51 protein-coding genes (2 of these 51 cut by a window edge) are annotated in these 57,671 nt (G+C 58.7%); 26 read left to right on the plus strand and 25 right to left on the minus strand.

Translation table 11 applies throughout. From position 1 onward, the window contains the following. The 8 genes from TBK1r_RS02115 to TBK1r_RS02150 form a co-directional block, all read right to left on the minus strand. Positions 1–1,050, minus strand: the 5' portion of a protein-coding gene (locus TBK1r_RS02115) for a 2-oxoacid:acceptor oxidoreductase subunit alpha (RefSeq protein WP_145207311.1). The gene continues 810 nt to the left of window position 1, outside the view; only the first 1,050 of its 1,860 coding nucleotides appear in the window; its start codon is at positions 1,048–1,050; its stop codon lies off the left edge, out of view. A 281-nt stretch (positions 1,051–1,331) separates the two neighbouring features. Then, complete coding sequence (locus TBK1r_RS02120) at positions 1,332–2,639, minus strand: hemolysin family protein (RefSeq protein WP_372897924.1); 1,308 nt, start codon at positions 2,637–2,639, stop codon at positions 1,332–1,334. Beyond that, positions 2,632–3,282, minus strand: a complete 651-nt coding sequence (gene ybeY, locus TBK1r_RS02125) for an rRNA maturation RNase YbeY (protein ID WP_419580883.1) — start codon at positions 3,280–3,282, stop codon at positions 2,632–2,634. Before ybeY ends, TBK1r_RS02120 begins: the two co-directional genes overlap by 8 nt. After that, positions 3,251–5,629, minus strand: coding sequence for an HD family phosphohydrolase (locus TBK1r_RS02130; protein ID WP_145207312.1), 2,379 nt, complete (start codon positions 5,627–5,629; stop codon positions 3,251–3,253). Before TBK1r_RS02130 ends, ybeY begins: the two co-directional genes overlap by 32 nt. Before the next feature lie 27 nt (positions 5,630–5,656). After that, positions 5,657–6,706 carry a PhoH family protein gene (locus TBK1r_RS02135; protein WP_095738208.1) on the minus strand — a complete coding sequence of 350 codons (1,050 nt, stop codon included), beginning with the start codon at positions 6,704–6,706 and terminating at the stop codon, positions 5,657–5,659. 130 nt (positions 6,707–6,836) lie between these two features. Further along, on the minus strand, positions 6,837–7,832 hold the full coding sequence (locus TBK1r_RS02140; RefSeq protein WP_145207313.1) for a phosphatidate cytidylyltransferase: 996 nt from the start codon (positions 7,830–7,832) through the stop codon (positions 6,837–6,839). Continuing rightward, complete coding sequence (uppS, locus tag TBK1r_RS02145) at positions 7,832–8,641, minus strand: polyprenyl diphosphate synthase (protein WP_145207314.1); 810 nt, start codon at positions 8,639–8,641, stop codon at positions 7,832–7,834. The genes TBK1r_RS02140 and uppS overlap by 1 nt, the downstream gene beginning before the upstream one ends. Positions 8,642–8,648: 7 nt before the next feature. After that, complete coding sequence (locus TBK1r_RS02150; protein ID WP_419580884.1) at positions 8,649–9,977, minus strand: adenylosuccinate synthase; 1,329 nt, start codon at positions 9,975–9,977, stop codon at positions 8,649–8,651. A gap of 210 nt (positions 9,978–10,187) precedes the next feature. Here TBK1r_RS02150 and cysD point away from each other — a divergent pair, with 210 nt between their 5' ends. The 3 genes from cysD to TBK1r_RS02165 all read left to right on the plus strand — a co-directional run bounded on the left by cysD (position 10,188) and on the right by TBK1r_RS02165 (position 14,697). Beyond that, positions 10,188–11,099: a sulfate adenylyltransferase subunit CysD gene (cysD, locus tag TBK1r_RS02155; protein ID WP_145207315.1), complete on the plus strand. Its 912-nt coding sequence runs from the start codon at positions 10,188–10,190 to the stop codon at positions 11,097–11,099. A gap of 82 nt (positions 11,100–11,181) precedes the next feature. Continuing rightward, on the plus strand, positions 11,182–13,122 hold the full coding sequence (gene cysN, locus TBK1r_RS02160) for a sulfate adenylyltransferase subunit CysN (protein WP_145207316.1): 1,941 nt from the start codon (positions 11,182–11,184) through the stop codon (positions 13,120–13,122). Between the two features lie 156 nt (positions 13,123–13,278). Beyond that, positions 13,279–14,697 (plus strand): serine hydrolase, encoded by a 1,419-nt coding sequence (locus TBK1r_RS02165; protein ID WP_145207317.1) that lies wholly within the window; start codon positions 13,279–13,281, stop codon positions 14,695–14,697. Between the two features lie 47 nt (positions 14,698–14,744). On the opposite strand, the gene TBK1r_RS02170 is transcribed toward TBK1r_RS02165, so the two are convergent. After that, positions 14,745–17,225 carry a glycogen/starch/alpha-glucan phosphorylase gene (locus TBK1r_RS02170; RefSeq protein ID WP_145207318.1) on the minus strand — a complete coding sequence of 827 codons (2,481 nt, stop codon included), beginning with the start codon at positions 17,223–17,225 and terminating at the stop codon, positions 14,745–14,747. Between the two features lie 587 nt (positions 17,226–17,812). Here TBK1r_RS02170 and TBK1r_RS02175 point away from each other — a divergent pair. From TBK1r_RS02175 to TBK1r_RS02205, 7 genes are all read left to right on the plus strand, one after another. Next, positions 17,813–19,093 (plus strand): ABC transporter substrate-binding protein, encoded by a 1,281-nt coding sequence (locus TBK1r_RS02175; RefSeq protein WP_145207319.1) that lies wholly within the window; start codon positions 17,813–17,815, stop codon positions 19,091–19,093. 35 nt (positions 19,094–19,128) lie between these two features. Then, positions 19,129–20,997, plus strand: a complete 1,869-nt coding sequence (locus tag TBK1r_RS02180) for a sensor histidine kinase (RefSeq protein WP_145207320.1) — start codon at positions 19,129–19,131, stop codon at positions 20,995–20,997. Continuing rightward, positions 20,994–21,431: a response regulator gene (locus tag TBK1r_RS02185; RefSeq protein ID WP_145207321.1), complete on the plus strand. Its 438-nt coding sequence runs from the start codon at positions 20,994–20,996 to the stop codon at positions 21,429–21,431. Before TBK1r_RS02180 ends, TBK1r_RS02185 begins: the two co-directional genes overlap by 4 nt. A gap of 202 nt (positions 21,432–21,633) precedes the next feature. After that, positions 21,634–22,146, plus strand: coding sequence for a response regulator (locus TBK1r_RS02190; RefSeq protein ID WP_145207322.1), 513 nt, complete (start codon positions 21,634–21,636; stop codon positions 22,144–22,146). 98 nt (positions 22,147–22,244) lie between these two features. Continuing rightward, a complete protein-coding gene (locus TBK1r_RS02195) occupies positions 22,245–23,819 on the plus strand; it encodes a hybrid sensor histidine kinase/response regulator (protein ID WP_145207323.1) in 1,575 nt (524 codons plus the stop codon). Then, complete coding sequence (locus TBK1r_RS02200) at positions 23,809–24,192, plus strand: response regulator transcription factor (RefSeq protein ID WP_145207324.1); 384 nt, start codon at positions 23,809–23,811, stop codon at positions 24,190–24,192. Before TBK1r_RS02195 ends, TBK1r_RS02200 begins: the two co-directional genes overlap by 11 nt. A 78-nt stretch (positions 24,193–24,270) precedes the next feature. Then, positions 24,271–25,215, plus strand: coding sequence for a response regulator (locus TBK1r_RS02205; RefSeq protein ID WP_419580885.1), 945 nt, complete (start codon positions 24,271–24,273; stop codon positions 25,213–25,215). A gap of 396 nt (positions 25,216–25,611) precedes the next feature. On the opposite strand, the gene TBK1r_RS02210 is transcribed toward TBK1r_RS02205, so the two are convergent. Further along, positions 25,612–27,240 carry a hybrid sensor histidine kinase/response regulator gene (locus tag TBK1r_RS02210; protein WP_419580886.1) on the minus strand — a complete coding sequence of 543 codons (1,629 nt, stop codon included), beginning with the start codon at positions 27,238–27,240 and terminating at the stop codon, positions 25,612–25,614. Between the two features lie 355 nt (positions 27,241–27,595). Here TBK1r_RS02210 and TBK1r_RS02215 point away from each other — a divergent pair, with 355 nt between their 5' ends. Continuing rightward, positions 27,596–28,396: a class I SAM-dependent methyltransferase gene (locus tag TBK1r_RS02215; protein ID WP_145207327.1), complete on the plus strand. Its 801-nt coding sequence runs from the start codon at positions 27,596–27,598 to the stop codon at positions 28,394–28,396. Between the two features lie 10 nt (positions 28,397–28,406). Here TBK1r_RS02215 and TBK1r_RS02220 read toward each other — a convergent pair whose 3' ends face one another. From TBK1r_RS02220 to TBK1r_RS02260, 9 genes are all read right to left on the minus strand, one after another. Then, a complete protein-coding gene (locus TBK1r_RS02220; RefSeq protein ID WP_145207328.1) occupies positions 28,407–29,864 on the minus strand; it encodes a hypothetical protein in 1,458 nt (485 codons plus the stop codon). 4 nt (positions 29,865–29,868) lie between these two features. Further along, positions 29,869–31,833 carry a flagellar hook-associated protein FlgK gene (flgK, locus tag TBK1r_RS02225; RefSeq protein WP_419580887.1) on the minus strand — a complete coding sequence of 655 codons (1,965 nt, stop codon included), beginning with the start codon at positions 31,831–31,833 and terminating at the stop codon, positions 29,869–29,871. Positions 31,834–31,835: 2 nt separating this feature from the next. Continuing rightward, a complete protein-coding gene (locus tag TBK1r_RS02230; RefSeq protein WP_145207330.1) occupies positions 31,836–32,393 on the minus strand; it encodes a hypothetical protein in 558 nt (185 codons plus the stop codon). A gap of 91 nt (positions 32,394–32,484) precedes the next feature. Further along, the gene (locus tag TBK1r_RS02235) at positions 32,485–32,826 is read right to left on the minus strand and encodes a rod-binding protein (protein WP_145207331.1); all 342 of its coding nucleotides are present in this window, start codon (positions 32,824–32,826) and stop codon (positions 32,485–32,487) included. Between the two features lie 19 nt (positions 32,827–32,845). Further along, positions 32,846–34,048, minus strand: a complete 1,203-nt coding sequence (gene flgI, locus TBK1r_RS02240) for a flagellar basal body P-ring protein FlgI (protein ID WP_145207332.1) — start codon at positions 34,046–34,048, stop codon at positions 32,846–32,848. 23 nt (positions 34,049–34,071) lie between these two features. Then, positions 34,072–34,743 (minus strand): flagellar basal body L-ring protein FlgH, encoded by a 672-nt coding sequence (locus TBK1r_RS02245; protein WP_145207333.1) that lies wholly within the window; start codon positions 34,741–34,743, stop codon positions 34,072–34,074. Between the two features lie 2 nt (positions 34,744–34,745). Further along, positions 34,746–35,756: a flagellar basal body P-ring formation chaperone FlgA gene (flgA, locus tag TBK1r_RS02250; RefSeq protein WP_145207334.1), complete on the minus strand. Its 1,011-nt coding sequence runs from the start codon at positions 35,754–35,756 to the stop codon at positions 34,746–34,748. A 2-nt stretch (positions 35,757–35,758) separates the two neighbouring features. Further along, complete coding sequence (gene flgG, locus TBK1r_RS02255; RefSeq protein ID WP_095739606.1) at positions 35,759–36,538, minus strand: flagellar basal-body rod protein FlgG; 780 nt, start codon at positions 36,536–36,538, stop codon at positions 35,759–35,761. Between the two features lie 27 nt (positions 36,539–36,565). Continuing rightward, positions 36,566–37,282 (minus strand): flagellar hook-basal body complex protein, encoded by a 717-nt coding sequence (locus tag TBK1r_RS02260; RefSeq protein ID WP_145207335.1) that lies wholly within the window; start codon positions 37,280–37,282, stop codon positions 36,566–36,568. 457 nt (positions 37,283–37,739) lie between these two features. Between TBK1r_RS02260 and TBK1r_RS02265 the strand changes: the two genes are divergently transcribed. The 12 genes from TBK1r_RS02265 (at position 37,740) to trhA (ending at position 47,418) form a co-directional block, all read left to right on the plus strand. Beyond that, on the plus strand, positions 37,740–38,261 hold the full coding sequence (locus TBK1r_RS02265) for a flagellar basal body-associated FliL family protein (RefSeq protein WP_145207336.1): 522 nt from the start codon (positions 37,740–37,742) through the stop codon (positions 38,259–38,261). A gap of 2 nt (positions 38,262–38,263) precedes the next feature. Then, complete coding sequence (locus TBK1r_RS02270) at positions 38,264–39,106, plus strand: FliM/FliN family flagellar motor switch protein (protein WP_419580888.1); 843 nt, start codon at positions 38,264–38,266, stop codon at positions 39,104–39,106. Between the two features lie 17 nt (positions 39,107–39,123). Further along, positions 39,124–39,507, plus strand: coding sequence for a FliM/FliN family flagellar motor switch protein (locus TBK1r_RS02275; RefSeq protein ID WP_145207338.1), 384 nt, complete (start codon positions 39,124–39,126; stop codon positions 39,505–39,507). A 33-nt stretch (positions 39,508–39,540) separates the two neighbouring features. After that, complete coding sequence (locus tag TBK1r_RS02280) at positions 39,541–40,473, plus strand: hypothetical protein (RefSeq protein ID WP_145207339.1); 933 nt, start codon at positions 39,541–39,543, stop codon at positions 40,471–40,473. Between the two features lie 17 nt (positions 40,474–40,490). Then, a complete protein-coding gene (gene fliP, locus TBK1r_RS02285; protein WP_145207340.1) occupies positions 40,491–41,213 on the plus strand; it encodes a flagellar type III secretion system pore protein FliP in 723 nt (240 codons plus the stop codon). Positions 41,214–41,234: 21 nt separating this feature from the next. Beyond that, on the plus strand, positions 41,235–43,373 hold the full coding sequence (locus TBK1r_RS02290) for a flagellar biosynthesis protein FlhA (RefSeq protein WP_145207341.1): 2,139 nt from the start codon (positions 41,235–41,237) through the stop codon (positions 43,371–43,373). Beyond that, on the plus strand, positions 43,370–43,603 hold the full coding sequence (locus TBK1r_RS02295) for a hypothetical protein (RefSeq protein ID WP_145207342.1): 234 nt from the start codon (positions 43,370–43,372) through the stop codon (positions 43,601–43,603). Before TBK1r_RS02290 ends, TBK1r_RS02295 begins: the two co-directional genes overlap by 4 nt. A gap of 11 nt (positions 43,604–43,614) precedes the next feature. After that, positions 43,615–44,325 carry a sigma-70 family RNA polymerase sigma factor gene (locus tag TBK1r_RS02300; RefSeq protein ID WP_095739598.1) on the plus strand — a complete coding sequence of 237 codons (711 nt, stop codon included), beginning with the start codon at positions 43,615–43,617 and terminating at the stop codon, positions 44,323–44,325. Further along, entirely contained in the window at positions 44,310–44,519 is a 210-nt protein-coding gene (locus tag TBK1r_RS02305) for a hypothetical protein (protein WP_095739597.1), read from the plus strand. Before TBK1r_RS02300 ends, TBK1r_RS02305 begins: the two co-directional genes overlap by 16 nt. Further along, entirely contained in the window at positions 44,516–45,874 is a 1,359-nt protein-coding gene (locus TBK1r_RS02310; RefSeq protein ID WP_145207343.1) for a hypothetical protein, read from the plus strand. The genes TBK1r_RS02305 and TBK1r_RS02310 overlap by 4 nt, the downstream gene beginning before the upstream one ends. Before the next feature lie 4 nt (positions 45,875–45,878). Beyond that, positions 45,879–46,583 carry a hypothetical protein gene (locus TBK1r_RS02315; protein WP_145207344.1) on the plus strand — a complete coding sequence of 235 codons (705 nt, stop codon included), beginning with the start codon at positions 45,879–45,881 and terminating at the stop codon, positions 46,581–46,583. Positions 46,584–46,767: 184 nt separating this feature from the next. Then, positions 46,768–47,418, plus strand: coding sequence for a PAQR family membrane homeostasis protein TrhA (gene trhA, locus TBK1r_RS02320; RefSeq protein WP_419580889.1), 651 nt, complete (start codon positions 46,768–46,770; stop codon positions 47,416–47,418). A 452-nt stretch (positions 47,419–47,870) separates the two neighbouring features. On the opposite strand, the gene TBK1r_RS02325 is transcribed toward trhA, so the two are convergent. After that, on the minus strand, positions 47,871–48,527 hold the full coding sequence (locus tag TBK1r_RS02325) for an RNA polymerase sigma factor (protein ID WP_145207345.1): 657 nt from the start codon (positions 48,525–48,527) through the stop codon (positions 47,871–47,873). Then, on the minus strand, positions 48,524–50,314 hold the full coding sequence (locus tag TBK1r_RS02330) for a patatin-like phospholipase family protein (RefSeq protein WP_145207346.1): 1,791 nt from the start codon (positions 50,312–50,314) through the stop codon (positions 48,524–48,526). Before TBK1r_RS02330 ends, TBK1r_RS02325 begins: the two co-directional genes overlap by 4 nt. A 413-nt stretch (positions 50,315–50,727) precedes the next feature. On the opposite strand from TBK1r_RS02330, the gene TBK1r_RS02335 reads away from it, so the two are divergent. Next, positions 50,728–51,708 carry an aldo/keto reductase gene (locus TBK1r_RS02335; protein WP_145207347.1) on the plus strand — a complete coding sequence of 327 codons (981 nt, stop codon included), beginning with the start codon at positions 50,728–50,730 and terminating at the stop codon, positions 51,706–51,708. Between the two features lie 195 nt (positions 51,709–51,903). Here TBK1r_RS02335 and TBK1r_RS02340 read toward each other — a convergent pair whose 3' ends face one another. Next, positions 51,904–53,043 (minus strand): hypothetical protein, encoded by a 1,140-nt coding sequence (locus TBK1r_RS02340; protein WP_145207348.1) that lies wholly within the window; start codon positions 53,041–53,043, stop codon positions 51,904–51,906. Positions 53,044–53,458: 415 nt separating this feature from the next. Here TBK1r_RS02340 and sufU point away from each other — a divergent pair, with 415 nt between their 5' ends. Together sufU and TBK1r_RS02350 are read left to right on the plus strand one after the other, a co-directional pair. Next, positions 53,459–53,902, plus strand: a complete 444-nt coding sequence (gene sufU / locus TBK1r_RS02345; protein WP_145207349.1) for a Fe-S cluster assembly sulfur transfer protein SufU — start codon at positions 53,459–53,461, stop codon at positions 53,900–53,902. A gap of 2 nt (positions 53,903–53,904) precedes the next feature. Continuing rightward, entirely contained in the window at positions 53,905–55,176 is a 1,272-nt protein-coding gene (locus TBK1r_RS02350; protein WP_145207350.1) for an aminotransferase class V-fold PLP-dependent enzyme, read from the plus strand. Between the two features lie 36 nt (positions 55,177–55,212). Here the strand turns inward: TBK1r_RS02350 and TBK1r_RS02355 are convergent, their stop codons facing one another. The 3 genes from TBK1r_RS02355 to TBK1r_RS02365 all read right to left on the minus strand — a co-directional run. After that, positions 55,213–57,129: a sodium/solute symporter gene (locus TBK1r_RS02355; protein WP_145207351.1), complete on the minus strand. Its 1,917-nt coding sequence runs from the start codon at positions 57,127–57,129 to the stop codon at positions 55,213–55,215. After that, positions 57,126–57,431 carry a DUF485 domain-containing protein gene (locus TBK1r_RS02360; RefSeq protein ID WP_145207352.1) on the minus strand — a complete coding sequence of 102 codons (306 nt, stop codon included), beginning with the start codon at positions 57,429–57,431 and terminating at the stop codon, positions 57,126–57,128. The genes TBK1r_RS02355 and TBK1r_RS02360 overlap by 4 nt, the downstream gene beginning before the upstream one ends. Before the next feature lie 208 nt (positions 57,432–57,639). Continuing rightward, positions 57,640–57,671: the final stretch of an MBL fold metallo-hydrolase gene (locus TBK1r_RS02365; RefSeq protein ID WP_145207353.1), read on the minus strand. It continues 781 nt past the right edge of the window; the window shows 32 of its 813 coding nt (coding positions 782–813); its start codon lies beyond the right edge, outside the window; the stop codon is at positions 57,640–57,642.

Consider the following 57,671-nt stretch of genomic DNA (forward strand, 5'->3'; position numbering starts at 1 on the left):
CAATCCGGTGCTCGGGCCGCCGCGTTGGACGTTGACGACGACCATCGGCAGTTCCAGCATCATCCCCAAGCCCATCGCTTCGGCTTTGAGCGCGATTCCGGGGCCGCTGCTGGCGGTGACCGCCATCGTGCCCCCGAACGCTGCCCCGATCGTGGCGCACATCGCGGAGATTTCGTCTTCGGCTTGGAACGTGCGAACGCCAAAATTCTTGTGCTTGGTCAGTTCATGCAGAATGTCGCTGGCCGGCGTGATCGGGTACGTGCCGTAGAACAAATCTTTCTTGCTCAGCTTGCTGGCCGCCACCAAGCCCCACGCCAAGGCCTGGTTGCCCATGATGTTGCGGTAGGTGCCCGGGGTAAGCTCGGCCGCTTCGACTTGATAGCTTTCGCCGAACGCTTCGGTGGTTTCACCGAACGCCCAACCGGCCCGCAGCGCCGCGACGTTGGCTGAAGCGACATCCGGTTTCTTGCCGAACTTGTTGTCGATGAAACGCAGCGTCGGGTCGAGCGATCGGCCGAACAGCCAGTACACCAGGCCCATGGCAAAAAAGTTCTTGCAGCGGTCCGCAATTTTGGGGCTCAGACCGTGCTCGGAAACCGCGGTGCGGGTCAACTGGGTCATCGGCACCTTGATCAGCCGATAACTGTCGTTGATCACCGTTGCCTCCAACGGATTGGCATCGACCTTGGCCAGTTTGAAATCCTTGTCGGTGAATCCGTCTTCGTTGGCGATCAGGATGCCGCCTTTGCGAAGATCCTGGATATTGGTCACCAAGGCGGCCGGGTTCATCACCACCAGCGCATCGAGCGTATCGCCGGGCGTGAAGATTTCCTCTTTGGCAAACTGGACCTGGAAACCGCTGACCCCGGCTCGAGTCCCCCGCGGGGCGCGGATTTCGGCCGGGAAATCCGGGAACGTGGCCACGTCGTTGCCAGCCAAGGCACTGGTATTGGTCAGCTGGGTCCCCAATAACTGCATCCCGTCGCCCGAATCTCCGGCCAGTCGCACGGTGATTCCTGAGACGGATTTGACATGTTTTGTAGTCGTCATGAACTGAATCTTTCGCGTCGTCTAGTGGCCTCGCCGGGGCATCTGGCGGCGTTGCCGAGGTTTCTACCGCGCCATCGCTGCGGCAATCCGTTTCTGGGCCTCAAGTTGTAGCGACCAACGGACTGTAGGGGTTGTATCGAGTGTTCCAATTCGGAAACTTCGTCAAATTCTATAATTCGGCCATCAAAACGTAATGACCGGGAGTGTTGAAACAGGCATTTTGCGCAAGAAACGCCCGGACCAACGTGTTTTCGCCTTGCAAATCGGGTGTTTTCTTGCGGTTAGACCGCGACACGATGTCCCGGGGCGTACCGCACTTCCATCATTTCGATCTTCTGACGGGTTGCCTGTAGTACCTCAAAGGCGGCGTCACCGATTTGGAAGGTCGCCCCGGCTTCGGGGATTTCCCCCAGGTTGCTGAGCACCATTCCGGCGACCGTTTCATAGTCGTCGCTCTCGGGCAGCTCCCAATGCAGCCGGTCGTTCAGGTCATCGATCATCACGCGACCACTGACGATGACCGTGGACTCGTTGATGATTTCGAACCGCGTTTCCTCGTCTTCGTCGGATTCGTCGACGATTTCACCGACGATTTCCTCCAAGGCGTCCTCGATGGTCACCACCCCGGCGGTCTGTTGGAACTCGTCCAAGACGATCGCCATGTGGGATCGGCTATGCAAAAACTCTCGCAACAGCGATTCGACGCTGCGATCAACGGGCACCGTCCAGGCGTGCCGCATGATCTCTCCGAGCGGTCGCGAGGGGGTTTTTCCGTCGGCGATCTCCGGCAGCAGGTCTTTGACGTACAGCACCCCGACGACCTTGTCCAAGGTCCCGTCGTACACCGGCAAACGGGTTCGCCCCGATTCAATCACCTGCTGCATCACCGCCGGCCAGGTGTCGCCCAGTTCGACCGCATCGATGTCTCCACGCACGGTCATGATGTGACCGACGGTGTCGTCGCTCAGGTCCATCACGTTTTGAATCATCTCGCGAATGCCGGGCCCGAAGATGCCTTTGTTCGTCCCCGCGGCAATGATCGTACGAATTTCGTCTTCGAGTAACTCTTCGGACTCGTCTTCGTTTTCGTCCTGACCCGACAACCGGCGGGTCAGCGCCGCGATCACTTCACCGGGAATGGAAAACGGGTTCATGACCGACGTCAACGTGCGCCAGAACGGCCAGGTGTGATAGAGCACCGGCGCCGATGCAAATCGGGTGACCGCCGCCGGTAGCCAAGCGTGGACGAACATCATCGAGATCGTCGCCAAGACGACCCACGCGACCAGCGAGCCGAGCATGTTGGTCAAAGCCAGCGAGCCGGTGCCCTGTTTGGAAATGATCAAGGCAGCCGTGCCCGCGATCAGAAACAACACCGTTCCGATCATCCGCAAGTATTCGCTGCCGCGAATCGCTGCGTCCTGATGTTCCAGCACGCTGCTGAATCGTTCTCGGCGTTTCTTGACGCGGCAGAACGCTTCTAACGATCGCCCCGCGAAACAGTCCAGTAACTCCGCACCCAGTCCACCGATGCTGCTGACCAGGAATCCGGCGGCGGAAACCATCAGGTAAGGCCACGCATTATCCACGCTGGTCGCCCTCCGCCACAGCCGGCACCTGGATCCCCAGATGCGCCAGCACCTCACGTTCGGCGTCTCGCATCAGCGCCCGCTCGTCGGCTTGGTGATCATCCATGCCACCGATATGCAACACACCATGAATCACGTACAGCAACACTTCGTTGGCAACTTCCCAGCCCGCCTCCGCTGCGTTCTCTTGAGCGGTCTCGACGCTGGCGACCAATTCGCCCTCGATGTGATTGGGATCGTCCGAATAGGGAAAACTGATCACGTCGGTCGGGTAATCGTGCGACAGATGACGGACATTGATTTCGTGGATCGTCACGTCGTCGGTGATCCGCACGCCGATTTGGCCGCGTTGAAATCCACGCACCGCCGCTGCCGCTTGTACCGCTTCGGCAATCCGATCATCGCTCAATCCCAGACGATCCTGCCAGGCTTCCACCGTGACATCCCACAAGACATCCACGGCGACGCCAGCACCATCGGTTGCACTGTCGGTCGCGCCGTCGCGGGGGGCACTGCTGTCGTCTTGATCGGTCGGAACCTTGCGAACGTTCGCACCGAAAGGCTCAGGCTCCTCGAGATCGGGAGAAGCCGACTGAGACTTCGAATCGGTCTCAGGCGGGCTGTTGGCTTGGGTATTTGACACGTGCGTGATAGATAGCGGTAAGGGACTTCACCAAACTCTTTCGAACAAGATTCAATTGCTGGAACGTCAACCCGCACTCGTCGAATTGACCGTCCGCCATTTTCTTTTGCGCGATCTGATCGACCAGGTTCTGAATCCGCGCCGGCGTCGGATCGACTAGCGTACGACTGGCACTTTCGACGGTATCGGCCAGCATCATCACGGCCGCTTCCAAGGTCTGGGGCTTCGGCCCAGGATAGCGGAAATCCTTGTCGCTGACCTGTTTTTCGTTTGGATTGTCTTCACTTCGTTTGGCCGCTTCGTTAAAAAAGTATTCGACCAGCGTGGTGCCGTGGTGCTGCATGATCAAGTCGATCAGCGGTTGGGGCAGGTGGTGGTTTCGCGCCAAATCCGCTCCGTCTTTGACGTGCGCGATGATCACCAACGTGCTCATCGCCGGTTGCAGCGAATCGTGTTGGTTGACGCCACTTTGATTTTCGATGAAGTATTCCGGCTTGAACATCTTGCCGATGTCATGGAAGTACGCTCCGACGCGGACCAGCAATCCGTTGGCTCCGATCGCATCGGCGGCGGCTTCGGCGATCGACGCGACGTTGATACTGTGATTGTACGTTCCGGGCGCACGCTGTGCCAAACGACGCAGCAACGGGTGACTGGCGTCACTCAAGCTCAACAGGCTGAGATCGGTTTGGACCCCGAACGCTTTTTCGATCAACGGCAAAATCGGCGTCAACGCCGCTGCCGAAATCACGATGAACGCCCCGGCACGCAAACCCTCTTGTGCCAAACCGGCCAGCACTTCCAGAAAGCTCACGGTGGTCGGCGCGAGACGTTCCACGCCAGTCGGGATTGTCGTCGTATCGCCGGTCACGATCCCCACCCCGACCACGGTCAGGAACGTGACCGCCGCGGAGACGCCGCCGACAAACAGCAAATGGCTTTGGGTGCGGATCCGTCCGGTCAGCAGCGTCGATGTCGTGACCGCCGCGGCCAACATCACCAAATGGCTGAGCCCTTCGTTCAAGAACAACGTCACGCTGATGATCGCCGCCGACATCAGCAATAGCGACAGATCGCGACCGTACACAATTGCGGTGATGATCGAGGCGATGACCAGCGGGGCAAGTTCGCTGCGATACTTGTCGCTGGCAACCCAGTAACTGATGCCGATCGTGCACACGAACAAAAACAGCAACTTGGAAAGCTTGACGCGGTCAAACACCAACGAGCGATCGTCGACAAACAGGATGTAAGATCCGCACAACAAATACAGTGCCGCGATCATTCCGCCGTACGCAGCCACCCGGGCGATTCGGTCGATCGCGCCGCGGTAGTTGGTCCATTGGCGATGCTCCATGTGCAACAAACGCAATTCGTGCTCGTCGAGCGGCTCACCCGCGTCGGCGAGTTCCGATTGCCCGGCGTAGAACTTCTTCATCACCGGCGGGACGCTAGCGGCGATCTCCGCCCGCGCCTTGCCACTGGCTTCGTCGTCATAGGACAACGTCTCATATTCCGGCAACCGCTTGTCGATCCAATGGCTGACCATCTGAGCGACCAGGCGGTGTTGGTCGGTTTCGACCTGACCGCCGAATTGCGAGCGAAACTCTTCGGCCAACATCGATTCGATTTTGGGCTTCATCAACGCGATCTGGACGTCGTCGACGGTGACTTCGACGGCATCGGACGGCTCGGTCGAGTAGACGCGGATGAATCGCTGGCTGCCCTGTTCGGCCTGGTGCTTGATCGATTGCAACAAACCGTTGTCGAACTCGTCTTTCTGCAAGTTCTTGATCGCGGTGTCCAGTTTTTCCAGTTCGGGATCACTGGCGAACACCGCCTTCATCGCGAGGAACTGTTGATCGGCCGAGGGCTGGTCGGTGGTCGCCGATTCGGGCGTGACCGCCACGGTTGCGACGAACTCCTCAAACGCCTTTCGCTCCTCGTCATTCATTTCCTTGAGTGACTGAGCATCCAGAATCACGAACAAGCGATTTTTCAAACGTGCCCGCAGTTGCTCCAGCGGCGCTTTCCAGTTCCGGTAGTAGACCGGAACCTCGCGTACCTTTTGAAGCCGCAGTGCTTCGGTCTCGATCTGGTTTTCGACCTCAAAATTCACCCGCGCGATGATGTCGCGGACCGGGATCATACCCGTGCGATAGGCGAATCGGGGTTCCCAAGTTCGGCAAACGACCAGTAGCGCGATCGCCGCGGACAGACCGATCAGAATCCGGACGGCCCAATCGGCTTTGTCGCTATCGATCCACCATTGAACCATCTTCGGCTTGGGGATCCCCAGCGATTCAATGCGTTCCTGCCGCGTTCGCGTCTTTGTTTGGCCGTTCATGTCTGCGGATCCGATTCCTCGGGTGGGCTACCGATCCAACGTTTCCTCGCCACCGCTACGCCCGGACAGTTCGCCTCCGATCACCCGGACGCCGCTGCGCCGCGGACGAGTCGAAGCTCCGGTATTCTCAGTCTCTTCGTAGGCTTCGACGATGCGTTGTACCAATCGATGCCGGACAATGTCTTCGCCGGTCAATCGAATCATGCCGATCGCCTTGATCCGATGGAGTCGACGGATAGCGTCTTTCAATCCGCTCGTCACCCCACGCGGTAGATCGAGCTGCGTGGCGTCACCGCTGACCACCATCTTGCTGCGTTCCCCCATCCGCGTGAGAAACATTTTCATTTGTGCGATCGTCGTGTTTTGAGCTTCGTCCAAGATGATGAAGGCATCGTTGAGTGTCCGCCCCCGCATGTAGGCCAGTGGAATCACTTCGATGACTTCCTGCTCCATTAACTCACGCGCTTGGTCATAGTCAACCATTTCACCGAGTGCGTCCAACAGTGGCCGCAGATAAGGGTTCAGTTTCGCGCGCAAGTCGCCGGGCAGAAAACCCAGGCTTTCGCCGGCTTCCACGGCGGGACGGACGAGGACGATCTTGCGAATCTGGCCGGCTTTGAGAGCCTCCACCGCGGTCGCCACCGCTAAATACGTCTTTCCACAGCCGGCCGGCCCGGTCGCGAAGGTCAGGTCGTACTCGCGAATCGCATCGACGTATTTGGCTTGCCCCTCGGTTCGCGGGCGGATTCTGCGGCCGGCATGTTGGATCGCGATGTCTTCGCCACCGGACACCTTCAGTTTGGCGCCGGGCTCGACCTTGGCACCCTCTTCGACCGCAGCCGTCTCCACGTCCTCGCCGCCGATCGCACCCTGTTTTTGAACTTTGTGCAGCAGCTTTTCCAAGGTACGCATCGCCCCGGAGACGCCCTCGCCCTCGCCGGCGATTCGAACTCGTCCGTTTCGATGCGTGATCGTGACATCGAATAACTGCCGCAGCTTTCGTAAATGTTGGTCTCGGGGACCGAAAAGCTGCAACAACTCGTCGGGCGCCGTGACCGTTAATGTGGCTTCAGTCATTCGGTTTAGGCCGACCTCTCGGCCATCAATTTGGGATGATCCCGTCGAACCGTTCCTGTCGAGCGGCCGCTGTCCGGGATCACGAAGTAATCAATCAATCGTATCGACTTCACCAGAAGAAGACACCGCATTATGGGCCACCAACACCGGTGGCGAAGCAGAAAAATGCCGGCACGCTCGCTGCAAGCAACGAGTCGGTCACGTCCCATACCCCCCCCAATCCGGGCAGCAGGTTGCCGCTGTCCTTGACGCCGGAATCCCGTTTAAACAGGGATTCAGCCAGGTCTCCCACCATGCCCGAGATCGCCAGGGCCGGTCCCAGCACGATCGCCCCGACCCAGGATGGGGCCAAAAGTGCGGATAAACCAGTTTTAACGGCGGTCTCGTTCATCACCGTCGTAGTGTCCGCCGGGCGTGCCAATAATGCCGGAAACAAATACGCCAGCGCGAAATAGGCGACAACCGTCGACGCCAAAATGCCTCCGATCGCGCCCTCGATCGTTTTTCCAGGTGACAGCCGCGGGATCAACTTGTGTCGCCCCAGCGCCCGGCCCGAAAAATACGCTCCCGCGTCGGCCACTTTGGTGACCAGGATCGTCGTCACCAAGGCGGCGAGTCCGAAACGGCCCGCCGTCGTCTCGGCGTGCAGGCCACGGAGTGCGATCAGCATCGCCATCGGCACTCCGACATACATCGAAACGAAAATCGCCGCCGAGGTTCGCCGGATCGCGTCGCCGCGGGTTTCGTTGCCGGCTTTTCCATACGCTCGCATCTCGGCGATCAAGCTCAGAAACACCGCTGCGGCCGCCGCCAGCACGATCCACCCCAGCCGCCCGACGGGGCAGTTTTTGGGATAGTCATCCGCGCTCAGCACCCACAGAAACGGAACCGCCGCCGAGCATGCGACCAGCGTGGCACCGACCACCGCGACCGTCCGCCGGACCGGTTGGCCGCCCGCAGCGAGCATCACTGCGATTTCCCACGCCGTGCCGATCGCAAAAAACAGCAGCAGCGGCAACAGCCAGACGCCATCCGCACCCGGAATTCGGATCGAGTAGTCGAGCGACAATAAACCGAGAACGATTACAATCAAGATCGCGCTGGTTCTCAAACGATCACGCAGCATCAAGTCTCACCGAACGTTGATTCGACAGGTGTGTCAGAGAGCCCGCCGAAGCGTCGGTCCCTGCACCCGAAACTCTCCAGCGCCGCCGCGAATTCCTGGCGGCTGAAATCGGGCCAACAGGTTTCGGTGACCCACAACTCGGCATAGCTGAGTTGCCATAGCAAGAAATTGCTCACCCGCATCTCACCCCCGGTACGAATCATCAGATCGACATCCGGCAACCCCGCGGTGTAGAGCCTTTGTGTGATGGTTCCTTCGTCGATGGCGTCCACGTCCAACAGTCCGGCTTGGACGTCACGACAAATCGATCGTGTCGCCATCGCCAGCTCATCGCGTCCGCCATAGTCAATCGCCAGCACCAGTTGCGTGCCCGGGTTGTCCGCCGAAACCTCGATCGTTTTGTCCATCTCGACCAAGACGCTCGCGGGCAATCGATCGCGTCTGCCGATCACCTTCAGCCGCAATCCCTGCTTCATGATCAACTCGCGTTCCTCGACCAGGTATTGCTCGAGCAACTGCATCAGGAATTCGAGTTCCGCTTTGGGCCGTTTCCAGTTTTCACTGGAAAGACAATACAGGGTGACCGCTTCGATTCCGAGCTCGGTGCAGGTCTCGCTGACCATCCTGACCGAGTCGACGCCACGGCGATGCCCTTCGATGCGCGGCATGCCGCGCGATTGAGCCCAGCGACCGTTGCCGTCCATGATGATCGCAACATGATCGGGCAAGCGTGTGGGGGCCGCGTTGGGATCGACGTTGCGAGCAGCGTCGGTTTCCGGAGACTTTGAGTCAGGGATCTTTGCGTTCATCGATCGCTTAGGCTCCGATCGGCTGCAAATTCAACTCGTCGGATTGCTTCGTGAAAATGGTTTGAGCACGGTCGGGGCCGACCGACAACACGCCGACTGGAATTCCGACGAGGGCTTCGATTCGTCGCACATAGGCCAATGCGCCTTCCGGAAAATCCTCTTCGCGACGCACGTCATCGACCGGTTGTTTCCAACCCGGAATCGTTTCGTAGATCGGCTTGCAACGGCGAAGCTGGTCGGCATGGCCTGGGAATCGCGTGATCCGCTCGCCGTCCAGTTCATAGGCGACACAAATCTTGAGCTCATCCAAGTGTGCCAGCACGTCCATCATCATCAACGCCAATCGGGTCACGCCGCTCAGTCGTGCCGTGTAGCGAACCGCAACCGCATCGAACCATCCACAGCGTCGCGGACGCCCGGTCGTCGTTCCAAACTCATTGCCCAGCGTGCGGATTTTATCGCCCGTTTCGTCTTCCAGTTCGGTCACAAACGGTCCGCCACCGACGCGGGTGCTGTAGGCCTTGCAGACGCCCAGGACCGTGTTGATCCAGCGCGGCGGCACCCCGGCACCGGCACAGACGCCGACGCCGCTGCTGTTGCTGCTGGTGACAAACGGATAGGTGCCGTGATCGATATCCAGCAGCGCCCCTTGTGCTCCTTCAAACAGGATCCGTTTGTCCTGCTCGGCGGCATCCAGCAATGTATCGGTCGTGTCGGCGATCATCCCCTGCAGACGGTTCGCCCAGCGGGTCGCTTGAGCGATGACCTTGTCGGCGGCGATCGATTCGAGTTCCTCCTCGGACGCTCCCATGTTTCGCAGGATCGCCAGTTTCTGTTCGGCGACCGTTCGGATGCGTTCATCTCGACCGGGTTGGACCAGGTCGGTCATGCGGATCGCGTGGGTGCGTCCCACCTTGTCTCGGTAACACGGTCCGATGCCTCGGTTGGTCGTGCCGATCGACTCACCACGCAGTGCGGTCGCGTTGATCTGGCGGTCTTCGGCCATGTGCCAAGGCATGACCAGGTGGGCCCGCTCGCTGATTTGCAGATTTTCGTCGCAGTTGACTCCGCGGGGGGCAAGCCCCTCCATCTCGCCGATCATGGTCTCGGGGTTGATCACCACACCGGGGGTGATCAGATTTTGGACCCCACGATGCAGGATTCCGCTGGGAATATGGTGCAATTTGTAGACTTCATCGCCGACAACCACCGTGTGGCCGGCGTTTGCTCCGCCCTGATAGCGGACGACCAAATCAAATTGTGAAGCCAGCAAATCAACTAATTTGCCCTTCGCTTCATCACCCCACTGCAAACCAATGACGCAAGTTCCCGACACCAGAATCACTCCGGAAAAATTGATGAGGCCGGGAAGATTTCGTTCCCCGGCGCAGAATCCCAGAGCCTAAGCCCCAACACCCCGAATGGCAACGGGAGAGAGAGAAGTTCCATTCCCTCTCTTAAAACTGCAACACTCCGCCTATACTCCCTCGGCCGGGCATGGCTTGCCCGTTACTAACGCTAGATTCCCCACCCTTACGGCGTCCTGATGTCGGATTACAACCTGACCCACCTGAAACAACTGGAAGCGGAGAGCATTCATATTTTCCGTGAGGTGGCTGCAGAATTTCAAAATCCCGTGATGCTTTACAGCGTCGGCAAAGACTCTGCAGTGCTGCTCCACTTGGCTCTGAAGGCCTTCGCTCCGGCGAAACCTCCATTTCCCTTGCTGCACGTGGACACGACGTGGAAGTTCAAGGAAATGTACGAGTTCCGGGACAACTATGTCGCCAAGGAACTGGGGCTGGATCTGATCGTGTACATCAACGAAGAAGGCTTGAAGCTCGACATCAAGCCGTGGGAGGACAGCGAGCGTCACACCGAGATCATGAAGACCGATGCCCTCAAGGCCGCTCTGGATCAATACGGGTTTGACGCCGCCTTCGGTGGGGCGCGTCGCGACGAAGAAAAATCGCGGGCCAAAGAGCGGGTTTTCAGCTTTCGCGATAAGGGGCACCGCTGGGACCCCAAGAATCAACGCCCCGAGCTTTGGAACGTCTACAACGCACGCGTCAACAAGGGTGAGTCGATCCGCGTGTTCCCAATGAGCAACTGGACGGAACTGGACGTGTGGCAATATATCCATCTGGAGAACATCCCGATTGTGCCACTTTACCTGTCGACCAAACGCAAGGTCGTTGAGCGGGACGGGATTCTGATCATGCGCAATGACGACCGCATGCCGCTGTTGGAAGGCGAAGTCGAAGAGGAAAAGATGGTGCGGTTCCGAACGTTGGGCTGCTATCCGCTGTCTGGGGCGGTCGAATCCGAAGCGACCGACTTGGTGGACGTCATCCAGGAAATGTTGTTGACGACGACCAGCGAGCGACAGGGACGTGTGATCGACAAAGACGAAGGCGGGGTCGGCATGCAAAAGAAAAAAGAACGGGGCTATTTCTAGCCCTCGGTCACCGCCTTGTTCCACCGGTCCGTTCCCCAACGCCTCGACCGCGTCACTCCCTCAACACCTTTCACCAGCAACCATGTCTCACCAGTCTGACCTCATCGCAACCGACATCAACGCCTATCTCAAGCAACATGAGAACAAGCAACTGTTGCGGTTCATCACGTGCGGCAGCGTGGACGACGGCAAGAGCACGCTGATCGGACGCTTGCTGTACGATTCCAAGTTGGTTTACGAAGACGAATTGGCCAAGGTCCAATCGGATTCCGCCAAACAGGGTTCGACCGGCGGAAACTTTGACCCGTCGCTGTTCATGGACGGGTTGAAGGAAGAGCGAGAACAAGGCATCACGATCGATGTCGCCTATCGATACTTCAGCACCGCGAAGCGAAAGTTCATCATCGCCGACACCCCCGGCCATGAACAATACACGCGAAACATGGCGACCGGCGCCTCGACCGCGGATCTGGCCATCCTGATGATCGATGCCCGTCACGGCGTGCTGACGCAAACCCGACGGCATTCGTTTATCGTCTCCCTGCTCGGGATTCGTCACGTCGTCGTGGCCATCAACAAGATGGACTTGATCGAGTTTTCCGAAGAAAAATACGAAGCGATTTGCGACGACTACCGGTCCTTCGCCACCCGTCTGGATCTGCCCGACCTGCACTTCATTCCGATCAGCGCGCTCAACGGTGACAACGTCGTCGATCGCAGCGAATTGATGCCCTGGTACACCGGCACGACGCTGATGGGTTTCCTGGAATCGGTTTACATCGGCAGCGATCGCAACCTGCAGGATTTCCGATTCCCCGTCCAATTGGTCAACCGTCCCAACCTGGATTTCCGCGGCTTCTGCGGAACGATTGCCTCGGGGATCATTCGTCCCGGCGAAGAGATCATGGTGTTGCCGAGCAAGCGAACCTCCAAAGTCAAATCGATCGTGACCTACGAGGGTGAACTCGAGGAAGCCTACGCACCGCTGGCGGTCACGCTGACCCTGGAAGACGAAATCGATGCCTCGCGCGGAGACATGATCGTTCGTCCGGGAAACCTTCCCAAGTCGCGAGATTCGATCCAGGCCATGCTGGTTTGGATGGGCGAAGAGCCGATGGTGCCCGGCAAGACGTACCTGTTTAAACACACCACGCAAACCGTTCCCGGAACGATCGACACGCTCAACTATCGAGTCGACGTCAACACGTTGCACCGCAGTCCCGCCCCCGAATTGGAACTCAACGCCATCGGCCGCGTCGGTATTTCGCTGTCCGCCCCGATCCATTTTGATGCCTATCGCCGCAACCGTTCCACCGGTGCGTTCATCGTGATCGACCGGATCACCAACGCGACCGTCGCCGCCGGGATGATTCTGGATAAATCGGGTGACGGTGGGGCGAAATCGGTTTGGGACGAAGAGGAATCCGGCGATCGAGACGACAACGCACCGGTCTCCGCGGTCACCGCCGAAGAACGCGCCGCCCGGTTCGGCCAACAACCGGCCACGGTGCTGCTGACCGGATTGACCGGGTCGGGCAAGACCGCGATCGGCCAAGCCCTGGAACGCAAGCTGTTCGACAGTGGTCGGGCCGTATCGGTCATCGACGGTGAGCACGTCCGCAAGGGCCTGTCACGGGACCTCGGTTTTAGCGCCAACGATCGCAGTGAAAACCTTCGTCGCAGCGCACACTTGGCACACACGCTGAACGAGGCGGGGATGATTTGCATCGCCTGCTTCGTCGCGCCCAGCGAGGAGGTTCGCCAGAAAGTGGCCCGCGTGATCGGTGAAGACCGCTTCTTGGTCGTGCATGTGGCGACGCCGGTGGAAGTCTGTCGCCAGCGTGACGAGAAAGGCCAGTACGCCCAAGCCGACGCCGGTCAATTGCTGAATTTCCCCGGCGTCACGGCCCCCTACGACGCTCCGCCCAACCCCGATGTCACCCTTGATGCGTCCCAACAGACCATCGACGAGTGCGTCACCCAAATCATCGAAGCGCTACGGCAAAAAAAGATCATCAAATAAGTGGCGTAAGCTTCCAGCTTGCGATCCCCCGCCTCAACAAGTGGCGTACGCTTCCAGCTTGCGTCCCCCGGCAGGCATCATGCCTGCCCCACGGCAAACCCTCGTGCCGTTAAGATCGAGTGTTCCAATCGATTGAACACACGCCGAGGAGTCTCGATGATCGATCGCTATCCCACTGTCTTACGCTCAGCCCTTTGCGGTTTACTTTTGGTCTTCGCCGCCGACCGGCTCGTTGCCGCACCGCCTGATTTGGACGACCCGGCAACGCAGCAGCGAATTCGTTCGCTCGTTCAACCGTATCTCGATTCCGAGCAAGTCGTCGGTCTTTCGTTGGGGCTGATCGCGGGGGATTCCTCCGCGACGTTTCATTTTGGCAAAACATCCCATCGCGGTGAAACGCCGACCGATCAAACGGTTTATGAAATCGGCTCGGTCTCGAAAGTCTTTACGGGAATCCTGCTCGCCGACGCGGTCGTCCAAGACAAGGTCAAGCTGGACCAGGACGCCGCCGACCTGTTGCCCGCTGGTGCCAGGATGCCCGATTCAAACGGCAAGAAAATCACGCTGTTGGATCTTTCGATCCATCGGTCGGGACTGCCGCGATTGCCGAGCAACATGAAAAACGTCGGCGGTGAAAACCCCTACGCCGATTACACCTCCCAGCTCGCCCTCGAATTCTTGAGCGACTATTCGTTGACCCGCGATCCGGGCGACGAGATGGAGTACTCGAACTTTGCGGTTTCGTTTCTCGGTTATCTCCTCTGTCACCAAGCCGGCAAATCGTACGACCAACTGTTGTCCGAACGGATCGCCAAACCGCTGGGCATGACCAGCACCACGGTGACCGGCGATGCCGAAGTCCTCAAGCGTCTGGTGATCGGCCACAGCACTCCCGGAAAGCCGCATTCGACGTGGGAGTTTGCCGACATGCCCGGTGCCGGCGGGATCCGCAGCACCGTCGCGGACATGCTGCGGTTTGCCAAGTCGAATCTCGATCCGCCGGAAGATGACTTGGGGAAAACGCTTCAGCTTGCTTGGAAACAGCACCGCGGCGGTGACGCCAAGGACTTTGCGATGGGGCTCGGTTGGCACATCGCCCGAGACGGATCGACGCGGTGGCACAACGGACAAACCGGTGGATACCATGCAATGTTGTTCGTCAACCGCCAGGTTCCCGCGGCGGTCGTGTTATTGACCAACACGGCAACCATGGAAGTCGACGTGCTGGCCGAAGACTTGATCCGCATGTTGGCAGGTGCGGCCGTCGAGCCCCGAACGTTTCAATCGACGATCGACGTGCCGATCGCAAAGATGAAACGATGCGAAGGCCGTTACCTAATCGCCCCCGGAGCCGTGTTCGACGTCAGCATTGTGAAAGACCGATTGATGGTGCAATTGACCGGCCAGCCCGCGTTTGAAGTCTTTCCCAAATCCGAAACGGAATGGTTTTACAAGGTCGTCCGGGCCACGCTGACGTTTAAAGACGAACAGAACGGGCAATTTAAAGCGCTGGAGCTGTTTCAAAACGGCATCCGCGTCTCCGCCACGCGGATCGCACCGGCCGAGGCCGAGTAACCGATCCGCCGATTGACGCCAACCCGCTGTCGCCAAACGAATCGCAGTTATTCTGTCAGCGGTTTGACGTGCCAGATTTCATCGGCGTACTGCTGAATCGTTCGGTCGCTGGAGAACCATCCGCTGTTGGCGGCATTGAGAATGCTCATCCGGTCCCATTGATCGGGCTTTTGGTAGGTTTCCGCGACGCGTTCTTGTGCGTCGATGAAGCTGCGCAGGTCGGCGATGGTCAGCCATTGGTCGTGCGGGTTTCTCAGGCCCGAGGTCAATTCGCCGAAGACACCGGGTTCGGAGCCGTGGAAATGACCACCTTCGAGCAATTCCATCACGCGGGCGATCGCGGGATCGGCGGCGATGATCGCATTGGGGTCATAGCTCTTTCGCGCCTCTTGGGCTTCGGCGGCATTGAGTCCGAACAGGAAGAAGTTTTCGGCACCGGCCTTTTCGCGAATCTCAATGTTCGCCCCATCGAGTGTTCCGATCGTCAACGCTCCGTTCATCATGAATTTCATGTTGCCCGTTCCCGACGCTTCTTTGCCGGCGGTGGAGATCTGTTCGCTCAACTCGGTTCCGGGGCAGATGACTTCCATCGCCGAAACGCGATAGTTGGGGAAGAACACCAATCGCAGCAGATCGCGTGCGCGGGGTTCGCTGTTGACGACGCGGGCGACGTTGTTGATCAGTTTGACGATCAGCTTGGCCAAGTGATAGCCCGGCGCCGCCTTGCCTCCGATCAAAACGCATCGCGGCACCATGCCGGCGGTTTCGCCGCGAAGGATGCGGTCGTACAAGTGGATGACGTGCAACACGTTCATCAACTGTCGCTTGTACTCATGGATCCGTTTGACTTGAACGTCGAACAGCATCGAGGGGTCGAAGTCGACGCCGGTGTTCTCCTGGACGTACTTGGCCAATCGCTTTTTGTTGGCGTTCTTGACTGCACGCCAGCGACTGCGGAAGTCGGCGTCATCGGCGAGCGGGGCCAATTCCTTGATCTCTTCCAAATTGGACTCCCAACTTGTGCCGATCGCTTCATTCATCAAGTCGCGCAGTCCCGGGTTGCAGTGGGACAGCCAGCGCCGTTGGGTGACGCCGTTGGTCTTGTTGTTGATTTTGTTCGGCCAGATGCGATCAAAATCGGCGAACAATCCGCTCTTGAGCAAATCGGTGTGCAGCTGTGCGACGCCGTTGACCGAAAAGCTGCCGACGATCGACAGGTACGCCATTCGAATGTGCGGCGTGTGGCCTTCTTCGACTAGCGAGACACGTTTCAGCAAATCGGGCTCGTTGGGGAATTTCTTGGCCACCTCGGCGAGGAAACGCTCGTTGATTTCAAAAATGATTTCCAGGACACGCGGCAGCAACTGTCCGAACAGGCTGACCGACCAGCGCTCGAGCGCTTCGGGCAACAGGGTGTGATTGGTGTAGGCCATGCACTGCGTCGTGATCGCCCAAGCCTGGTCCCATTCCAATTCATGTTCATCCATCAGCAGCCGCATCAACTCGGGGACGGCGCAGGCGGGGTGCGTGTCATTGAGTTGGAAGCAGTTCTTTTGACCGAACTCGCTGAAATCCTCGCCGTGCCGCTCGACCCAGTTGGCCAAGACGTCTTGCAGGCTGGCCGAGACCAGGAAGTACTGTTGTTTCAGACGCAGCTCTTTTCCGTTCTCGCTGGCGTCGTTGGGATACAGCACCATCGAGATTTGTTCGGCATTGTTTTTTTGCGCGACCGATTCGGGATAACTGCCGGCGTTGAACTCATTCAGATCAAACGCGTCGGTCGCCGTCGCCTTCCAGAGGCGGAGTGTATTGACGGTGCCGTTTCGGAAACCGGGGATGGGCATGTCGTAGGGGATCGCCAAGATGTCATGCGATTCCACCCAGCGGCTGTGTGGTTTTCCCTGTTCGTCGACGTAGCGTTCGGTTCGGCCGTACAATCGGATCCGTTTGGTGTCCTCGGGTCGCTCGATCTCCCAGGGGTTTCCGTCGCGCAGCCAGTGGTCGGGGGCTTCGACTTGGCGGCCGTTTTCGATCAGCTGATGGAACATCCCGTATTCATAGCGAATCCCGTATCCGGAGACCGGCAGCTGCAGATTGGCGCAGCTATCGAGAAAACAGGCCGCGAGCCGTCCGAGACCGCCGTTGCCCAACCCGGCATCGTGTTCCTTGTCGATGACCTCTTCCAATTCGACGCCGAAACGATGCAACGCTTTACGCATCGCCTCGTCCAGGTCCATGTTTTGGATCGCGTTGTTGAGCGACCGTCCGAGCAGAAACTCGAGTGACAAATAGTTGACGTGGCGCGTGTCACTGGCCGCGAGCAATTCGCGGGTGCGGCGCCAGTCGCGGCTGATGCGATCTCGGATCGTGATGGCCGCCGCGCGATAGCAATAACCGGGATCTGAGTCGATGTCGTCACGTCCCAGAGTGAACAGCAGGTGTCGGCGCAACTCGTGTGAGAGCGAGCCGAGGAGCACATCGTCGGTTTCGGGGGACGGTGAGACAGCAGAATCAAGGGTTTTTTGCATCGGTAGAATCGAGGGGCTATTGGGAACCGAGTCAAGTTTCAGAGGGACAAGGGCACGCTCGAGCACCTTGTCATAAGGTGCAAACGGTCGAGAAACAAGCGGGAGGTCTGTCAGGTCGCACAGCGGCGAAATGACCGCCCTCACATGGAGAAAGGGGGGCGTGCGGTCAGTCGCCTCGTCCGAGGACGAGACGCAATCATCTTTCCTAATCGGCAAGGTCGCCGCGGGTCGCGAGGCAAAGCGACGGGATTCTGCCTTCGCCACACGCCACAAGCCGCATCATCGGTCCTACGCCCGCAATCGCTACACGCGACACGTTCGGTCGCCCTGTCGGCCGAAGCGGCAATCGGGGGGGCTGCGAGACCGCTTGGTCAATCACGCTGCCCGGCCGGGACCGTGGCTTCCAAAGCGACACGGCCCCGAAGCGGGGCGCGGGGGGCGTGTGTGTTGCCACGATCCCGGCGGTGTCGTAGCAGTGGAGGCCCGTCCGTTGTCCCGCATTCTGGTTGAATTGCCCGGACCGAATGGGCCGCTACCTCAGGGGCAAGACAAGTTTTTCAGCCACCTCTATCCAAGGCGATCAATCCATGAAGCAAAATCGACGAACCGTACTCGCCACTGCCGCCAGCGCCGCGGTCGCGTTGGCCGCTGCGCCAGAGCGTGTGTTTGGCACCGCGCCATACGGATTCGTCAAACAGCAACGCACGCTCAGGGTCTTGGGCACGCACGTGACGCTTCAGCAGCCCATCCGCGAGCAAGCGGAAAAGGATTTGGGGATCAAACTGCACTTCCAGCCGGGGGGCAGCGCCTCGGTCCTGCATCAGGCATCGACGCGTCCGGAGTCGTTCGATCTGTACGAACAGTGGTCCAACAGTATCCGCGTGCTCTGGCAAGCCGGCTCGATCCAGCCCCTGGATCTCTCGCGGCTGGAGTATTGGGACGAGATCAACAGTCTGACGAAGACGGGAAAGCTGACACCTTACGGACGAATCGGCGCCGGCGACGCCCCCAACAAACTGCTGTACGTTCAACGCGATGGATCGTTGGCGGCCCAAGAAACCAAACAGATCAGCTTTCTGCCCTACGTCCACAATGTCGACTCCTTCGCCTATGACGCGTCGGTGGTCCCACGTGGCGTGGCGTACAAGACGGAAAGTTGGAGTTGGTTGTTGGATCCTCGTTGGGCCGGCCGTGTCGCGTTGTGCAACGAGCCGACGATCGGGCTGTTTGACATCGCCTTGGCGGCCCAATCCAAGGGGCTGATCGAATTCGACGACATCGGCAACCTTTCCAAAGCGGAGATCACCGCGCTGTTTCGAATCCTGGTCGACCTGCGCCGCCAGGGACACTTTCGTGGCGTTTGGAATAGCGTGCCCCGCTCGGTCGAACTGATGCGTGGCGGCGAAGCGGTGATCGAAAGCATGTTCTCGCCCGGCGTCTCTGCCCTCCGCGCCGAGCACATCGATTGCGTTTACGCGGCACCCAAGGAAGGCTATCGAGCATGGCACGGCGTGATGTGCCTGTCCGCAGCCGCTTCGTCCACCGCAAAAGACGCGGCGTACGAGTACATGAATTGGTGGCTGTCCGGTTGGCCGGGTGCGTTCATCGCGCGGCAGGGCTACTACATCTCCAATCCCCAGCGGTCCCGTCGCGAAATGACCGCGCCGGAGTGGGACTATTGGTACGCCGGCAAACCCGCCACCTCTGATCTGAAGGGCACCGACGGACGCGTCGTCGTTCGCCGTGGCGAAGCCCGCACCGGGGGATCCTACGAACGACGTTTCAGCAATGTCGCCGTCTGGAACACCGTGATGAAAAACTATGAATCCACGTTGAGCGCTTGGAACGAGTTTCTGACCGCGAACTAAAGCCCACCTACGTCACTTTCGACACCCTTTCGAGAATGTTTCAGCTGTCGCTAAAACGAAAGATCTATCTCGGCTTCGGCATCATCTTGATGCTGGTGTTCGGCAATGCGCTGGCGGTCTATATCGGATCCAAACGGATCACGAACGAAACCAACCGGATGAGCGAGGTCGAAGCGGTCAACGCCGTCGTGCTCGGCTTGGATCGCGATGTTCAAGAGCTGCGGTTGCGGGCCGACCGCTTTGTCTTTTCCGGCCGTCAATCACAGTCCGACGCCGCCAAGGAGATCTTTGAGCGGCTCCGCGCTAACATCGAAACGGCAACGAAGCAGCAGACGGATCCCGAATTGGTGACGCTGTTCGAACAGATCAACTCACGCGTGACGGAGTACGCAGAACATTTTGATTCCGTCATCGTCGAACGAAAAATCCGGCAAGACCTGGTCGAACAGCAGTTGCCGGCATTGGCCAAACGGATCGAAGATTGCACGTCGCGATTGTCCGATCAGTTGCCCGGACTCGGGGTCGATGATCAAAACCGTTTGGCATTGGTGCGGTCCCAATCCGCCTTTTCCCGAGCGGAAAAGTTTCTGTTGAAGTATTTCGAAAATCCCGACGGTGAATTGGTCGCCGCGTCGATCGAAGCGATCAACAACGCCGTCTCTCAACTCGATCAAATTCAAGTTGACGGGGGACAAGTCGAAGAGATCATTCAGGCGATTCGGGACTATGAAGGCGTCGGACTGCGGGCCGTGCAAGCGACACGCAGTTATCTGTTTCTTCGCAACGTGGTCATCGCCGGTGAGGAGTCGGAGGTGTCGTACTATTCGGCGCAACTGCGTTCTCAAGCCGAAGCTCGCCGTGAGTTCATCGCCTCGCAGTTGGCGGCCACCACGTATCGTGTCCGGCTACTCTCCTTGGGCATCGTCGTGACCGCCGTCGGATTGTCGTTGTTGATCGCTACCCGATTGGCGCTGCTGATCGTCACTCCCATTTCCGATCTGACCAAGACGTTCGAGCGACTGTCCAGTGGTGAGGTGTTGGCAGATGTGCCGGGGACCGAAAGGACCGACGAGATCGGAAAAATGGCCACGGCGGCCCGCATCTTTAGTGACCAAAACCTGCGGACCCGAGAACTGTTGCAGCAGTCCCAGGCACTCGGACGTGAACTCCGTGAAAAAGCCTCGCAGCTGCAGGCGACCAACGAAGAACTCGACAGCTTTGCCTACGTGGCCTCGCACGACTTGCGTTCACCGCTGCGCGGGATCAAACACCTGGCCCAGTGGATCGAAGAGGATGTTCGCGACGACCTGTCCAGTGACGGCGAAGTCTATCTGGACAATCTGAAAGTCAGGGTCGGCAAACTGGAAGTCCTGCTGGAGGACCTGTTAGATTTTTCACGCGTCGGCAGAATCAATCCGCCTTCAGAAATCGTCGAAGTTCGATCGGTGCTTGAAAACATTGTCGACATGGTCAGCAATCCGCAATCGATTGAAGTCAAGTGGCCGGATGATCTGCCGGTGTTCGAAACCGTTCGACCGCCGCTCGAACAGGTGTTCATGAATCTGGTCGGCAACGCGATCAAGCACAACGACAAGGGCGCCCAGGGCTGCGTCGAGGTGACGTGGGCAGACGGCGACCATCAGTTTCGATTCTCCGTCCGCGACAACGGCCCCGGAATCGAAGCGACCAACTTCGATCGTATCTTTCAGATGTATCAGCGAGTCGGCAATCCCACGGTGGAAGGCAGCGGAATGGGGCTGGCGATCGTCAAGAAGCAAGTCGAATACTTCGGCGGCACGATTGAAGTGGAATCAGAACTCGGCCGCGGAACCACCTTTCATTTTTCCTGGCCTCGCGAGCTAGCGGCAACGTCCCCTGAAGCCTTCTGTGGAGCATCGATATGAGCAATGGCACGCCGACAATTTTGGTCGTCGAAGACGACTTCGTCGATCTGGAAATCATCCGACGGGGAGTGGCAAAACGTGGTTTGCAGGCCGACATCCTTAACGCGACCGATGGCGCCGCGGCGCTCCAGTTGTTGCGTTCGGACCGCTTGACGCCGGAGCAACGCGGTCAGCTGGTCGTGTTGCTGGACATCAACATGCCGGGAATGAACGGGCATCAGTTTCTGGACGAAATCCGAGCCGACGAAACGCTTCGCCATACTGTCATTTTCATCCTCACCACCTCGGATCACCCGCGCGACGTGACGCGGGCCTACGAACGGAATGTTGCCGGATACTTTGTGAAGTCGAACCTGGGGGGGCTGTTGGAAACGCTCTCCTCGTATCTCAATCACGTCAAATTTCCTCCCGTGGCAATGTTACAAACCAGCTGATTGTCGGTGTTCCTTCAACTCAGCTGAACAAACCTGCATCCCGCGCCCCGGCGATCTACGTATTAATTGAAGCAATCGCAAGCCTCGGTCACCCCTGCCGGCATCCCTCCCAAAACGTGCCATCGGTGATTCGCACACCCGGCCTGTCCTGATTGCCCTCCACTGGCTCCCGCCCCTCCAATCCCCCACCTGGAGAACCACAATGTCAAGCCTGATCAGCAAGCCATCCCGACCACGCAAACGCCCCTTACAACAGGCAGTGCAAGCCCGCTTGGCCAAGCGGAAAGCGAACGGGAATGACGGAGGGTGGAGCGATCCGTCCAAGGCGACTCGGACACCACGGATCCTGTGCATCGACGATGACCCCGAGATTTGTCGCACGTTGGAAATGCGTCTGAGTGACTACCAGGCGGAAGTCCTGGTCGCCTATTTCGGAACGCAAGGGTTTTGGGAAGCGATCACCGATCATCCCGATCTGATTCTGATGGATGTCTCGATGCCCAGTGGAGACGGACGCTTTGTGTTGGAATCATTGCGAAACAACCAGGCGACCGAGGGGATTCCCGTGATTGTTTTGACGGGCATGCGTGACCCCGATTTGCAAGCTGAGATGCTGGCGTTGGGGGCAGACAGCTTTCTCAATAAACCGATTCATTTCGATGTGTTGCTCAGTGAAATGCAATCCTTCGTCGAACTATCAAAACGCACCGAGTAGCCCGCCGCGTCTTGGTGAACTGCCACGCCGTCGCGAACCGCTCGGACGCGACGGAAACGGGGTGGGGCCGGAAACGCACAACCGCGAACGAGAGAGTCATGGTAATCGCAGAACAAAAGACGCAGTTAAGAATCCTATTGATCGAAGATGATTGCGTTGATGGCGAGTCAGTCACGCGATCGCTGAACAAGGCGTTTCCCAATTGCGGCGTCCGGCGTGTGCGATGCTTGGGGGATGCAACCTCCGCGGTTGCTGCGTCTGAATTTGATGTGGTGCTCGCCGATTTGTCGCTGCCGGACAGCCGTGGACTGGAGTCCGTCGTCACCATGGTGCAGGCCTGTCCCCAAAACCCTTTGATCGTTCTGACCGGGCACGCCGACGACGAGCTCTCGATCACGGCGATCGCCGAAGGGGCACAAGATTATCTGGTCAAGGGACGCATCAGCCCGGAATTGCTGCAGCGTTCGATTCGTTATGCCATTCAACGGCATGCGATGTTGCGACACAACGACCATCTCTTGGAAACACTGCGCCAGCGTGATCTGCTGCTGCAAAACAAGAATCAGAAACTCGAAAAGGCCTGTAAGACGGCACAGAAGTTCGTCGACAATGTTTCGCACGAGTTCCGCACACCTCTGACGGTGATCATGGAATATGCCTCGCTGCTTGCCGATGGCATCGCCGGGCCGGTCAGCGAAGAGCAGGCAAAGTTGCTCGGGGTGATCGACGATCGGGCCAGCGATCTGAACAACATGGTCGACGACATGCTGGACGTCAGCAAGTTGGAATCGGGCTTGCTGGGGGCGTCGCGTTCACCGTGCACCGTGGCCGACATCATTGATCATGTGCTGCCGGCGATCCGACGCAAAGCGATCGTTCGCGAGGTTCATCTGGATGTTGAAATTGATGAGAACTTGCCGGACGTGTTTTGTGACCCCGCCAAGGTCGGTCGGGTCATCGTCAATCTGGCCATCAACGCGATCAAGTTCACTCGCAATCCCGGCCGCGTTTGTATTTCCGCGCGACAGCATGGTGAAAACGACATCTCCATCGCCGTCTCGGACAACGGCGTCGGCATTCCCGCAGACCGTCAACGCGAGATCTTTCAGCGGTTTGCACAGGTCAAGACGGAGATCCGCGACAGCACCAAGGGGTTTGGATTGGGGTTGAACATCGCTCAGGAGTTGGTGGATCTGAATTTCGGCAAGATGGATGTCGAAAGCACCGAAGGCGAGGGCAGTTCCTTCAGTTTTACGCTGCCGATCAACTGCCCCGTTGAAGTCACGCGGCGCTTCACCAGCCGTCTGGCGGCGGGACAAGAAGGGACCGGCGAGGTTTCCGCGATCGCGATCGCGATCGAAGACGACACCAACGAATCGGTGATGCGTGACGTCGAACGCTTCCTGGTTCACCTGTTGCGACAAAACGATTTGATCTTCGCACTGCCCAATCGGCAATGGTTGCTGTTGGTGTCCGTGCCCTCCATCGCGATGGACGATTTTCTGACGCGATTGAACAAGGAACGTGTGCAGATCAACCGCAATCGTCCGCGTGGCCCGCTGCCCGAATTTCAAGTCCGAGTCGAAGGCACCTGGAACGTCGCAGAGCGGGCAGAGGACATCGTTCAGATGGTCGATCAACAACTCGGTGAAGAGAATTACTGTGTCGCATGACTCCAAGATTGTAGTGATTGATGATGATCGGGGAATCGTTCTCGGTGTGCAGATGCGTTTGGCGCACGCGGGATACGAGGTGCACGTCGCCTACGACGGTGCCGAAGGGCTGGAACTGATCCGGTCGGAGAACCCCGATCTGGTGTTGCTCGATGTGCAGATGCCAAACCTGGACGGGTTGGCGGTGTTGAAGACGCTTCAGGATGACCCCGACACCGTCACGCCGCCGGTGATCATGCTGTCGGCCAGCCTGCAGGATCGGCAGACAGCCCTCGATGCCGGTGCCCACTACTTCTTGACCAAGCCCTATCGCAGCAGCGATCTGTTGGACGCCGTGACGTCCGTGTTCAGCGTGCCGGCCGGAACGGGCTGAGACCATGAGCAACCGCCCCTTTTTATCTGTCCAAGGTCCTCGGGCTTTCGACACACCAGCCGACCGATGGAGAATCAAATGAGTCAGAAACAAATCCTAATCGCCGATGACGATCAAGACCTGCTGGAACTACTCAGCGTCCGTTGCAAACAATTGGGCTTGGATGTGATCACGTCCGGCGACGCCATGGATGCACTGGCCAACGCCGACTACTACGCGCCGCAGATCGCGCTGTTGGATGTTCGCATGCCGGGAGGAAACGGCGTCAGCGTTTCGGAGATGATGGCCACAGACGAACGCTTGAGCCAAACGTCGGTGATTGTGATGACCGGTGATCCGAATGAAAAGATTCAGCAGCGTTGTCACGAAATGCGGGCACATCTGGTCAAGAAGGACCAACAGATCTGGACTCGGCTGGAACCCCTCTTGAAATCGTTACTGGAAGAAGAGACCGAGCACCACGCGACACCATTGGTTGCGTTTTCCGACGCCCAACAGACACCCGAGGCCGAGGACAATCAATCGCTGTTGTCGATGCTGGAGGATTGGGGATGGCTGGATGACGATTCACAGCCGACTGCTAGCGACGAAGAAGCGGTCGCCGGTGGCACGCCCTGGGTGTTGGCGATCGACGATGACCCCGATTTTTCGATCGGGCTGCAAAAGCGATTGCTCAGCGTCGGCGTGCAATTGGTGCGGGCCTATCGGGGCATGGACGGCTATCGCAGCGCCTTTCAAAGCCGCCCCGAAGCGATCTTGCTGGACTATCAAATGCCGGACGGAAATGGCGAGTACATCCTGCGTCGTTTGAAGGAATCTTCGGCCACCGACTCGGTACCCGTCATCGTGGTGACCGGTATGCGTGACGCGTCGCTGAAGCGTCGAATGCTCGCCGGCGGAGCAAGCGACTTTCTGACCAAACCGGTTTCCTGGGGCCAATTGAAGCGGTCACTGGTTCAATACACCGACCTCGACCTTCGCACACGCATCGTCCCCGAGGCAATGGCCTGCTCGGCCGAGTAGCGGGCGATCCATCGCCCCGCGGAGTTAGTCTCAGTGGGTGCGGAGCCGCGGAAACCCTCCCCTCGCTGCGCTCGACCCTCCCAGGGGCATTGGAATTTACACATCTTTTGCATGTCAGATCTGTTCGGAGTGGATGGCTTCGGCCAACGGCCGTTTACATCCATAGCCTTGGGAATCGCCCAAGGTCCGCTTTGGGCAAAAAGGGACTGTGTAGATACCAACGCCCGGGGCGACAGTGACGAAAATCCTTTAGGATCAGCGACTTAAAAAACTGCACGACCTCCAAACGGGAGGGGGCCTGCTTAACTTGATGCGTATGCCCGCCGGATTCTATGCGATCGCTCTGCCGGCGACGCGCTGGCCTCGTATTTGGGATTCACGCCCCGTGGTCGTCGATCAATCGATCGTTGCCGTTGATCGATCGTCTTGCACGATCTGTTGATACGCCGCATCGATTTCCTTGATGGGACTTTGCAAGCTCCAGATGCCGCGGGTTTGGATGCCGATGTCAAAGGCCGGATTGGCAGCACGCACTTCGGTCAATCGTGCGATGTCATCGGTTGCCTTCTTCAAGCGTGCGTCGACATTGGGGAAAATCGAACTGGTCGCCAGCCACCACTGTGCATCGGAGGCTTGAATGAGCAGTTCGTGGTTTTCGGTCAGGAAGGTCAACAACAGTTCGCTGTCGCGTTTTTCCGCCGGCGTGCATTGATCGTTCAGGTGGAACGAGAGAAGTTGGACGTACTGCATCGGTGCGGATTGCAGTTCCAGCCAACGCGGAAAGATCTGACCGCTGCCCACGACCGGAAGGCTGAACCAGAAAATCGATCCCATGCCGGGTTCGGATTCGACGTGCAGTTCGCCGAGATTGAGTCGGCAGAAACGGGCGGCGATGGACAAGCCCAGTCCCAACAGTTTGTCATCGGGATCAGTCGTCAGCCCCGGTCTGGCGAAGCGGGCGGCGAGTTGATCACGCTGTCGGGGTTGGATGCCGATCCCATCGTCGTTGACCCCGATTCGAATGTGTTGATCGGGTTCATCGTAACGAACCCAAATCCGTACGTTCCCCGAATCGCTGCAGGCATTGATGGCGTTGACGGCCAGGCAGACCAGGACACGACAGACCTTTTGGCCGTCGCAGTACGCGATCGGGGTTTCGATTTGCGATTGAATTTCCAAATTCACGTTCCGCATCGCGGCTCGTTGCTCAATCGTTTCACGAACCGAGTCAATGATCTCTCGGACGTCACAGGGCCGGCGACAGATGTCGAGCAATCCCGAATCGAGTTTGCTCGAATCGAGCAAGTCATCCAATTTGTTGTTCACGTCGTCGGCTCGAATCAATGCTTTTTCCAACATTGCGGCCTGTTCCAGATTGATCCGGCCGGCCAATCCCTCGCGGACGATCGAGACGTGTTCTTTGATGACGGTCAATGGATTGCGGATGTCGTGCGAGGCTTTGGCCAAGAATTCGTGCGCCGTTTGGTGCATTCGTTCCAATTTCCGGTTGTCCTGCTCCCTCAATTCGGCTTGTTCGCGCAGCAGCCGATGGCTGGCTTGCAGTTCCTCGGTGACCCGGCTCATTTCATTGATAGACTGTTGCCGCTGGACGGCATGTTCGATCGCTTTACGTGTCCAGCTGCTGTTGGCGAGGCCTTTGGGCAGAAAGTCTTGTGCACCGGCATGAAGGATTTCCCACTCGACCGCTTCATCGTCTAGCCCGGTCAGGACCAGAATCGGGACATCATCACACTTCGCTTTCAATCGCGTGACGGTTTCCAGGCCACTTGAGTCGGGCAGGCTCAGGTCGGTCAGAATGACGTCAAAGTAGCGGAGGTCCAGTTCTTGAAGGGCTGCGCCCAGCGATGTCGCATGTGAGAGCGAGATTCGCTTTCGTCCGTGACGCAAGTTTTTCGAGACTTGCAAGAAATCGAGATCATTGTCCTCGACGACAAGCACGCTGAGCACCGAGTCTGAATCCGCCGCGGAGGGGTGCGGCGAATTCGACATCTTTCCCAAGGGCACGACGGGTTCCACCCTGTCAAAGGGGGGACGGTCGGGCAGCTGAGGGGAATGCGAATTGATCATGCAGCGGTCTTGGTCGAATGAATGGATGGGCCAAAGACGGGGAAGGATCAGCTGGCCGCGTGTTCGATTGCCGCCGTGCATCAAGGCGATGAACGCTGCTCATGGAGGAGTCTGTCCATCTCAAAACTGTAAGCCTCAAACAACAGGGTGCAAAACGAAACCGCGGATGCTATTTTAGCTTCTCGTAATATTAGACTTTCACAGATGGCTGTTTCCCCTCAGCTGCGGGTTTGTCCTCGTCACTCTGGGGTACATTCAGTCTCGCCCCCTGTCCTACCAAGGCTCCCCTGAGATGAGTGTTTGTAAACGATCGAAATGTGCGGGCGAAAAGATCCCGGTTGAAACGTCGTCTCGGTTCGCCCGGGCGGCAGTTTCGCTCAGGCTGGTGGTCGCGTTTGTGTCGGTTACCTTGGTCGGACTCACATCGGCGTTTGCCCAAGACGCGACCGTGGTGGCCGAGCAGAGTGTCAAACCCGGGATCAACGATGAGTTTGTCGACCCCGAGTTAGATGTCAGTAAATGGATGGGGCGATTCGAAGTCGAAAGCCGCGAAGTCTATGCGGGGCGTCAGGATGTGTTGGAGGCTTGCGACATCAAACCGGGGCAAAGCGTCGCCGACATTGGTGCCGGTACCGGTTTCTACAGCCGTCTGTTCGCCGACGCCGTGGGGAAAAATGGCTGGGTCTTTTCCGTCGACATCTCACCTCGTTTCCTGGAACACATCAATACGAAGGCGCGCGAAGACAACGTGCACAATCTGACCGGTGTGCTCTGCTCGGACCGTTCGGTCAATCTGCCACCGAACTCGATTGATGTCGCGTTCATCTGTGACACCTACCATCACTTTGAGTATCCGCATCTGACGGTGGAGTCGATTTACAAAGCGATCAAGCCGGGCGGGGCCTTGATCGTCATCGACTTTGATCGGATTCCCGGAAAGTCGCGAGAATTCATCCTCGGTCATGTCCGCGCCGGCAAGGACGTGTTTCGCAGCGAGATCGAAAAGGGCGGATTCGAATTTGTCGATGAAGTCCAGGTGCCGGCATTCGAGGAAAACTATCTGTTGCGTTTTCGCAAGCCGGCGGCATCCTGAACCGAGATCGTTATCGCAAGAATTCCAACAGTCCCAACGAATTCAGATTTGCGGTGACGGCATAGGTGTATTGTAACAGCGTCTGTGAGTTCTCCAGACGCAGCACCGCATCGGGAAAGTCGGTGGCTTGAATTTCGCCGATATTCGATTCGACCGAAAGCATCAAATCATCGACGCGGAACTCCATCGTCTGCATCGTTTGCAACGAAGTCGACTGCTCGCCCATCACGCTGAACACTTTACTGGCCGCTTGGTCCAGTTCTGTCAGACGCCGGTTGAGTGCTTTGCCGTACTCGGCCGAACTCAGCTCCCTGCTGTTGCGAAGGTCCGCGGCGGTGGCGTGAAGGATTTGGAACAGATTGGACGTTCCGGGGAATTCCAGTGAATCGTCGCCGGTCGACCGGATGTTGCTCGAGTCGATGGTGACGAATCGCCCGCTATCGACGTCGGAAACGAGTTGGCTGGAACTGAAGTCGATGGGAATGGTCGATGCACCGTCGTCGACGCTCAAGGTTCCGGTCGATGTGATATCGACGGTCCCGTTGAAACCGGCCGCGATGCTGGTGGTGTCCAAATAGACCTCTTGGCCGTAAAAGCCTGGTACGCGCAAGTTCGTTTCCGTATTGGAAAACGGAACCGGTTCGGCTCCATTGAGGGAGATGGTTCCGGCCGAACCGTCGCCGGATGTATCGACGATCGTCAGTTGATGCGCGCCGGCCGGGCCGAGGATGGTATCGCCTGCCGCGGAGTTGGTTCCGGCGAGCACGCCGGAGCCGCCCGCATAGCTGGTGCTGTCGTGCTGGACTCGCAACGTCGCTCGGCCGATCAGCGTGTCGGTCCCGCCACCATGTTTCGCTCCAGTGGTTCCAACCAGTACGGTCGATTCGCGCCCGGCGCCTCCGAAGATCTTGGACCCGTCATAGTAGGTGTCGATCGAGATCGAGTCACCGATGTGGGTTTGGCTGCGTTGCCGGGAGCCTTGGTAGCTGACTTCCAAAATGCCATTTTCGCGCAGCGGTTCACCGAACGAGAACGGAGGCTGATTGGATCGCGTGCCCCCGTACAGGAAGTTCTCGTTGAACTTGGCCAGTCCGATTTGTTTCGCTTGGGCCAGCAGCGCGTCGATTTCGGTGGCCAGCGCGTTGCGCTCGTCGGAATCGAGTGCTTGGATCCCTTGCTGCACCAGATTCTTGGACAGCGTGATCAATTCGCTGACGTCTTGAAATTGGGAGACACTGGCGTTGAGCGTCGAGGTTGCCCGGCCGATGACGGTCTTGTCGGCTTGCAATTCGACATAGCGGGTTTCCAGCGATCGAACTTGTCGATAGGCGACCGGTTCTTCCGACGGCAGTTCGAACTGCAACCCCGATGTGATCTGCCGCTGGGCGGTCAGCAATCGCGAGCTGTGCAACGAGGTGAAATGGATCGCATTGCGCGTAAACGTTTGCGAGGTGACTCGAGCATCCATCGGATTAGCCTATGATTCTAAACAGTTCGGTGAGCATTTCGTCGGTCGCCTGAATGATTCGGACGGCCGCCTCATACGACTTTTGATATTCCTGCAAATAGACCAATTCTTCGTTCAGATCGACGCCTGATTTCGCGTCTCTCTCGGTTTCCAGCCGCAATTGAAACGTGGTCAAACTGGTGCTCAACGCGGTGTTGGAATTGATCTCGAAACCGATCTCGGTCCCCATTTCACTGGCGAACTGTCCGATCGTGCGACCACCGGGCATCAACGCGGTGTCATCAATGGCGATGAAGTGAGCGAGATTGCTGGTGTCGGCGGCTTCGCCGGATCGGCCCGTCGCGATTCGGTCGGGATTGGTGGCGACGGACGCGTCGACTCGGATCGAGTGGGCATCGGTTCCGCTGAAGAAGGCGTTGATGCCCAGCGCGGCCAGGATTCCCGTCTGATCCGGTTCACCCGTCAAACGCGTCGAGAATTCATCGCCATCGTTCATCGTGCCGGCGCTGAAGGCGATTTCGACACCGTCGTCGAGTTCGATCGCCGAACCCGCCTCGTATCCGTCGCCGACATTCACGCGAGTCAGCAACGCACCGCTGGACGAATAGATGTTGGCGAACAGCGATGCGGCGCTACCCACTTGTCCGGTGCCCTCGATCTGGACCGTCAACGTTTCGTTGGTGTCGGCGGTGTAGGTGCCCGAGACGGTCGCGACGCTGGTGCCGGTAAACAGCGACAGGTCGGGATTGGTTTCTACGCCGCCGGCGAAATTGAATTCCAGGTCCGCACCCGTCGTGATTTGAAACTGGTTGCTGACCGCCCGGATCGATGCGGTGATGCCCAAGATTCCGGTCAATTGCGACGCCACGTCCTCGAGCGTGTCCACGTCGGGATCGATGGAAATGACGTGGGTTTGTCGATCTCCGTTGGCATCGATCACGGACAGGGTGAGTTCGCCGGCGGTCAAGTCCCCCTCAGGGAACACTTCGGACAAGGGCACATCGGTGTCCGAGACGTTGACATTGCCGACCAGGTTGGTGAATGATCCCGCACTGCCGATCCCCGTCGAATGAACGGTGTTGACGCTCTGGATCAATTGACCCGCGATTTGGTCCAGCTTTTCCTCGAAGGCCGGGATGATCTCGTTGTAGGCTTCCACCAGCGCCGAGAGCCGACCGGTTTCAACCGACAAGGGCCGATCGGAATCGTCCAAGTAGACTTCCAACTGTTCGCCCGCTTCGACGACAGACAATGAACTCGGGTGGCTGCCCTGTTCGATGCTGTGGTGTCCGATGGTCAGATGCAACTGTCCGCCGGGTTGTTCGTTGCGAGAAATGCCGACGACTTCCGCAATCCGGTTCAGCACGGCGTCGCGCTGGTCTAATTCATTGTTCCGCTCGATATCCTGTGCGGAGAACTTAAAAATCTCGAAGCTGACGTCTCTCAATTCTTGCAGGTCACCGTTGAGCAATTCGATTTCGTTTTCGATTTGTAGCCGAACATTGTTCTTCAGTTCGGTCAACTGTTGCGCCGCATCTCGCAGACCGCCGGACAACTGTTTGCCGGTTTCCAGCAAGGCCGATCGTTGAGCGGGCTCGTTCGGGGACGCCGACAAATTCGTGAACTCGGCGAAGAACTGATCGAGTTGTCGTCCGACCGAATTGTCGCCGGTCAACAGTGCCGACTCGATCTTTCGCTCGATGGTCAACAACTGTTCGACGTCGTTGGAATCGGAAATGACGCTGGTCAAGGACGATTCGGTGACCTGATCGCGGATGCGAGTGATCCCTGAGATCGTGACGCCGTTGCCGACACGAAAGCCGCCGGTGTAATTCGGCGGAGTCGATTCCATCGAAAGCCGTCGCCGGTGGTACCCATCGGTGTTGGCGTTGGAAATATTGTTGGAGACCACCTCCAAAGCGAATTGGCTGGTTCGCAGGGCGGACAGGCCGATTGAAAAATTGGGCATCGTTAGCAGTTCCTTCCGATGATTTTTTCTGTGGGGAGCTTGAACGCCAGGCCATCGGCTTGGTAGCTGGCTTCGTCGACGTCGCATTGCAACACACCGAGCAGATAACGACGATGAAACTCGGTGGAATAAAAGATGACCACCTGATTGGCTGTCAGCCGTTGCTGGGCGGCAACGAGCCGATCGTGAAGGCGGCGACGGTTGGCATCGAGCCGCTCGGATTCCGCGACCGGCAGTTCAGCCAGAATTGTCTTGATCGACGACAGGCTATCGTCGGTTTCGCTCGACGCTTCAGACGCCTCAAGCTGCTCGGTCGCTTTTGCACCGACGTAGCGGCTGAGGATCTGACGTGATTTGCGGCTGTCGGCTTGACAGTGTTGCAGCCTCTCCAGCAGCGGGGAGAGCTGTTGCAGGTCCGATTGTTTGGGACCGTAGATCCCCGAGTTGTCCAGCAGAGCGGCCATTTCATCGTTGAGTGCGTCGAGCGCGTCGGCAACGCCCGATTCCAATTGCAACTGCCGCTCGACGAGGACGCCCAGTCGTTCCGTTTGTTGATTCATCGTTGAGTCACCGAATGTAAAGGATGTCCAGAAGGGTGTTCGAGCCAAGGTCAATGGACCATGGCGACGCAGGGTGGTGCGAAAGGTGGTGTTAGGCGGAGAACGAGACGCCGGATGATTGCTCTTGCCCGCCGTCGGCTTGTGTTTTGGAGTACTGCTCGACTAACAGATCGCTGACGCCGATCGCGTTGGACTGGGCGAGGTGCTGGCCGATAAACAGGTCAAACATGCCGCCGAAGGAGTCGCTTCCGTCGCCCCCGAAGAGGCCGTCTTCGAGTGAGTTTCGCATCTCTTTCATCAGCATCGACAGAAAGACACTTTCAAACTCGGTGCCCAATTCCTTGATCTGCTCCAGGGACGGATCGCCGCCCTTGGCCGCCGCCGCGATCTGACTGGGCAATCCCACGCTGATGTTGTTTCCGATGGATTCCATAGCATCTCTCTCCTGCGATTTATTCGATGACCAACTCGGCCTTCAGGGCGCCTTGATTGCGTAACGTCGTCATGATGCTGATCAGGGTGGTGGGTGAAACGGCCAATGAATTCAAGGCCGTCGCCAAGTCGCCGACCGTCATGCCCCCGGGCAAGACGTTGTAGCGTCCGCCGGATTCAAACAAATCGATTCCGGTTCGCGGTAGGACGACGGTGTCGCCTCCGGCCAGCGGGTTGGGCTGAGATGCGATCGGCGTTTCGGTGGTGGCGATGACGATGTTTTCGCTGGCGAACAGGACCGGCGCGATCTTGACATTGTGGCCCAGCACGATCGACCCGGTTTTTTGGTTGATCACCACGCGGGCCGGCGTGTCCGGTTCGACACGCAAGTTGCCGATCGTCGAGATAAACTCGGTGACGCTGTTGGCAAACGTTGATGGAATAAAGACTTGAACGGTCCCCGAATCAAGCGCCCGGGCGCGGCCGGGGAAAATTCGATTGAGCGCATTGCCGATCGCGGTTGCCGTCGAATAGGACTTGTTCCGCAACACCAGACGCAGACTTCCGTTGTCGACGATCGTTCCGCAGGGGACCGCGCGTTCGACGATGGCTTCACAAACCCCGACCGTCGGATGATTCTTCTGCACGTTGGCCCCCGCACCTTCGGCCGAGATGCCGCCGCCGATGATCGCACCCTGGGCGATCGCATAAATCTCATCATCGATTCCACGCAACGCCGTTTGATTGAGTGTGCCCCCACGCAGACTCGATGCATCGTCGGCGACCGAAACCGTCACCAGAATCGTCTCGCCGGGCCGTGCGTAGGCGGGGATCTTTCCCGACACCATCACTGCCGAAATGTTCTTGGTATCGACTTGTCCGACTCGCACCCCGCGACGCAAGTAATAGTTGGCCAGCATCTGCCGCGTCTGTTGCGACTTGCCCCCCGTTCCGCTCAACCCGAACACCAAGCCTTCACCGGAAACATGGTTGACACGGTCGCCTTCGACGAACGCAATGTCCTTGATCCGAACACTGGGGTCTTGCCGCAACGGGGCCAGCGGTGTCAGAGTCGAACCCGGTCCGGGCGTCGTCGCGGGCGGTGGCGGCAACGGTTCCTGTAGGACCTGGGCACGCGCCACCACACCGCCGTTGCTGATCAACAGCGCGGCCAGGCAGAGCGTGGAACACGCGAGTCGTGAATGCTTTGAAGGAGTCTGCATGAATTGGGTTGCGACCGCGAGAATTAAAATGGCCAGAAACGATTGAAGCGGCGGCTGAGCCAACCTTGACTGGTGTAGGCCTGTTCGGTGCCCTCGGCATCAAGCGTCAAACGCAGGTCGGCCACCAGGTACGACGGAACGGTGTTGCCGGGCAAAATGTCGTACTGTCGTACGATTCCGGTCAGCTTTAGATCCCGAGCGTCGCCCTGGACCGAGATCTTTCGTGTTCCCTCGATGACCAGATTCCCATTGGGTAAGACATCGACCACCATGACACTGAATCGGTCGGTAATCTGTCGTTCGCTGCGGAATTCGGCATCGCCGGTGAACGCGCGCTGATTGGCCGTGTTAGTACCCAACTCCGCACTGCCGCTGCCGGCGCCGATCGTACCGCCGAGGCCGTAGTCGAATCCTTGCGTGGATGAGGAGTTGCCCGTCTTGTCCATCGACCGCTCATCGCGGTTTTCGACGTCCGTGCTTTCGGCGATCAGAATGGACAACGTGTCGCCGCGGTTGCGGGCGGCGTAGTCACGATACTGGTCGATCTGATTATTGCTGCGTCGCTCGAACAGGCTCTGTCCCAGCGACGGTTGTGTGGTCGCAGCGATCGCCAACAGGACGAGCGCCGGTTTGATGAACGCGACAATGACTGACGACGGGATCAATTGGCGTAGCGGGTGATGGTCATGGTGCATCGTTATCGCCTCCGTGGGGTCGAAGAAACGGTTGCCAGATTGGGGCCGATGATGGAGGCGTTGAAACGCCGGTTGGTCTGTGGGTTTAGAATCTCGATCGTTTCACCGATCTGTCCCGCTTCCATCGCTCGGGCATTCTTGAGACGGATCTCGCCCTGGCCGACGCTGATCACGACGTCGACCAAGTCGTTTCGCTTGACGGTTTGGAAATTGCCCGACCGAGTGTTTTGAAAATGGTTGGTCAACAGGATCGAATTGCTGGCGATGTAGCGGCTGGCGGTCCGTCCGACGGCGTTGTCGGGATTGGCATAGTCGGCACTTTGAGTGATCGAACGCTCGACCAGACGGAACATGTCGGGCTTCAGCACGGTGCCCTGAGCGATCGGCTGGCTGGCGATTGCGACGGTCATGGTCAGGCTGACCTGAGCGTCAAAGGAATGCGAGTATTGGTTCCCGTCCGAGTCAATGATGGCGACGGCCAGCCTGGTGCGGCCGATCGGAAACTCATTGCGTGGGACCAGCTCCACGGCAAACTCGCCGGCGGAGAGCTTTTGTTCTAACGTTGCCAATTGGGGTGTTTGTGTCAGACGAATGTCGACCCGTTCGGCGGCGACGGCGAATTGTTCGCCGAGTTCTGATTCGAGCAACCGTTCCAATTTGCTGCGCAGCTTTGCCGGCGAGGAGCGTCGGGCCGACACCGTGGACGGCCCGATGATGTTAAACGAATCACGCTCGTACCCGGCCAACAACAGACGCATCTCGACTTGCCGTCGAGTGATCGAACAATCGTCTTGGTCACGCAGCGATTCCAAGTCGAGTTGCTCGATCTCGCGTCGCTGTGACGGTGTGGCATGGAGAACGTTGGCAATGTCGCCGACGCGAACGGTCGTGTCGGCGACCGGTGCAGAGGTCTGGTGCAGCGCAACGACCACGTCGCCGGCCGACGAGGCGTCCGGCGGGGTGAAGATCAGAAAACTGATCAGCAGCATTGCGTATCGAACCGATTTCATCATCGTTACCGAACCAGGTCACTTGCGGAGGAGAGCATTTCATCGCCGGCACGGATCGCCCGCGAGTTGATCTCGTAGGCCCGTTGGGCGGTGATCAGCGAGACCAGCTCCGAAACGACCTCGACGTTGGATCCTTCGATGAATCGCTGTCGGATCTGGCCGTTGCCCTGTTGTCCGGGTTGTCCGAGAATCTCGGCGCCCGAGGCCGCGGTTTCCATGTACAGATTGCTTCCCAGGTTCTGCAGGCCGGCGGGGTTGGTGAACCGGGCGAGTTGAATGGTGGGGCCGACGGTCGAGACCCCGTCGATCTGGTAGCTGACCACGCCGGTCGACGAAATCGACAGGTTGGTCGCTTGCTGGGGAATCGTGATTTGCGGATCCAACAGGAATCCATCGCCGGTGACCATCTGGCCCTGGTCATTGAGCGTAAAGTTACCGTCGCGGGTGTAGGCGATCGTGTTGCCTTGGGTGACTTTGAAAAACCCGTCGCCTTCGATCGCCATGTGGGTATCGATTCCCGTTTCGGTGGGTGTTCCCTGGGCGAACAGGCTGGTGGTGCCGACGGCCCGCACCCCGCTGCCGATCTGCAGCCCGATCGGCTTGATCTCGCCGTTGGCCGAGGCGGCACCGGGCGGCGTCTTGGTGTCGTACAACAAGTCGGCGAAATTGATGTGCTTCTTTTTGAAGCCGGTTGTGTTGACGTTGGCCAAGTTGTTGGCCGTGTTGTCGATCATCAACTCCTGGGCGCGCATGCCGGTGGCGCTGGAATAGAATGCTTTTAACATGGAATACCTATGCGGTTCTCAAGCGGGTTATGATCGGATGTATTCTTTGAGCGAATCCGAGAGAGTTCGCGTGGCTTTCTCGACCGCCTCGTGTTGTCGCGTGTTGACGATCAGCGCAATCAGCTCCGAAACCGGCTGAACGTTGGAAAGTTCGTGGCCGAATTGCGTGATCTTGACCGGGGCATCGCTTTCGACCGAATTGGGGCCGGGGGTGAACCCGAGGGCACCGACGGGAATCAGTGTTCCGTTGTTTTCGTAAGCGACCGCTTGAATCCGGCCGACTTCCCGGTCGCCGGCCGAAACCGTGCCGTCGGATGAAATCGTGATCTCACGGTCCGAGACATCGCGGTCGATGGTGATCGGGCCGTTTTCACCGCGGATGGGAACCCCCTCTTCATTGACCAGCGCGTTGCTCACGGGGTCGCGGAACAGTCTGCCGTTGCGCGTCAGGTAGGGTTGGCCGCCGTTTTCGTAGACGAAAAAACCGTCGCCGGCGATCGAGATGTCCAGCGGTCGCTCCGTCGGGGTGATCCGTCCCGGGGTGAAATCCGACGTCAACGCTTCGACTTCGGGGCCCAGATCCAAGGTGGTGTTCGGTGATGTCTCTTCGAATCGCTGTTTGATTGCCGGTTGAACGCGTCGGTGTCCGCTCGAATTGGCGTGCATCAGGTTGCTGCTGATCAGCTCCTGTTGCTTCGCCAATGTCTGCATCGCGGCGGCGCCGCTGTAGAGTCCGTTGATCATTCGACCTTCCTATCCATGGAGCGATCGCGGCGGGTCAGGGGACACGGAGACCAACAGCGATCGTAGGTATTGGTTATGTCGAATATCCGGCGTCTGGCGGTGAGATTATTGGGCCGGCTTGGGCAAGAACGCACGAGGGATAACCCACATTTCCCGGCCGGAGGCGTCATCCCGATGCCCACGCGGGCGGCAGGGGGCGTCGGCCGACCCGCCCGATCAGGCTCGGCTGCGCTTGTGGGGGTTAACCCTCATCGGGTACTGAAAGACAGGTCCCGACTGAATTCCGTCACCCGGGCCGGACGATAAGCTGTAACGACACGGAAAGATAAACCGGTCACGCAAAGATGGCGGGTGACCGGCCAGCGTCGGTCTCGGCCGCAGCGGCCCGAGCGCCTCATCACGCGTCGATCGGGTGGATCGCCGTGTGACCCATTCCCTTCCAACACCTCAACGATTCATGGCAGACGACAACGAGTCCGGAGCGGACGACAAAAAGAAATCCGGCATGCTCTCCAAGCTTGTGATCTGGGGTGCCGTGTTCGTGATGGGCGCCGGTACCGGCGTGGCGGTGCCGATGTTCGTGCTGCCTTCGGATCCCAAGTCGGCTCATCGCAGCCCGGTGGACGAAGACCGCATGGATATCCCCGAGCCGGATGAAAAGCTCGCGTTCGTGGACTTTGACGAGGTCGTGGTCAATTTGAACGATGACCGCTATTCGCGCTACCTGACCTGCACGTTCTCGCTGCAAATCGCGGCCTCGCAACAGGAAGCGATCACCAAGTTGGTGGAGGACAAGAACGTTGTCCTGAAGAACTGGCTGATCGCACACTTGCGTGACAAAAAGCTGGAAGACGTCCGCGGGAAACTCGGGCACAACCTGCTGCGACGTGAAATCCATGACAAATTCAACGCGATGCTGTTCACCGACGGCATCGAGCGAATTCAAGATGTCCTTTTCCAGGATTTCAAGGTTCAATGACCGTGCGTCCGTTCGATTTTCGTGACATTGCTGCCCTGGATGACACTGCCGTTGCCATTCGAACTTGGATTTCGAAGTCAACGTCCTTCTTCTCGGACTATTGGGTCGAGGCGACCGGATTCAGTGCCAAATTGGATCTGGGCGCGATCACGACCGAATCGTACGACAAGATCCTCAGTGAAATCCCGCGGCACGACCTGTGTTGCGTCGCTGAGATCAAGGATCGACTGCCTTCGGTCTGGTACACCTCCGGCGATCAGTTTCGCATCATCCTGTCCGATTTGCTGTGCCTGCCCCCCGAGGACGAGGGCAGTGACCGGGACCTCAGTGCCATCGAAACCGATCTGTCCAATTACTTCATCAACCGGGTCGCTGAATCGATCAGCCGCGGCTGGATGGGCCAGGGCGAATTGGAGATCTCAGTGACGGATCTGGAAAAAGACGCCCGAAAGTTGCGTCTTTTCCGCGGCAAAGATCTGGTCACCAAGGTCTGCATCGAGATCGAATGCAAGGGCGGCACGGCGACATTGAATTGGTTGTTGCCGAAGCAGAAATTGCCGGCGTTGCTCGACGAAACGGTCGACAATCGGGCCGGCGCGGAACCCGCCAAGCCATCCAAGGAATTGATCGGTCAGCTGCCCCTGGACGTCGTCACGATGCTGGGGTCGGCCAAGATCCCGATGTCCGATCTGGCCAAGTTAAAACCCGGCGAATTGATCATTTTGGATCAACGCATCGACGAACCGATGGTGTCCCACGTCGATGGCGAACCGGCATTCCAATGCTGGGCCGGACGGTTGGGCAACAAACAAGCCGTTCAAGTTTCAAAGTGTTTGAACAAGTAAGACGAAGGAATTGATTCATGGCTGAGACCAAGACCGAAACGCCCGTTTCCGACGAGCCGCAAGCGACGTCCGAGGACGCCCAGGGCCAAACGTCCGAAAAGCAAGCCGATGACTCGATTCCAGAGTTTGAAGCGCTCAAACCGAACCCGCCGCAACCCTCCAAAGACCTCGATTTCTCCCGCTTCGGGGGAGTCCACGTCACCCTGGCTGCCGAGTTGGGACGCACCCAATTAACGATTCAAGAATTAATCGGGCTGGCGGAAGGGTCGGTGGTTGAATTAAACCGGGCCATCAGCGCGCCGGTCGAGTTGGTTGCTCAGGGTGTTCCCATGGGTAACGGCGAGGTAGTCGTGATTGACAATCAATTCGCGATTCGAATCAAGCAAATCTATCCCTCTTAGCTCAAATGAATCGGCATTCACATGGACGTCAACATGCCTTTCCGCTTCACCCAAAAATCGATGTGCGTTTTTTACGCACTCCTGATTTCATCGTCACTCGCGACGGTCGCGCACGGTCAACGCTACGCCGAACCTGAATCTCGCTCTTCGCGCCAACTCGGCGGAATGGTCGACCAGCTCTCGCGCGGCGAGTCGACGGTCAGCATTCGCCGCGGGGTGCTCTCGGGCGATATCGGTTCGGTCGACCGGGATGGTCGATCCGACATTCCGGTGAGTCCGCTGCGGCCGTCGGGCAACCGTCTCGACGGCGGCGCCGAACAGGTCGTCGCGCTGCGTCCGCAACCGATGTCGGTGCGACAAGCCAGTTTCGAATCGAATGATCACCTCAACGACCTGTATTCCGGGCAACAACACGAACTGCAGTCGCGGCAGAGTCTTGATCGGCTCAATGCCCAAGATCACTATCAATCCTTCATCGAACGTGAAAACGCCGCACCGGAAGCGGAGCAGGCCGATGCGACGGAGATGATCAGCCGGATCGGAATCAACCTGGTCTTTGTGCTCGCCCTGGCCGTCGGCGGGATCTTGTTCGTCCGCCAGATTCAAAAAGGCAAACAGGGTGGTCGCCAAGACACTCCGGCCGATTTGGCCGGGTTGAAGATCGATCAGGTGTTGCAGGTCACCCGTGGCGTCAGTCTGTACCTGGTCGATTCGATGGCCAGCAAGATTCTGGTCGCCGTCGACGGCGGGGGCATCAAATCGGTCAGCGTGCTGCCGTCACGATTCGAGGACGCACTGGAGGAACCGGAAGCCTTTGGCCGGCAGAAAGAATCGGAAGCCGCCCGGGCCGGTGGAAACGTTGCCAGCCGCCAGGCTTCGCGTCGCAGTGTCAACAAGACCTCGTCGTCAGAGATCGATGAGAATCTGATCCGGCTACTTTTGACGAAGTCGAAAGAAGCCGCCTGATCCAACCGAGGACTGAAATGGATTTCGCCTTGATCGCCCAGACAACCGCCGAAGCAGCCAGCGATCCGTCGCAGCTGTTTTCGGATCTTGCGCCGCCGTTGCAGGTGGCCGTGTTGCTCGGTGCGCTCAGCTTTGCCACCGCAATGCTGGTCAGTGTCACGGCGTTCACGCGAATCATCATTGTGTTGTCCTTCGTGCGGCGGGCGCTCTCCACGCAAGAGATTCCGCCGAATCAGGTGATGATGGGATTGAGTCTGTTTCTGACGCTGTTCGTGATGGCCCCGACGTTTGAAAAAATTCATGCCAACGCGGTGATCCCGCTGTTGGAGGCACAGGAAGCGGCCGGTCCGGATGAAGAGCCGACGTTCGGGTTTGTCGACGCCTGGAAGATCGCGTCGGAAGAGCTGAAGGTGTTCATGTTGCGGAACACGCGGACGAACGATCTGGGGTTGTTTTTTGAACTGTCCGAGACGCCGCCCCCGTCGCAGCGGATGGACACGCCGCTGAAGATCGCCGTGCCGGCGTTTATCATCAGCGAACTGAAAACCGCGTTCATCATGGGGTTTTGTATCTACATCCCGTTTCTACTGATCGATCTGGTCATCTCAACGATCTTGATGGCGTTGGGGATGATGATGATGCCTCCGGTGGTTGTTTCGACGCCCTGCAAGTTGCTTTTGTTCGTGCTCGTTGACGGCTGGCAATTGATTTCAAAAGCACTGGTCGCAAGTTTTGCCTAGGGGCGGGTGGCGTACAAATCGATGAAAGACACCGATTCGAATTTCGGATTTCTGCAGCGGAGTGAGCTTTGGCTTTCGGCCTCGTTCCTCGCGATGCTGGTCGTCCTGATCATCCCGCTGCCGACGTTCTTGTTGGACATGTTTTTGGCCTGCAACATCGCCGCGGCGATCCTGTTGCTGTTGGTCACCCTGGGCGCGAAAAAGCCCCTCGATATCGCATCCTTTCCGTCGCTGTTGTTGTTGCTGACGCTGTTCCGGTTGTCGTTGAACGTTGCGACGACGCGTTTGATCCTGCTCGATGCCAATGCCGGCAAGATCGTGTTGACGTTCGGTGACTTTGTCGTCGGCGGAAATCTGGTTGTCGGCGTGGTGATCTTTTTGATCTTGGTCACGATTCAGTTCATCGTGATCACCAAGGGGGCGACGCGGATCTCCGAGGTCAACGCCAGGTTCACACTCGATGCGATGCCCGGAAAGCAGATGGCCATCGATGCCGAACTCAATAGCGGTGCGATCGACGAGAAAGAGGCTCGTGATCGACGCAAGGGGTTGACCCAGGAGGCGGAATTTTACGGTGCCATGGACGGTGCCAGTAAGTACGTCCGCGGTGATGCGATCGCCGGGTTGATCATCATGATCGTCAACATTCTCGGCGGCGTGGTGCTGGGCGTCAGCGACGGCCAAGCGATCACCGACGCGCTACAAATCTATTCGATTTTGACAATCGGTGACGGACTGGTGTCTCAGATCCCGGCACTGATCATCGCCACCAGCGCGGGCATCCTGGTCACCAAGTCGGCGTCCGAGTCCAACCTCGGTGACGAAATCAACAGTCAAGTGTCCGGGGCGTATCGGTCCTTGTACCTGGGCCCGATGATCCTGATGTTGATCGCGTTCACACCGGGGTTTCCAAAGTTCCCCTTCATGCTGCTCGCCGGTGCGGTGTTCGCGTTTGTCTTTTTTGCCAAACAACGCGAGACGGCCAAAACCGAGGAAGCGGAGAAAGAGCCGGAAGTCGTCGCGGCGACCGAGACACCCGAAGAGAAGGGGCTGCAGAAATTTGTCCAACCCGAACGAATCATCATCGAAATCGGCGCCGGTTTGATCGCGCTTGCCGAACCGAAGCGTGGCAAGGGCATCGCCGAACGGATTTCGACGTTGCGTGAAGACGTGGCGATCGAGCACGGGTTCTGGGTGCCGGCGGCGCGGATCCGCGACAACTTGCAAATCGGTGTCAACGAATATCGCTTTCTGATTTGCGGGCGTGAGATCGCGCGGGGACAGGTGTTTGTCAACGACTATCTGGCGATCAATCCAGGCAGCATCAATGCGGAACTGGAGGGTGAGCCAATCCGGGACCCCGCGTTCGACTTGCCGGCCAAATGGATTCCGGAATCGCAGCGCCGTCGGGCTGAGGTTTTAGGGTTTACCGTCGTCGACGCGCCGACTGTGTTGATCACGCACCTGAGTGAATGCTTACGGAAGCATGCTCACGAGCTTTTGAGCCGACAAGACCTTCAATCCATGCTAGAGAAACTCAAGGAGATCGCGCCGACGACGGTCGAGGAAATCAAACCGGATACGGTGCGGCCGGCCACCCTGCATCAAGTGCTGTTGAATCTGCTCCGCGAACGCATCTCCATCACCGCCTTGGAAAAAATCGTTGAATCGGCGGTTCAGTTCGGTCCCCAAATCAAAGACCCCGTTCAGTTGACCGAAAAGATAAGAGGCGGTATCGGGCACATCATCTGTGACCGGTTCCGTGACAGCAACGGAAACGTGAGGGTCATCATCCTGGAGCCGCGATTGGAACACTATTTCCGAGAACACCTCAATGGCGACGCGATCGTGTTGCGCCCCGATCAGCTGGAACGCTTGATCATGGAGCTGCAAGCGAAATGGGAAGCGTCGCGATTGAAGAACCAGATTTCGACCGTGTTGGTGGATTCGTCGGTTCGCTTCCCGCTGCACCGAACGATCTTCCGGTCGTTGCCGGAAATCAGCGTGGTCGCTTACAGCGAGGTCCCCTCCGACATGCGGATCGAGTCGGTCGGGATGATCCGTTACGAAGACGTTTTGGGCGAGGGCGAGAATCCCTCACCCGACCCGTTCGTGCTCGGGCTGCACGGCAAAGACGGCAATCAAGAAGGACGTAAATGAGCGGAAAGTCAACTACTCGGCGTGCATCGTTCCGGCGTCAAAAGGCGTTTCCGGTGGGGACGTTGATAGCCCTGTTGACCGCGGTCGTGGTGACCTTGGTTGGCGTCATCCTGGGGCTGGAATCGTCCACCATTCTGATGCGTGCCATCGTGTCCTCGGTCCTGGTCGGATCGGTTGTCTCGATCGGTGTTGGTGTGATTCGACTCGCTGACGCGGACTACAAGGACTGAGCAGCTTTGTTATGAAAGCGACGATCGAAACAACCTACAAACCGTCCACACAGACCGACCGCGATCGGCTGGTGCTGGATAACATCGACTACGTCGGACGGATCCTCAGCACGATGACGTTCTTTAGCAGGAACGACGATCATCGGGAAAACCTCCACTCCGCCGGAATCCTGGGGCTGGTCCAAGCCGCCGCCAGCTTTGATGCCGAGCAGGGCGTCGCGTTTCGAACGTTCGCCTATCCACGGATCCGTGGCGCGATCGTCGATGAATTGCGCAAACAGTCGCCGGTTTCCCCCCGCATGATGCGGCACGTCGGCAAGATCAAGAAACTGTGCGAGACGCTCGAACCGCCGATCACCCCCGAACAACTCGCCGAACGCTCCAGCCTGCCGATCGATGTCGTACTGGAATGTCTCGAAGCGATGCGCTTCATCAAGCCTGACGACTGGAATGATCTTTCTGATGTAGTTCACAAAACTTGGCGGACCAGTATCGATTCTCCGGAAGATCTGGCCGAAAAAGAAGAAATCGGACAACTGCTTGCAGAATTGATTGAGCAATTGCCAGAGAAGGAACGCCTGGTGATGACGCTGTACTACAGCGAGGAATTGAACCTGGCGGAAATCGGGGCCGCGATGGGTTTGTCCGAATCGCGCACCTCACGCCTGTTGGCCGCAGCGAGATTCAGACTCAAGGAGGCAATTCGATGGAAGACCAGCTAGCAACCGTGTTGAAAGAACGCACCACCAAGGTCGGCGGACCACGCGTCCGGGTCGGGCCGACCAAACACTGCAATGCCGAACCGGAAGTTCGTGTGATCAAAGACGGAAATCGTATCGAATCGATCGTCATCGCTTGCCCCTGTGGGGAAGAGATCACGGTGATTTGCGGCTATGACGAGACAGCGAGTACGTGATTAACACCCGCAGCAACGACCGACAGCGTGGACGGCACGCGACGACCCGGTGCGACCACGGCACCGCCGAGTGTGCCTGCGCGGGTGCCTGCGCGCGACGCCGGTCTCTGATCGCCGTCTCGTTGCTGCTATTGACCCTCGCAGCCGGATCGACCGCGATGGCGCAAGAGCGGCATCACAGTCGCCGTGAACAAAATCCCAATTCGGCGCTGCGGAAATTGGATCTGCTGCAACAAAGTGTCAAACAAAAGCTGAAAAACGCGTTGGGCGTCAAGCCGCAGAACGCGTCAGACGATGACGCATCGGCAAGCGGTGCCAATGAGATGACGGGGGCTGACGACCGCCAAGGCCAGAACCACGGTCCCCACTCCGGCAACGATGCAGCGCAATCCGGAAACGCCGCTCGACCACAGTACCACCCCAAGTGGACTCCGCAGCCGACCCGTCCGACCACGACGGAAAGTCATCCCCGTTGGGTGCCGCCGACCAACCAGCCCGCCGACGGCAACCGCGGTGTCGCCGCGGAGAACCGTTGGCAGCCCGAGCAGTACAGCCAAGAACAGTACTTTCAAGAGCAGTACGCCCAGCAACAATACAACCAGCAACAGTACCCGCACGAGCAATACGCACCAGCGCAATACGCACCAGCGCAATACGCACCAGAGCAATACGCACCAGAGCAATACGCCAGCCCGAACCCGATGCGGGCGGCCGAGTCGGCCGAGCAGCATGCCGTCGGGCCTGCGGCGTACAACCAGATTCAACGGCCCTTGCCGCCACCGATCGCCGAACTGGCGACGGGCGAGATCCCGCATCCGACGGGACAACAGGGAAGCGGACCGGCCCGCCGATGGGACGGACAGGACGCATACGGTCAGGGAACTTACGGTCCACAGCAAGGTTATCCGGATCCACGAGCATCCAATCGCTCCGGCATGAACTATCGCGGCGAGCCATCGCGGCTGGCAAACGGCTCGGTCAACACCAACGCGCCCCTGGCGCGAGGCACTGTGCTGGGCGACAACCAGATCACGGCGACACAGCATGCGCTCCGATTGATCGAAGAAAACGGTGACCTGAAAGCCAAGTTGGCGATGCTGGACGCCGAAAACAAACGGCTCAAGGAAAAACTCGACCAGACGGAAACGTTGCTGGGGCGTTCGACCAAGGCCGTGGAAGGGGCGTATGAGGAGATCGAGGCGACGCGGCAGATCAATCGTGAACTGCAAACGAAGTTGAACGACGCGGAGCAAAAATACAACCGCTATCTGATGGAAACCGATCGGATGCTGCAATCGATCCGCGACGAATTGGACGATGTGTTGGTGCGTGAAATTTCGGCGAACGGGACTTAGTGTCGTGCATACCTTTAGATTTCGATTGCTCGCCACGACCTTGATCTTGGCTTGGTCCATCCAGTGGTCGCCGGCCGGTCCGCCTCGCTGGTGGACGCGCTGCAAGGGAGATTGTGGTGCGACGTGCCATTGCCAGGACGCAACCGATTCAGCGAGAAAACCGGCGGCGCCCCAGTGCCCTCCACAGCCGGTGCGAACGTCACCGCTGTTGGGACAATTGAAGCCGAATCGCGTGTTGATCGTCGCGCCCTTGGACGGCCAGGATCGCCTGAAAGAGCAGATGGCATTGATGCAAACCTTGGCCGGCGCGCTGCGGGCAAAAGCCGGCGTCGACGTCGTTGAAAGTCCGCGGCGGGTCTGCGAAGCCTGTTTTCCGATTCACAGCGGTCGATTTGACGAACGCAAGCTGGTCGAACTCGGCAATCAACACTTCGTCGATACGGTGCTGTACTGCAACATCGAGTCGATCGATGCGTACAGTCCGATGCGGTTGGAGATTCAATTCCTCGCCATCAATGTCGCCCAATCCGTGGCGATCGTCTCGGGATCCCATTCGTTTGATCTGGCCGATCCGGCGATGAGGGAATGCTTTTTCGCGGCGATGAACGCCGACCCCGCCGTTGACACGACCCTGAAGAACTCGCCGACGCGGCTGATCGACTTCGGGGCCACGCGGGTGGCCGCCGCCCTGGCACGAACCTGGAAGTAGCCGCAAGCGAAAAGTGGCGTAAGCTTCCAGCTTGCGATTCGGGAAGCTTCCAGCTTCCCCCCCTCTCCAAGACCGCGATTCACGCAGCGAGCCCGGTAGGCTCACGCCAAAGGGTTGATAAAATCGATCAACCGTCGGCGAGTTCCGCGACCCCAACGCCAGGAATAACGGAGCATCAGGCCTTGTGAACGAACCCGCCCCCACTCATGGAAACGCACCGGTCCGCCACGGTGAAGAGTGGGCCAATGCGCTGACGCATGGGTTGGCGGCACTGATGTCACTGGTGCTGGGAACATGGCTGGTGCTTGAGGCGTTGCCTGACCGGCCCGGGTTGGCGTTGGCCTGTGCGGCGTACATCGCATCGGTGTTTGCGACGTTTTCGTTTTCAACGTTGTCCCACGCGATTCTGCAGCAGCCGCTGTTGGACACGCTGCGGGCTTGGGACCAGGCGATGATCTACGCGATGATCTCGGGGACCTACACGCCGATTGTGTTTCGCTACGCGCCCGACGCGGTCCGTACGCCGTTGTTGACGGCGATCTGGGTGGCGGCGTTCGTCGGCATCGCTGGCAAGTTGCTGATGCGTCATCGCGTCAACAACGTGGCGACCGTCAGCTACCTTTTACTCGGCTGGCTGCCGGCGATTCCGTTGTATGGCAAGGTGCCATCGGGGCTCGGCTGGGGGATGTTACTCGGCGGCGTGTTGTACACCCTGGGCGTGATTGTGCTGCTGAATGATTCCAAGTTCAAATACCTACACGTCGTCTGGCACCTGTTCGTCATCTCCGCCGCCCTGTGTCACTTCCTGGCGATTCAGTGGTACGTGGTGCGTTAGCGTGGGCTGCTAAAAGTTCGGGGTTGACGGCTTTTTCCTTTGCGCAGGTTTCATTCCTGAAATGCCTGGCACCCGTTTCCCCGTTGCAGGACACGGAGCAAGATATTGAAAATTGCAAAATGAAAACTTCCAATTGCAAATTTTCAATTTTCAATTTTCAATTTTCAGTCTTCCGTCCGTCCAGGTTCCTCACGACCCATCCTTTCTCGGCTAAAGCGAGGCGGAGCGATGACGGAAATCGAAAAGGAAGTGAAGTCGCGTAAACCGAACAGAGTGTCAACACCAACGTTTTAGCGGCCAAGCGTTAGCGTGCAGACGCAAAACCGCATTGGGGCTTCAGTGATGCCCGGAGACATTGTGTTTGGCGCGAGCCTTCGGGCCCCCTGCAGAGGAAACGACGCTTCGCTTCGCGGTCTTGGGTTTTCGCTTCGGGGGGCTGATTCGGTGGCGATTCATTCACCCGCCAACTCCGGAAACACACTCTCGTCTAGCTCGGCGCGTTTGAGGATCGATTTCAATCGAATCTGGAAGTCGCTTTTGTAATTGGCGACTTGCTGTTCGGAGAGATCCAGTTGTTCGGCGACTTGCTTGTTGCCCCAACCGCGGACGATCAACAGTTCGATGGCCTGCAGCTTGATCCAATTGCCGGACTGTTTCCAGCGATCGATTTGTTCTTGCATGGCATCGCGGATCGCCTGTTCCTCGATCCGTTTTCGTTCGACGCTGCGGGCGATCGAGCTGGCGACGCGTGCGCTTCCTTTCAGTTCAAAGTCACCGGCGGAACTGGATCGGCCATGCAATTGCAGTGCGGGGCGTCGGCCTTCGCGTCTCAGGTGGTCGGTCAGTTTGTAGGCGCAGATCGAAAACAGGTAACTTTCCAGCGGTCGGCCGCCGTCGTAGTTGGGCAAACTGATCAGAAACCCGACGAAGGCTTCTTGGACGATGTCTTCGGCGGCGGCGGAATCACGGATGCGGCTGCGGGTGTACGCCAGCAACCGGCCTTCGTAACGATCGATCAGGGACTGCCAGGCACCGGAATCGCCGTCGCGGATTTGGGCGACCAGGAGTTCGTCCGCGGAGGGGCCGTCGGAATCGGCGGGAACATTCATGCAACACCGTCGGTCGGTTGGAGGTTTTCGATGACACGTTTGACGTTTTCGACCGCTTTTTCACCGGCCCGTCGCCCCGCTTCGATCAACGGATCAACGGCGTGGAAATCTTCGATTCGGAACGCGCTGGTCTGGGGGATAATGATCAGGTCGCTTTCTTCGCGGTGCAGGGCGCTGGAATGTCGACGCGAGATGTCCATCGTGCGTAGCAACGTTGACAGATAACTTGGCCGGCGCAGTTTTCCGCTCCGGTCTTTGGCGTAGTCGGTCGTCAGTGTCGATCCGACATCGATCGAGACCACGTGGTCACAACCTTCGCTTCGCAACACCGACGCGGGCACGTTCATCAGCACGCCGCCGTCGACCAGCATTTGCCCGTCGTGAATGATCGGCCGACCGAACACGGGATGGTTGATGCTCTGCAACACTGCCTGAACCAAATCACCGGACCTGCGGATCTGCTGTTCACCGCTGATCAGGTCCAGCGTCGTGATCGCCAACGGCAAACTGGCTTGCTCGAAGGTCAGGTGATCGAGGTAGCGTCGCAGTTTGGTTTCGAAACGTCCGCCGCGAAAACTGTGCAGCAAGAACATGCGTCGCAACGACGGGCGACCGGCCAGATACTTCGGTGGAATCATCTCTTTGCGGAAAAAGTCGCCGATGTCCACTGGAGTGAACCCCGCACCGTAGGCCGAGGCCACGATCGCGCCGGCGCTGGTTCCGGCGATCGAATCGAAAACGACGTTGTGTTGCTGCAAGATTTCCAGGACGCCGATGTGCGCGATCCCCCGTGCACCCCCTCCCCCGAGCGCAAGCCCGATCCGTTTGCCGATCAACGATCGATACAGCCGGGTGACCGACGCCGGAACGAATTCGGCTTCGCGGTCTTCGCCACGATACCCACAACGCACCGCCTCCGCGTCAGAAAAATCCATGTCCGGTCGCGGCCACGAATCGGCCAAGAACATCAATGCCACCATCGCGCGACGATGCAGCGGGATGGATTTCAACAGAGATGCGGCATGATCCGAAAGCCCCTGACGGGCATCGGCGGCAAACACCACGCGATTGGATTCACGCACCGCGGCGTCGGTCGCTTGCCGGCCCCAAGCGACCGTCACCGCCAACGCCTGTTTGCTGCGACCGGCGATCGTGCAGCCGAGGTCGGCAACCGAGACACAGATCGCGTCACGATCGAAGGATTCGCACGCAAAGGGCAACTCATCGTCACTGACCAACAGCGGTTGAACCAACGGGTGGTCCCCGCGCAGCTGCGCGATCAGTTGCTCCGCCAGCGGCCAGCCACTGGGATGGTCGATGATAATCGCCAGGGAATGCACGCCGCGATGGGTCTGTCGCGGCGACGAAGCGGCGGAATTCATCTTGGACAACCGCTTGGTCAACGAACGGCTGAGGTTCTCCAGCAGTTGCGGATAGCTTTTCACCAGACGGCGGTAGTCCTCTCCGCTCAGCACGAGTGTTTCGACATAGGTGACCGCGGTGACCGTGGCGGTCCGCGGTCCGCCGGAAATCACCGACGATTCGCCGAAGTGATCGCCCGCACCCATCATCCCCAGGGTGCGTTCAGCGACGGCCGGTCCGTCGCCCGTCCACACCCGCACCTTGCCTGCGGTGATCAGAAACAATTCGTCGCCAACGTCGCCGATCTCGACGATGGTCGCTCCGGCATCAAAAGAACGCGGCTGAAAGGCCGACAGCACGTTCTCCAGCCCGTCGTTGCTGAGCCCCATCAACAGCGATCGGGTTACTGATTGTTCGCGATCCATCCCGAAATTACCCAGCGAAAAAAGGTTGTCATCAGACGATACCCTACCTGACGGGGGCTGCTGTCGCCAACGCGATTGCCGAATTCATCTGCAGCGACGATGGTCGTGCATTCGTCCGAGGTAATCCTCCCAAAAGACATTGGCGGCGACACCTCGAAAGTCACCCTCCCTGGCAGGGAGGGTCGAGCGAAGCGAGGAGAGGGGCGATCGGTTCCTGGTTCCCAGGCTCCTGCCTGGGGACACACTGACAGGGTGCCCGCCTCCTGACGGTCAACGGCGCGCGCCGCCAAGGATGGCAAGCAGGATGCTGACCCCACGACGAAACCTCGACACGTATGCTTTCCTCGTCGCGTCAGGTCTGGGATCATATGCGAGTTCGAAAGCTGAACTCCTACCTTTCCCCCCGAACGCGAATGACTACCGAATTTAAGCTTGCCGGCGGCGACAAGATTCCCGCTGTCGGCCTGGGCCTTTGGAAAATCGATCAAGAATCGACGGCCGAAACCGTTTTCCGAGCCATCGAAATCGGCTACCGCCACATCGATGCGGCCTGCGACTACGGCAATGAATACCAGGCGGGCGACGGGATTCGAAAGGCGATCGATGAGGGTTTGGTCAAACGCGAAGACCTGTGGATCACCAGCAAGCTTTGGAACACCTACCATCGCGCCCAAGACGTTCCCGTTGCGCTCGAAAAAACGCTGTCGGATCTGGGGTTGGACTACGTTGACCTGTACCACATTCACTTTCCGATTTCGCTCGCCTACGTGCCGATCGAAAAACGCTATCCGCCGGGATGGTTCCACGATCCCGACGCCGAGCATCCGCAGATGGAAGAGATGCCGGTGCCGATTTTGGAAACCTGGCAAGCGATGATCGAGTGTCAGAAATCGGGTTTGATCCGCCACCTCGGTGTCTGCAACTTTGGCGTTTCATTGATCCGCGACTTGATGGCGTCCTCGTCGGTCAAGCCATCGGTTCTTCAAGTCGAACTGCATCCCTATCTGACGCAGGAAAAGCTGCTTCGATTCTGTGCCCAGCACGACATCCACGTGACGGGATTCTCACCGCTGGGCGCGCAGTCCTACTTTGCCATCGGGATGGCCGAAGAAGGCGAGGGGGTGATCGATCGCGAAGAGACCAAGGCGATCGCGGCGGAAGTCGGAAAAACACCCGCCCAGGTTGTCCTTCGCTGGGGGATTCAACGGGGGACGTCGATCGTTCCCAAAACCTCACGCGTCGAGCGACTGAAAGAGAATCTGGAACTGTTCGATTTCGAATTGACCGACCAGCAGATGAACACGCTTGCGTCGCTGAACCAAAATCGTCGCTTCAACGACCCCGGCGATTTCGGCGAAAAGGCGTTCAACACCTTCTTCCCGATCTACGAATAGTGCCTTTCGCATAGGCCGTAGTGGACGAGGCGACGAGTCCTTACCTTTCGCATAGGCCGTAGTGGACGAGGCGACGAGTCCTTGCCTATCGAATAGGCCGTAGTGGACGAGGCGACGAGTCCTTGCCTATCGAATAGGCCGTAGTGGACGAGGCGACGAGTCCTTTCCAATAAGCTCGCGCCCATCTAAATCGCACTACGTCGCAACCCGCTGCTGGTAGACCACCAAGCCATGCAGGGCGTGGTACAGCACGCCGCACTCCAGATCGACGTCGCGGCATTGATGCAACACGTCGCACAGTTTGCGAACGCTGCGGACGACCCAGTCCGATTGCAACGTTTCGCGATCCGCAGCGGTCGCCAGAAACTCCAGCACGTGTCCGGTCGTGCCCAGCGTCTCGCCCAAGTCATTGCACCAACCCGTGCGATGCAGGTAGGACGTGCTGTACGAGCCGTCCGGGTTCTGGTTGACGCGGGCCATTTCGATCGATGCGTCCAGATGCTCCTTGGCATCGGCCCAAACGCCCGTGATCGGATTCCCCTCGCCGATGCGATTGCGCATCGCGGTGGCGATTCCGATCAACCGGTGCGTCCCGCCGCACACGCTGTTGGACAGATCGTGTTCGACTTCCAGCTCCAACAACAACTCGGTGCTGTAGGTGTTGCCGTCACGGGCGGTCCAGCGGTGGTCGGTCGCTCGGTAGTAGGACAATGGAATCAGCGTCCAACTGAATTCTGCTTCATAGTTCAGTGGGATATCCAGCTCGGCTTGTCGCACCCAGTCGTCGACCGACAACGTGCGATCTTCGACCACCCAAGAAGCATCGACGGGCAGCCCCGTTTGCGCGACGACGGCCAGCCATTGGTCGCGGTGGCCTTGGCCGACCTTGGTCGACGGTTCCAAGTCGACTCGGATGCCGAATCGTTCGTCGCCGCCGCCTGGATCGCTGGCTAGATCGCCGCCTGGATCGCTGAGGGGATCGCCGATCATCGGCCGAAATCCGTCACAGGTTCCGCCTTTGCGAAAATACGTCAACGCCCGCTGGCGGCCGCTCGGCGTGTCGATTTCAAAGTCGTCGCCATAAGCCAGGATGCCATGGAAGATCTGCCAGGCTCCGTTGACCATCGTCGACAGTCCCCGTCGCTGTTTTTCTTGTCGCAACGTTTCCGCGACCAGCGTTTCGACCGGCAACGACGAAGCCTCCGCCGTCGGCACCGCCTCCGGCAACGATTCGGGGATCGACAGCGGGCAACCGGTCGTGATCAGCGCCGAGGCGGCCAGAGTCGACAGTGCGGCGCGACGATTGATCGGACGCGGCGGTGGAGTGTTCTTCATGGTGGACAGAGTGTGATCGATTCAAATTCGGCAATCCGCCGGACGCGACGTCGAGTTCTGCTCCCCGGCAAACTGCAGTGGAAGCCCTCGAGCGAAGGTGCAAACTACTCGGCTGATTGGAACAGTAAAGCCCCACCGACCGCAATCGGGTAGCGGTGAGCGGGAAACGGGGCGATTCGCGGTTTCCTGCCGGACGGCGCTGAAATGATCTGCCGGAAGCCTCTACCACGGGTAAGAAACGTCCCACAACGGGTCAAATCCGGGGCGGAAGTCCGCTGACCGCCCACCTGCGACTAAATTGACGCGAATTGGGACTCGTCGATTTTTGACAACGCGCGTAGACTTAAATAGAGCCGCGGTCGGCCACCGACCGCCCATTCCATTCGACAAACGTCTTTTGTTTCCCCCCCAGACCATGCCCAACGAACAAGACATCTACGAAGAACACGTCTTGGACCACTACGAGGATCCTTACCACCGAGGCGAGCTGGTGACGGCCACCCATGCGGATGAAGGAAAAAATCCGCTCTGCGGTGATGTGGTCCAGGTGATGCTGCGTTTAGGGCGTGACGGAAAGATCGAAGAGGCCTGGTTTGACGGCGAGGGCTGCGTGATCAGCCAAGCGTCGGCGTCGATGTTGATCGAAGCGATCGAAGGAAAAACGGTGGAAGAGGCCAAGGAGTTCACGGCCAATCAGATGCTGGAACTGTTCGGCCCGCAATTGACTCCCAACCGCCAGAAGTGCTGTTTGTTGTCGTGGCGTGTGTTGCAATCGGCACTGCACGCCCCGCTCGAAGACGCCGACGATGATGACGCCGGGCCCAGCTTTGGTGGGCCAAGTTTAAGTGAAGAGAGCTGAAGATGCCGCTTGACCCCCTTTCGATCCGCGCCGATTTTCCGATCTTGAAGCGGCAATCCTCCAGCGGCGCGCCGCTGGCGTTTCTCGACAATGCCGCCAGTGCCCAGCGTCCACAAGTCGTGATCGATGCGATCAGCGATTGTTACCAGCGTTATTACGCCAACGTGCATCGCGGCATCCACACGCTCAGCGAAGAATCAACCGCGGCCTACGAGGCGGCACGAGAAACGACGCGCCAATTCGTCGGGGCGCGGTCGCAGTCGGAAATCGTGTTCGCCGCCGGAACGACTGCCGCGATCAACACCGTCGCCCATTCCTGGGGCGGCAACCATCTGTCGGCCGGTGACGTCGTGTTGCTGACGATCGCCGAGCATCACGCCAACATCGTGCCCTGGCACCAGCTGGCCGAGCGGACGGGTTGCCGCGTCGAATTCCTTCCGCTCGGTGAAGATTTCACCATCGACGATGCGGTCGTCCAGGACAAACTTCAGACACTGCAGCCGAAACTGTTTTCGTTTGCTTCTTCCAGCAACGTCTTGGGCACCAACTTTCCCGTCGCCCGTTGGACCAGCATGGCTCATGCCGCCGGTGCGACGGTGCTCGTCGATGCCGCCCAGGGGGCTCCCCACCAAGCGATCGACGTGCAGCAATGGGACGCCGACTTCGTCGTCTTTAGCGGTCACAAGATCTGTGGCCCGACCGGGATCGGCGTGCTGTATGGCAAAGAAGCTCTGTTGGACGCGATGCCGCCGTTTCTCGGCGGTGGCGGCATGATCGATCGCGTCACGACCGAAGGGTTCAGCCCGACGGGATTGCCGGAAAAATTTGAGGCGGGAACGCCGCCGATCACCGAAGCGATCGGGTTGGCCGCCGCGATGCGTTACCTGCAATCGGTGGGACTGGAGGCGATCGAGGCTCACGAGCACCTGCTTTGTCAGGCCGCCGACACGGCGCTGCGAAACATCGAAGGCGTGGAGATCCTGGGACCGACGCCCGACAAGAAGGGCGGCATCGTCAGCTTCACGCTCGATGGCGTTCACGCGCATGACATCGCCCAGTGGCTCGATACCCGCGGTGTTGCGGTCCGGGCGGGGCATCATTGTGCGATGCCGTTGCACGAATCACTCGGCAAATCCGCCTCGGCCCGCGCCAGTTTTTATCTGTACAACACGCTGGAAGAAGTGGACCGACTGGTCGAGGCGGTCAAAGAAACGCGTGACAAATTCGCCCGTGGCGGCCGACGCCGACGAAGGCGAAGCCAGTCGCCGGCGTGAGCCGATCTCATCGTTCTCGCTCGGCGCAACATGGAATCACGCCGCCGCCGCTTTCGGCTTCGTCATCAACGAGACCACGATCAGCGTGATAAACGCCAGCGGAATCGTGACGATGCCCGGTTGGCTGAACGGGGCGTAGGCCAGTTCCGGATCCCAGCCATACACGCTCTTGTACGTGTCGCTGGACAACAGGATCCAACCGAGTGAGCTGATCATGCCGACCAGCACACTGGCCACGATGCCTTCCTTGGTGGTCGCTTTCCAGAACAGCAGCATCACCAGGGCGGGCAAGTTGGCGCTGGCGGCGACGCTGAAGGCCCAGCCGACCAGGTAGCCGACGTTCATTTCCTTGAACAAGATCCCCAGCACGATCGCGATCGCGCCGACGACGACCGCGGCGATCTTTGCGACACGCACCTTCTTGGCTTCGGACAATTGCATGCCGACCACGCCGACCAGAATGTCGTGGGCGACCGCGCCACTGCTGGCCAGGATCAATCCGCTGACGGTCCCCAGCACGGTGGTGAACGCGATCGCAGAAATGATCGCGAACAACCAGGTGCTGATGCTGCGTGCCAGCAACGGAGCGGCCATGTTGCTGTCGGTCAAATCCATCGAGCCGCTGGTCATCGCGCCGAGTCCCAGGTACAGCGTCAGCACGTAGAAAAAACCGATGCTGGCGATCCCGACGATCGTACTCTTACGGGCCGCCGCGCCGTCTTTGACGGTGTAGTAGCGGATCAGGATGTGGGGCAGTGATGCGGTGCCGCAAAACAAGGCCAGCATCAGCGAAAGAAAGTTCAGCTTGCCGCCGGGCTCGTCGCTTCGAATGCCGGCGAACTTGGGGTGTTCGCCGGGGCGAAGGACTTCGTTGCCGGGCGTCAGTTTTTGAAAGTAGACCGTCGATTTGGTTTCATCGTCATGCTCGACCGTCATGTTACGCCATAGCACGACTTCGCTTTCACCGAGCGTGTTGAAGAAACTGACCGGACCCAGCGGCCCCGTCTCCGATTGGCCGTCGGGCAATTTGGTGAGTGTGCCGACGGGCTTGAGTTCCTTTTGTGTCGCGTCGCGGCCCAACGGCGCGCCGTCGATCATCGCTCCGTCGGACGTCCGCCGGATCGCTTGTGCTTGCCGCAAAACGACCTGGTCTTCGCCCGCCGGTTGGACGTGAAAAACGTCAAAGCCGACATCATCGCTGCGCGAGAAACGGACCAGGTCGTCGTGTTCCTGCCAACCATCGGTGGCCGGTAAAACGCTGCGCCCGGCGATCTCGGATTGGTTCAAGTCGGCCACCGGAATCGGACCGATCGATTCAAAGGCATCGGGCTGGGCCACGAAGCCGCGGCCGAGCAGCAACACGACCAGGACGGCGCTGAACACGACCAGCAGCGACCCTTTGAGAAACTGCACCCAGGTCGTCGACACCATGCCTGCGGTGACGACGATCGTGATCACCACGATCCCGACCAGCACGACGCCCACCCAGTGCGGGAAACCCAGTAGCGGTTGGATCAGCGATCCGGCGCCGACCATTTGGGGAATCAGATAAAACACGCTGACCACCAGCGTGCTCGCTCCGGCGGCCGCCTTGATGCCACGTGAGTCAAATTTCGCATCCAACGCGTCGGCAAACGTGAATCGCCCCAGCCGTTTCATCGGTTCGGCGATCACGAACAACGCCACGATCCAGCCGGCCAGAAAACCGATCGAATACAAGAACCCGTCGTAGCCGTAGGAGGCGATCATCCCGCAGATGCCCAGGAAGGACGCTGCGGACAAATAATCGCCGGCAAACGCGATCCCATTGACCGCCCACGGGATCTGACCATGCGCGGCGAAATAGCCCGCCGACGATTTCGCTTTTCGTCCCAAGAAAAAACTCAGGCCGACCGTCGCACCGACAAACGTAAAAAAAACAAAAACGGCAATCCAGGAAGGGTCGTAAATCACGCCAGGTCCCCCTGCGGTTCGTCGCCGGTCGTCGCGGCTGGCGATGCCGAACCGTTCGAGGATTTATCCAGCGGTTCCGACTTGCAAAGCATTCCATACAGCAATGCCATCACCAAGGCGCCGACGATCAAGCCGAAGCCATACACGATGGCCAAGTTCAATCCGGCCAGAACGGGACGCTCCATCACGTCCGCCGCAAACGCGCTGAGTAACACGAAACCCAGGTACAGCACCAAGTAAACAGCGAACAGCCAGAGCCCCAGGCGGGCGTTGGAGCGTTGTGTGTCCGTAAGCGACGACATCGAGACCTCGGGAAAAAAATATCAATTCACGACCAGCGGCGAAGTATAGAGCAACTCACCCCGCCAATGTGTCCCGAGCGAACGTTTTGAGTTTCAGGTTTCAGGTTTCAGGTTCTTCGTCTTGAATTGATATCCCACATTTGCCTGTCACCCATTTTCTTGTCTGGTTCTTTCCTTTCCAACGTCCATTCTTCTGCCCGCTCCCAACTCAAACCCTGATGTCGACTTGCAGACCGTCGT

The sequence above is a fragment of the Stieleria magnilauensis genome (assembly GCA_007753675.1).
In the GTDB taxonomy this organism is placed as follows: Bacteria; Planctomycetota; Planctomycetia; order Pirellulales; family Pirellulaceae; genus Stieleria; species Stieleria magnilauensis.

Bases quoted from the DNA above. Each gene is read 5' to 3' on its own strand.
- TBK1r_RS02140 (WP_145207313.1), bottom strand. From the start codon at position 7,832: ATGCTGCGTGATCGTTTGAGAACCAGCGCGATCTTGATTGTAATCGTT.
- uppS (WP_145207314.1), bottom strand. From the start codon at position 8,641: ATGAACGCAAAGATCCCTGACTCAAAGTCTCCGGAAACCGACGCTGCT.
- fliP (WP_145207340.1), top strand. From the start codon at position 40,491: ATGGATTTCGCCTTGATCGCCCAGACAACCGCCGAAGCAGCCAGCGAT.
- TBK1r_RS02130 (WP_145207312.1), bottom strand. From the start codon at position 5,629: ATGAACGGCCAAACAAAGACGCGAACGCGGCAGGAACGCATTGAATCG.
- TBK1r_RS02220 (WP_145207328.1), bottom strand. From the start codon at position 29,864: ATGGATGCTCGAGTCACCTCGCAAACGTTTACGCGCAATGCGATCCAT.
- TBK1r_RS02335 (WP_145207347.1), top strand. From the start codon at position 50,728: ATGACTACCGAATTTAAGCTTGCCGGCGGCGACAAGATTCCCGCTGTC.
- TBK1r_RS02205 (WP_419580885.1), top strand. From the start codon at position 24,271: ATGAGTCAGAAACAAATCCTAATCGCCGATGACGATCAAGACCTGCTG.
- TBK1r_RS02325 (WP_145207345.1), bottom strand. From the start codon at position 48,527: ATGAATGTTCCCGCCGATTCCGACGGCCCCTCCGCGGACGAACTCCTG.
- TBK1r_RS02290 (WP_145207341.1), top strand. From the start codon at position 41,235: ATGAAAGACACCGATTCGAATTTCGGATTTCTGCAGCGGAGTGAGCTT.
- TBK1r_RS02265 (WP_145207336.1), top strand. From the start codon at position 37,740: ATGGCAGACGACAACGAGTCCGGAGCGGACGACAAAAAGAAATCCGGC.
- TBK1r_RS02260 (WP_145207335.1), bottom strand. From the start codon at position 37,282: ATGATCAACGGACTCTACAGCGGCGCCGCCGCGATGCAGACATTGGCG.
- cysD (WP_145207315.1), top strand. From the start codon at position 10,188: ATGTCGGATTACAACCTGACCCACCTGAAACAACTGGAAGCGGAGAGC.
- TBK1r_RS02295 (WP_145207342.1), top strand. From the start codon at position 43,370: ATGAGCGGAAAGTCAACTACTCGGCGTGCATCGTTCCGGCGTCAAAAG.
- TBK1r_RS02230 (WP_145207330.1), bottom strand. From the start codon at position 32,393: ATGAATCAACAAACGGAACGACTGGGCGTCCTCGTCGAGCGGCAGTTG.
- TBK1r_RS02185 (WP_145207321.1), top strand. From the start codon at position 20,994: ATGAGCAATGGCACGCCGACAATTTTGGTCGTCGAAGACGACTTCGTC.
- TBK1r_RS02165 (WP_145207317.1), top strand. From the start codon at position 13,279: ATGATCGATCGCTATCCCACTGTCTTACGCTCAGCCCTTTGCGGTTTA.
- TBK1r_RS02135 (WP_095738208.1), bottom strand. From the start codon at position 6,706: ATGACTGAAGCCACATTAACGGTCACGGCGCCCGACGAGTTGTTGCAG.
- TBK1r_RS02360 (WP_145207352.1), bottom strand. From the start codon at position 57,431: ATGTCGTCGCTTACGGACACACAACGCTCCAACGCCCGCCTGGGGCTC.
- TBK1r_RS02340 (WP_145207348.1), bottom strand. From the start codon at position 53,043: ATGAAGAACACTCCACCGCCGCGTCCGATCAATCGTCGCGCCGCACTG.
- TBK1r_RS02280 (WP_145207339.1), top strand. From the start codon at position 39,541: ATGCCTTTCCGCTTCACCCAAAAATCGATGTGCGTTTTTTACGCACTC.
- TBK1r_RS02170 (WP_145207318.1), bottom strand. From the start codon at position 17,225: ATGCAAAAAACCCTTGATTCTGCTGTCTCACCGTCCCCCGAAACCGAC.
- TBK1r_RS02195 (WP_145207323.1), top strand. From the start codon at position 22,245: ATGGTAATCGCAGAACAAAAGACGCAGTTAAGAATCCTATTGATCGAA.
- TBK1r_RS02275 (WP_145207338.1), top strand. From the start codon at position 39,124: ATGGCTGAGACCAAGACCGAAACGCCCGTTTCCGACGAGCCGCAAGCG.
- cysN (WP_145207316.1), top strand. From the start codon at position 11,182: ATGTCTCACCAGTCTGACCTCATCGCAACCGACATCAACGCCTATCTC.
- TBK1r_RS02305 (WP_095739597.1), top strand. From the start codon at position 44,310: ATGGAAGACCAGCTAGCAACCGTGTTGAAAGAACGCACCACCAAGGTC.
- sufU (WP_145207349.1), top strand. From the start codon at position 53,459: ATGCCCAACGAACAAGACATCTACGAAGAACACGTCTTGGACCACTAC.
- TBK1r_RS02245 (WP_145207333.1), bottom strand. From the start codon at position 34,743: ATGCACCATGACCATCACCCGCTACGCCAATTGATCCCGTCGTCAGTC.
- TBK1r_RS02330 (WP_145207346.1), bottom strand. From the start codon at position 50,314: ATGGATCGCGAACAATCAGTAACCCGATCGCTGTTGATGGGGCTCAGC.
- flgA (WP_145207334.1), bottom strand. From the start codon at position 35,756: ATGATGAAATCGGTTCGATACGCAATGCTGCTGATCAGTTTTCTGATC.
- flgK (WP_419580887.1), bottom strand. From the start codon at position 31,833: ATGCCCAATTTTTCAATCGGCCTGTCCGCCCTGCGAACCAGCCAATTC.
- flgG (WP_095739606.1), bottom strand. From the start codon at position 36,538: ATGTTAAAAGCATTCTATTCCAGCGCCACCGGCATGCGCGCCCAGGAG.
- TBK1r_RS02235 (WP_145207331.1), bottom strand. From the start codon at position 32,826: ATGGAATCCATCGGAAACAACATCAGCGTGGGATTGCCCAGTCAGATC.
- TBK1r_RS02215 (WP_145207327.1), top strand. From the start codon at position 27,596: ATGAGTGTTTGTAAACGATCGAAATGTGCGGGCGAAAAGATCCCGGTT.
- flgI (WP_145207332.1), bottom strand. From the start codon at position 34,048: ATGCAGACTCCTTCAAAGCATTCACGACTCGCGTGTTCCACGCTCTGC.
- TBK1r_RS02300 (WP_095739598.1), top strand. From the start codon at position 43,615: ATGAAAGCGACGATCGAAACAACCTACAAACCGTCCACACAGACCGAC.
- TBK1r_RS02350 (WP_145207350.1), top strand. From the start codon at position 53,905: ATGCCGCTTGACCCCCTTTCGATCCGCGCCGATTTTCCGATCTTGAAG.
- TBK1r_RS02180 (WP_145207320.1), top strand. From the start codon at position 19,129: ATGTTTCAGCTGTCGCTAAAACGAAAGATCTATCTCGGCTTCGGCATC.
- TBK1r_RS02190 (WP_145207322.1), top strand. From the start codon at position 21,634: ATGTCAAGCCTGATCAGCAAGCCATCCCGACCACGCAAACGCCCCTTA.
- TBK1r_RS02175 (WP_145207319.1), top strand. From the start codon at position 17,813: ATGAAGCAAAATCGACGAACCGTACTCGCCACTGCCGCCAGCGCCGCG.